The 55,777-nt window shown below is 70.0% G+C and carries 51 protein-coding genes (1 of these 51 cut by a window edge); 21 read left to right on the top strand and 30 right to left on the bottom strand.

Translation table 11 applies throughout. The annotated features are described in order from the left end of the window. Positions 1-237 carry the 5' portion of a type IV pilus twitching motility protein PilT gene (locus H6G16_RS03950; protein WP_190389019.1) on the bottom strand. 978 nt of this gene lie to the left of the window's left edge, so 237 of the gene's 1,215 nt are visible here — the first part of the coding sequence; its start codon is at positions 235-237; its stop codon lies beyond the left edge, outside the window. A gap of 106 nt (positions 238-343) precedes the next feature. Between H6G16_RS03950 and wecB the strand changes: the two genes are divergently transcribed. Then, on the top strand, positions 344-1,453 hold the full coding sequence (gene wecB / locus H6G16_RS03945) for a UDP-N-acetylglucosamine 2-epimerase (non-hydrolyzing) (protein ID WP_190389018.1): 1,110 nt from the start codon (positions 344-346) through the stop codon (positions 1,451-1,453). A 1-nt stretch (position 1,454) separates the two neighbouring features. On the opposite strand, the gene H6G16_RS03940 is transcribed toward wecB, so the two are convergent. Next, positions 1,455-2,657: an efflux RND transporter periplasmic adaptor subunit gene (locus tag H6G16_RS03940; RefSeq protein ID WP_347238783.1), complete on the bottom strand. Its 1,203-nt coding sequence runs from the start codon at positions 2,655-2,657 to the stop codon at positions 1,455-1,457. A gap of 48 nt (positions 2,658-2,705) precedes the next feature. On the opposite strand from H6G16_RS03940, the gene ychF reads away from it, so the two are divergent. From ychF to H6G16_RS03915, 5 genes are read left to right on the top strand one after another with little or no spacing between them, the layout of a single operon-like run. After that, a complete protein-coding gene (ychF, locus tag H6G16_RS03935) occupies positions 2,706-3,797 on the top strand; it encodes a redox-regulated ATPase YchF (protein WP_190389017.1) in 1,092 nt (363 codons plus the stop codon). Continuing rightward, entirely contained in the window at positions 3,794-5,080 is a 1,287-nt protein-coding gene (locus H6G16_RS03930) for an MFS transporter (protein WP_190389016.1), read from the top strand. Before ychF ends, H6G16_RS03930 begins: the two co-directional genes overlap by 4 nt. Before the next feature lie 5 nt (positions 5,081-5,085). Next, positions 5,086-6,186, top strand: a complete 1,101-nt coding sequence (locus H6G16_RS03925; RefSeq protein ID WP_190389015.1) for a hypothetical protein — start codon at positions 5,086-5,088, stop codon at positions 6,184-6,186. Positions 6,187-6,215: 29 nt separating this feature from the next. Further along, positions 6,216-13,577, top strand: coding sequence for a type I polyketide synthase (locus H6G16_RS03920; RefSeq protein WP_190389014.1), 7,362 nt, complete (start codon positions 6,216-6,218; stop codon positions 13,575-13,577). Beyond that, the gene (locus H6G16_RS03915; protein ID WP_190389013.1) at positions 13,574-14,818 is read left to right on the top strand and encodes a glycosyltransferase family 2 protein; all 1,245 of its coding nucleotides are present in this window, start codon (positions 13,574-13,576) and stop codon (positions 14,816-14,818) included. The genes H6G16_RS03920 and H6G16_RS03915 overlap by 4 nt, the downstream gene beginning before the upstream one ends. Here H6G16_RS03915 and H6G16_RS03910 read toward each other — a convergent pair. Next, positions 14,808-15,368, bottom strand: a complete 561-nt coding sequence (locus tag H6G16_RS03910; RefSeq protein WP_190389012.1) for an SRPBCC family protein — start codon at positions 15,366-15,368, stop codon at positions 14,808-14,810. The genes H6G16_RS03915 and H6G16_RS03910 overlap by 11 nt on opposite strands. 33 nt (positions 15,369-15,401) lie before the next feature. Between H6G16_RS03910 and H6G16_RS03905 the strand changes: the two genes are divergently transcribed. Genes H6G16_RS03905 through H6G16_RS03895 form a run of 3 tightly spaced genes read left to right on the top strand, consistent with a single transcriptional unit; the run spans position 15,402 to position 18,207 of the window. After that, on the top strand, positions 15,402-16,526 hold the full coding sequence (locus tag H6G16_RS03905) for a hypothetical protein (protein ID WP_190389011.1): 1,125 nt from the start codon (positions 15,402-15,404) through the stop codon (positions 16,524-16,526). After that, complete coding sequence (locus H6G16_RS03900) at positions 16,523-18,019, top strand: cytochrome P450 (RefSeq protein WP_190389010.1); 1,497 nt, start codon at positions 16,523-16,525, stop codon at positions 18,017-18,019. Before H6G16_RS03905 ends, H6G16_RS03900 begins: the two co-directional genes overlap by 4 nt. Further along, positions 18,016-18,207, top strand: a complete 192-nt coding sequence (locus tag H6G16_RS03895; protein WP_242036157.1) for a hypothetical protein — start codon at positions 18,016-18,018, stop codon at positions 18,205-18,207. The genes H6G16_RS03900 and H6G16_RS03895 overlap by 4 nt, the downstream gene beginning before the upstream one ends. On the opposite strand, the gene H6G16_RS03890 is transcribed toward H6G16_RS03895, so the two are convergent. After that, positions 18,176-19,423 (bottom strand): MFS transporter, encoded by a 1,248-nt coding sequence (locus H6G16_RS03890; RefSeq protein WP_242036156.1) that lies wholly within the window; start codon positions 19,421-19,423, stop codon positions 18,176-18,178. The two genes, H6G16_RS03895 and H6G16_RS03890, sit on opposite strands and share 32 nt — an antisense overlap. 66 nt (positions 19,424-19,489) lie before the next feature. Between H6G16_RS03890 and H6G16_RS03885 the strand changes: the two genes are divergently transcribed. After that, positions 19,490-21,217, top strand: coding sequence for an alpha/beta hydrolase (locus H6G16_RS03885; RefSeq protein ID WP_190389008.1), 1,728 nt, complete (start codon positions 19,490-19,492; stop codon positions 21,215-21,217). A 6-nt stretch (positions 21,218-21,223) separates the two neighbouring features. Here the strand turns inward: H6G16_RS03885 and H6G16_RS03880 are convergent, their stop codons facing one another. The 14 genes from H6G16_RS03880 to H6G16_RS03815 form a co-directional block, all read right to left on the bottom strand. Further along, positions 21,224-22,255, bottom strand: a complete 1,032-nt coding sequence (locus H6G16_RS03880) for an ABC transporter permease (RefSeq protein WP_190389007.1) — start codon at positions 22,253-22,255, stop codon at positions 21,224-21,226. Continuing rightward, positions 22,252-23,874 (bottom strand): ABC transporter substrate-binding protein, encoded by a 1,623-nt coding sequence (locus H6G16_RS03875; protein WP_347238782.1) that lies wholly within the window; start codon positions 23,872-23,874, stop codon positions 22,252-22,254. The genes H6G16_RS03880 and H6G16_RS03875 overlap by 4 nt, the downstream gene beginning before the upstream one ends. Before the next feature lie 25 nt (positions 23,875-23,899). Continuing rightward, positions 23,900-24,112 (bottom strand): hypothetical protein, encoded by a 213-nt coding sequence (locus tag H6G16_RS03870; RefSeq protein ID WP_190389006.1) that lies wholly within the window; start codon positions 24,110-24,112, stop codon positions 23,900-23,902. A gap of 285 nt (positions 24,113-24,397) precedes the next feature. After that, positions 24,398-25,708 carry a homoserine dehydrogenase gene (locus tag H6G16_RS03865; protein WP_190389005.1) on the bottom strand — a complete coding sequence of 437 codons (1,311 nt, stop codon included), beginning with the start codon at positions 25,706-25,708 and terminating at the stop codon, positions 24,398-24,400. Positions 25,709-25,735: 27 nt separating this feature from the next. Further along, positions 25,736-26,185, bottom strand: coding sequence for a SufE family protein (locus H6G16_RS03860; protein ID WP_190389004.1), 450 nt, complete (start codon positions 26,183-26,185; stop codon positions 25,736-25,738). Beyond that, a complete protein-coding gene (locus tag H6G16_RS03855) occupies positions 26,185-26,742 on the bottom strand; it encodes a hypothetical protein (RefSeq protein ID WP_190389003.1) in 558 nt (185 codons plus the stop codon). Before H6G16_RS03855 ends, H6G16_RS03860 begins: the two co-directional genes overlap by 1 nt. 7 nt (positions 26,743-26,749) lie before the next feature. Continuing rightward, positions 26,750-26,926 carry a hypothetical protein gene (locus tag H6G16_RS03850; protein ID WP_190389002.1) on the bottom strand — a complete coding sequence of 59 codons (177 nt, stop codon included), beginning with the start codon at positions 26,924-26,926 and terminating at the stop codon, positions 26,750-26,752. Positions 26,927-26,995: 69 nt separating this feature from the next. After that, on the bottom strand, positions 26,996-27,586 hold the full coding sequence (locus H6G16_RS03845) for a 5-formyltetrahydrofolate cyclo-ligase (protein ID WP_190389001.1): 591 nt from the start codon (positions 27,584-27,586) through the stop codon (positions 26,996-26,998). Continuing rightward, positions 27,583-28,056 carry a crossover junction endodeoxyribonuclease RuvC gene (gene ruvC / locus H6G16_RS03840; protein ID WP_190389000.1) on the bottom strand — a complete coding sequence of 158 codons (474 nt, stop codon included), beginning with the start codon at positions 28,054-28,056 and terminating at the stop codon, positions 27,583-27,585. Before ruvC ends, H6G16_RS03845 begins: the two co-directional genes overlap by 4 nt. 19 nt (positions 28,057-28,075) lie before the next feature. After that, the gene (gene bchI / locus H6G16_RS03835; RefSeq protein ID WP_190388999.1) at positions 28,076-29,164 is read right to left on the bottom strand and encodes a magnesium chelatase ATPase subunit I; all 1,089 of its coding nucleotides are present in this window, start codon (positions 29,162-29,164) and stop codon (positions 28,076-28,078) included. After that, a complete protein-coding gene (locus tag H6G16_RS03830) occupies positions 29,161-30,639 on the bottom strand; it encodes a DUF3370 domain-containing protein (RefSeq protein WP_190388998.1) in 1,479 nt (492 codons plus the stop codon). The genes bchI and H6G16_RS03830 overlap by 4 nt, the downstream gene beginning before the upstream one ends. Continuing rightward, positions 30,636-31,694, bottom strand: a complete 1,059-nt coding sequence (locus H6G16_RS03825; protein ID WP_347238781.1) for a serine hydrolase — start codon at positions 31,692-31,694, stop codon at positions 30,636-30,638. Before H6G16_RS03825 ends, H6G16_RS03830 begins: the two co-directional genes overlap by 4 nt. 28 nt (positions 31,695-31,722) lie before the next feature. Then, positions 31,723-32,475: a TrmJ/YjtD family RNA methyltransferase gene (locus H6G16_RS03820; protein ID WP_190388997.1), complete on the bottom strand. Its 753-nt coding sequence runs from the start codon at positions 32,473-32,475 to the stop codon at positions 31,723-31,725. Beyond that, positions 32,472-32,789, bottom strand: a complete 318-nt coding sequence (locus H6G16_RS03815) for a c-type cytochrome (RefSeq protein WP_190389252.1) — start codon at positions 32,787-32,789, stop codon at positions 32,472-32,474. The genes H6G16_RS03820 and H6G16_RS03815 overlap by 4 nt, the downstream gene beginning before the upstream one ends. Positions 32,790-32,936: 147 nt before the next feature. Here H6G16_RS03815 and petG point away from each other — a divergent pair, with 147 nt between their 5' ends. Beyond that, a complete protein-coding gene (petG, locus tag H6G16_RS03810) occupies positions 32,937-33,047 on the top strand; it encodes a cytochrome b6-f complex subunit V (RefSeq protein ID WP_094559756.1) in 111 nt (36 codons plus the stop codon). Between the two features lie 17 nt (positions 33,048-33,064). Here the strand turns inward: petG and rsmD are convergent, their stop codons facing one another. The 7 genes from rsmD to H6G16_RS03775 all read right to left on the bottom strand — a co-directional run bounded on the left by rsmD (position 33,065) and on the right by H6G16_RS03775 (position 38,901). Then, positions 33,065-33,622: a 16S rRNA (guanine(966)-N(2))-methyltransferase RsmD gene (rsmD, locus tag H6G16_RS03805; RefSeq protein ID WP_190388996.1), complete on the bottom strand. Its 558-nt coding sequence runs from the start codon at positions 33,620-33,622 to the stop codon at positions 33,065-33,067. A gap of 7 nt (positions 33,623-33,629) precedes the next feature. Continuing rightward, entirely contained in the window at positions 33,630-34,253 is a 624-nt protein-coding gene (gene hisH, locus H6G16_RS03800; RefSeq protein ID WP_190388995.1) for an imidazole glycerol phosphate synthase subunit HisH, read from the bottom strand. Then, entirely contained in the window at positions 34,250-35,227 is a 978-nt protein-coding gene (locus H6G16_RS03795) for an LOG family protein (protein WP_347238780.1), read from the bottom strand. The genes hisH and H6G16_RS03795 overlap by 4 nt, the downstream gene beginning before the upstream one ends. A gap of 123 nt (positions 35,228-35,350) precedes the next feature. Continuing rightward, positions 35,351-35,674, bottom strand: a complete 324-nt coding sequence (gene trxA, locus H6G16_RS03790) for a thioredoxin (RefSeq protein ID WP_094559760.1) — start codon at positions 35,672-35,674, stop codon at positions 35,351-35,353. A 184-nt stretch (positions 35,675-35,858) separates the two neighbouring features. Next, entirely contained in the window at positions 35,859-37,022 is a 1,164-nt protein-coding gene (locus tag H6G16_RS03785) for a GuaB3 family IMP dehydrogenase-related protein (RefSeq protein WP_190388994.1), read from the bottom strand. Between the two features lie 67 nt (positions 37,023-37,089). Further along, positions 37,090-37,644 carry a CAAD domain-containing protein gene (locus H6G16_RS03780; protein ID WP_190388993.1) on the bottom strand — a complete coding sequence of 185 codons (555 nt, stop codon included), beginning with the start codon at positions 37,642-37,644 and terminating at the stop codon, positions 37,090-37,092. Positions 37,645-37,734: 90 nt separating this feature from the next. Next, a complete protein-coding gene (locus H6G16_RS03775) occupies positions 37,735-38,901 on the bottom strand; it encodes a homocysteine biosynthesis protein (RefSeq protein WP_190388992.1) in 1,167 nt (388 codons plus the stop codon). Between the two features lie 63 nt (positions 38,902-38,964). Between H6G16_RS03775 and gyrA the strand changes: the two genes are divergently transcribed. The 4 genes from gyrA to crtL are packed head-to-tail and all read left to right on the top strand — an operon-like array spanning position 38,965 to position 43,687. Next, on the top strand, positions 38,965-41,607 hold the full coding sequence (gyrA, locus tag H6G16_RS03770) for a DNA gyrase subunit A (RefSeq protein ID WP_190388991.1): 2,643 nt from the start codon (positions 38,965-38,967) through the stop codon (positions 41,605-41,607). A gap of 37 nt (positions 41,608-41,644) precedes the next feature. Next, on the top strand, positions 41,645-41,935 hold the full coding sequence (locus H6G16_RS03765; RefSeq protein ID WP_190388990.1) for a DUF1778 domain-containing protein: 291 nt from the start codon (positions 41,645-41,647) through the stop codon (positions 41,933-41,935). Further along, positions 41,928-42,413, top strand: a complete 486-nt coding sequence (locus H6G16_RS13265) for a GNAT family N-acetyltransferase (protein ID WP_199289173.1) — start codon at positions 41,928-41,930, stop codon at positions 42,411-42,413. The genes H6G16_RS03765 and H6G16_RS13265 overlap by 8 nt, the downstream gene beginning before the upstream one ends. A 29-nt stretch (positions 42,414-42,442) precedes the next feature. Then, positions 42,443-43,687 (top strand): lycopene beta cyclase, encoded by a 1,245-nt coding sequence (crtL, locus tag H6G16_RS03755; RefSeq protein ID WP_190388989.1) that lies wholly within the window; start codon positions 42,443-42,445, stop codon positions 43,685-43,687. Here the strand turns inward: crtL and H6G16_RS03750 are convergent. Then, a complete protein-coding gene (locus H6G16_RS03750; protein ID WP_190388988.1) occupies positions 43,684-45,276 on the bottom strand; it encodes a 1,4-alpha-glucan branching protein domain-containing protein in 1,593 nt (530 codons plus the stop codon). The two genes, crtL and H6G16_RS03750, sit on opposite strands and share 4 nt — an antisense overlap. A gap of 108 nt (positions 45,277-45,384) precedes the next feature. Here H6G16_RS03750 and H6G16_RS03745 point away from each other — a divergent pair, with 108 nt between their 5' ends. The 3 genes from H6G16_RS03745 (at position 45,385) to H6G16_RS03735 (ending at position 49,040) form a co-directional block, all read left to right on the top strand. Beyond that, complete coding sequence (locus H6G16_RS03745) at positions 45,385-47,028, top strand: 2-isopropylmalate synthase (RefSeq protein WP_190388987.1); 1,644 nt, start codon at positions 45,385-45,387, stop codon at positions 47,026-47,028. Between the two features lie 59 nt (positions 47,029-47,087). After that, entirely contained in the window at positions 47,088-47,852 is a 765-nt protein-coding gene (locus H6G16_RS03740; RefSeq protein ID WP_242036187.1) for a carbohydrate ABC transporter permease, read from the top strand. A 351-nt stretch (positions 47,853-48,203) separates the two neighbouring features. Then, positions 48,204-49,040 carry a hypothetical protein gene (locus H6G16_RS03735; RefSeq protein WP_190388985.1) on the top strand — a complete coding sequence of 279 codons (837 nt, stop codon included), beginning with the start codon at positions 48,204-48,206 and terminating at the stop codon, positions 49,038-49,040. Between the two features lie 6 nt (positions 49,041-49,046). Here the strand turns inward: H6G16_RS03735 and H6G16_RS03730 are convergent, their stop codons facing one another. From H6G16_RS03730 to H6G16_RS03715, 4 genes are all read right to left on the bottom strand, one after another. Further along, positions 49,047-49,499, bottom strand: coding sequence for a hypothetical protein (locus H6G16_RS03730; protein WP_190388984.1), 453 nt, complete (start codon positions 49,497-49,499; stop codon positions 49,047-49,049). An 89-nt stretch (positions 49,500-49,588) separates the two neighbouring features. Beyond that, positions 49,589-51,550 carry a hypothetical protein gene (locus tag H6G16_RS03725; RefSeq protein WP_190388983.1) on the bottom strand — a complete coding sequence of 654 codons (1,962 nt, stop codon included), beginning with the start codon at positions 51,548-51,550 and terminating at the stop codon, positions 49,589-49,591. Then, positions 51,543-53,264: a Wzz/FepE/Etk N-terminal domain-containing protein gene (locus H6G16_RS03720; protein ID WP_190388982.1), complete on the bottom strand. Its 1,722-nt coding sequence runs from the start codon at positions 53,262-53,264 to the stop codon at positions 51,543-51,545. Before H6G16_RS03720 ends, H6G16_RS03725 begins: the two co-directional genes overlap by 8 nt. After that, a complete protein-coding gene (locus H6G16_RS03715) occupies positions 53,264-54,406 on the bottom strand; it encodes a polysaccharide biosynthesis/export family protein (protein ID WP_199289171.1) in 1,143 nt (380 codons plus the stop codon). Before H6G16_RS03715 ends, H6G16_RS03720 begins: the two co-directional genes overlap by 1 nt. A gap of 412 nt (positions 54,407-54,818) precedes the next feature. Between H6G16_RS03715 and H6G16_RS03710 the strand changes: the two genes are divergently transcribed. From H6G16_RS03710 to H6G16_RS03700, 3 genes are all read left to right on the top strand, one after another. Next, on the top strand, positions 54,819-55,049 hold the full coding sequence (locus H6G16_RS03710) for a ribbon-helix-helix protein, CopG family (RefSeq protein ID WP_190388981.1): 231 nt from the start codon (positions 54,819-54,821) through the stop codon (positions 55,047-55,049). After that, entirely contained in the window at positions 55,046-55,288 is a 243-nt protein-coding gene (locus tag H6G16_RS03705; protein WP_190389248.1) for a type II toxin-antitoxin system RelE/ParE family toxin, read from the top strand. Before H6G16_RS03710 ends, H6G16_RS03705 begins: the two co-directional genes overlap by 4 nt. Positions 55,289-55,505: 217 nt before the next feature. After that, positions 55,506-55,777 (top strand): GDP-mannose 4,6-dehydratase (locus H6G16_RS03700; RefSeq protein WP_190388980.1); only part of this gene is annotated, 272 nt, incomplete at its 3' end.

Genomic DNA, 55,777 nt, shown 5'->3' with positions numbered 1-55,777 from the left:
GGGCTCCTCCCCCACCCCCAGGTGGACGTCGGAATAGCCCTTCTCATTGGCGATGCGCACGATGCCCTCGAGGCTGTCGGGCTGGCTGCCGTTGTCGAGCCGCAGGCCACCACCGCTGCTCGGCGCCTCGGGGGCCGGTGCGGGTGCATCCGGTGCGGCGGCCGGGGCTTCAGGAGGGGCTGCCGGCGGGAAAGGGGAAGGGGGGAAGGGGGAGGGGGGAAAGGGCGAGGTCGTCATCGGCGGCCACCGGAATGGCTCCAGCTTCGCCGCTGCGGACGTTCCTGTCAGCCCCGCCATCCCCGCCGGCCAACGTTCGTAGGATCCGGCTGTCTGCAGCGCCCCGGTGTCCAAGCCCCTTGTCACGCTCGTGCTGGGCACCCGTCCGGAGGCCATCAAGCTGGCGCCGGTGATCCGAGCGTTCCAGCAGGCCGAGGATTTCCGCACCCGGGTGGTGCTCACGGGCCAGCACCGGGAGATGGTGACCCAGGTGATGGGCCTGTTCGGCCTAGTGGCCGACCACGACCTGGCCCTGATGGCTCCCAAGCAAACCCTCACCCACATCACCTGCGGGGCCCTGCAGGGCCTCAAGGAAGAGTTCACCACCCACCGGCCCGATCTGGTGCTCGTGCAGGGGGATACCACCACGGCCTTCGCCTCAGCCCTGGCGGCGTTCTACGAGCAGATCCCGGTGGGCCATGTGGAGGCGGGGCTGCGCACCGACAACCTGCTCGATCCCTTCCCGGAGGAGGCCAACCGGCGTTTGATTTCCCAGCTCACCCAGCTCCACTTCGCCCCCACGCCCCTGTCGGCTGCCAACTGCCGGGCTTCCGGGGTGGTGGGAACGGTGCTCACCACGGGCAACACGGTGATCGATGCCCTGCTGCTCATGGCGGAGCAGGCGCCGCCCTACGTGCTGCCGGGCCTGGATTTTGAGACGCAGCGCGTGATTCTGGCCACGGTGCATCGCCGCGAGAACTGGGGTGAGCGGCTACAGGACATCGGCCGTGGTTTCCGCGAGCTGCTCGACCGCTATCCCGACACGGCCCTGCTCCTGCCCCTGCACCGCAATCCCACGGTGCGCGAACCGCTGCAGGCGCTGCTGGGGGATCACCCCCGCGCCTTCCTGGTGGAGCCCCTCGACTACGACCAGCTGGTGGCGGCGATGCGTGGCTCCACCCTGGTGCTGAGTGATTCCGGCGGCCTTCAGGAGGAGGCGCCGTCCCTGGGCAAGCCGGTGCTGGTGCTGCGCCGCACCACCGAGCGGCCCGAGGCGGTGGAGGCGGGCACCGCGCGGCTGATCGGCACCGACAGTGCCGACATCGTGGCGGAGGCCAGTCGCCTGCTGGATGATCCGGAGGCTTACGCGACCATGGCCCGGGCCCACAACCCCTTCGGCGATGGCCAGGCATCCGGGCGGATTGTGGAGGCGGCCCGCACGTTTCTGGCCGCCTGAGTTATTTGCGTTTCTGGGCCCAGGGCGGCAGGTCGATGAACACCCGGGTGCCGCTCTTGAGGCCCGAGAGGATCTGGGTGTCTTTGCCGCTGCTGATGCCGAGTTCCACCGGTTGGAAGGTGGGCTGGTTTTTCTTGCCCACCAGCAGGACCCCCGGCCGCCCGTCTTCGGTGACGATGGCCACGGTGGGCACCAGGGTGTCGGCCTGCACCTGGCCCGTCTGGAAGCCCACATCGGCGGTCATGCCGATGCGCAGCTGGGGGGTGTCGCCCACCAGGCGCAGCACCACGTCGAAGGAGGTGACGTTGTTGATCTTCACCGCCCGGGGGGTAACGCGTTTGACCCGCGCCTCGAAGCGTTGGTCGGGAAAGGCATCGGCGCGCACCGTGGCGCTCTGGCCCAGGCGCACCCGGCCGATGTCGCTTTCGGGCACCTTGGCCACCACCTCGAGGCCCTGGGCTAACTCCACGATCGAGGAGCTGGTGGCACCGGCGGTGGCGGAGGCGGTGGTGGTGGGGGTCACAAAGGCGCCGGGATCGGCGAAGCGCTGGGTCACCACCCCGTCGAACGGTGCACGCACCACCAGGTCGGACTGTTCCACCTGGCGCGCTTCCAGCCTCATCTTGGCGGCCCGTACGGCGGCCTGATCCACCAGGAAGGTGCTGCGCACCGTGTTGTAGTCGCTCAGGCTGATGGCGGCCTGGCGGTAGAGGCGTTGGTTGCGCTCCATCTCGCTGCGGCTGCGGGCCAGTTGGGCCTGGGCAGAGGTGAGCTGGGCCTGAAGCTCGGCGAGACGGTCATCGAGGTCGCCGCGATCCATGCGGGCCAGGGCCTGGCCGCGGCGCACCGGGTCGCCCTCCTCCACGTAGAGCTCGTCGATCACCCCCTGGCGCTTCGGGCTCACATTCACCCGCTTTTCGGCCTCCAGCTCGCCGCTGGCACTCACCACGCCGGGCAGGTCACCGGACACTGCCACAACGGTGTAAGGGGTGAGATCGGCCCGGCCACTGCTGCGCTGGCGCTGCGCCAGGCCCAGGCCGGCCACGAGCACCAGTCCAGCGGCAGCAGCAGCCCAAAGGCGCCGTCGCCGCCAAGGGCGGCGCGGGCCCGGGCGGGTGCTGGTGGAGGGGCCTGGAACCACGGACTGGCTGGGCACCGCCGTTGGGGGGGTGAGGGTGGGAATCGGCCTGAAGGGCAGAGACACCCAGTTTCGCTGGTGGGTGGTTCCACCTGCGGCCCGTAGATTCCAGCCATGCTCAAAGCCGGAATCGTCGGGCTGCCCAACGTGGGCAAGTCGACCCTGTTCAACGCCTTGGTGGCCAATGCCCAGGCCGAAGCCGCCAACTACCCGTTCTGCACGATCGAGCCCAACTCGGGCATCGTGTCCGTGCCGGATCCCCGCCTGCAGCTGCTCTCGGATCTGAGCGGCAGCAAGGAGATCATCCCCACCAAGGTGGAGTTTGTGGATATCGCTGGCCTGGTGAAGGGCGCCAGCCAGGGCGAGGGCCTGGGCAACAAGTTTCTGGCCAACATCCGCGAAGTGGACGCCATCGTGCACGTGGTGCGCTGCTTCGAGAACGATGATGTGATTCACGTGAGCGGCTCGGTGGGCCCGGCCCGCGATGCCGAGGTGATCAACCTGGAGCTGGGGCTGGCCGATCTCTCCCAGGTGGAGAAGCGCCGCGAGCGCCTCAAGAAGCAGGTGCGCACCAGCAAGGAGGCCCAGGTGGAAGACGCCGCCCTCGAGCGCATCCAGGCGGTGCTGGAGCAGGGCGGTGCGGCCCGCTCGGTGGACCTCAGCGAGGAGGAAGCGGCGATGGTGAAGCCCCTGGGGCTGCTCACCGCCAAACCGATCATCTACGCCACCAACGTGAGCGAAGACGATCTGGCCAGCGGCAATGCCTACTGCGACGAGGTGGCGGCCCTGGCGGAGCAGGAGGGTGCCGGCACCGTGCGCATCTCGGCCCAGGTGGAGGCCGAACTGATCGAGCTGCCCGAGGAAGACCGCGCCGAGTTCCTGGCCGGTCTGGGGGTGGAAGAGGGCGGCCTGCAGAGCCTGATCCGCGCCACCTACGCCCTGCTGGGCCTGCGCACCTACTTCACCACCGGCGAGAAGGAAACCCGCGCCTGGACGATCAAGGCCGGCATGACCGCCCCCCAGGCCGCCGGCGTGATCCACACCGATTTCGAGCGCGGCTTCATCCGCGCCCAGACCATCGGCACCCAGCAGCTGCTGGAGGCCGGCTCCCTGGCCGAGGCCCGCACCAAGGGCTGGCTGCGGGCCGAGGGCAAGGAGTACGTGGTGGCTGAGGGGGATGTGATGGAGTTCCTGTTCAACGTGTGAGGCGGCCTTTCTCCCTGCTGTGGCTGGGCCAGCTGGTGTCGAACTTGGGCACCCAGGCCAGCCTGTATGGCATGGGGTTGTGGCTGTTTCAGCAGCAATGGCGGGTGGTGGATTTCGCCGCCGTGGCGGTGGTGGTTCAGCTGGCCCGCCTGGCCATCCTGCCGCTGTTGGGCCAGCGTTTGGCTCGTTGGCCGCGCCGCCGCACCATGCTGGTGGCCAACGCCATCGGGGGGAGCGTCACCGTCGGCCTGGCCCTGTTGCTGTTGCGGGATGGCTCCCGGGTGCCTGTTGCCATCCTGCTGACCCTGCTGGCCATCTCGGCGGCGGCGGAAGCGGCTCTTGTGCTGTGTTTTTCCTCGTTGATCACCACCCTGGTGCCCGAGGGGCCGGCCCAGACCCGCGCGACTGGTCTATTTGCCAGCTCTGATGGGCTGGTGCTCAGCGTGGCTCCGTTCCTGGGGGCTTGGCTGGCAGCAGAGGCTGGCCTGCCCGGGGTGCTGTGGCTCGATGGCTTCAGTTTTCTGTGGGCCTTTCTGTGTGTGGCGTTGGCACCCTGGCCCCCGTCCGCCCTGGCCCCTGCCGGCGCCGGTGGGCTGGCACTCGCAGGTGCCAAACCGGCGAGCTTCCGGCGTCAGGTTGTCCAGCTCCTGCGGGAGCCAACCCTGGCTCCGCTGGGCTGGATTGGGATGGCGCTGGCGTTTGTGTATGCCGGCTGTGAGGTGCTCTTCCCAGCCTGGCTGCTGGCCGGCATGGGGCCGGACCGGTTGGGCATGGCCTTGCTCGTGGGCGGGATCGGCTACGGGCTTGGGATGGGGCTGTGGCTTTGGCGGCGCCCGGTGCGGCCGCTGCCGTGGCTGCGGGCCGCCGTGCTGGTCCAGGGTTGGGTGTTGATTGGCGCCGGCCTGGTGGTTTTTGAGCGGTGGCAGCCCATCTGGTGGCTGGGGATTCTGGTGTTCACCGCCGGCATTCCCATCAGCTTGGCGGCCCTGCAGTGCCTCTGGCAGCAGCAGGTGAGCGCCCTCGACCAGCCGCGGCGTTTTGCCCAGCGCCTGAGCCTGGAGTGGTGTGCGCGGCTGCTGGGTTTTGTTGGGCTCGCAGCCCTCGTGGATGGCTTTCTGCGCCCTGCCCTCAGCTGGCCGCTCTGGCCGCGCTGGCTGCTGGATGGGTTGGGGGTGGGCCCCGGACGACCGATGGCCATGGCCATGGGCCTGGCGGGCTGGTTGCTTCTCCTCACGGGGTTGCGCCAGGCCGCCGCCCTGGCCCGCGCGCCCTCGCCGGTCTGATCCCGATGCGCGTTCTGATTTACACCTCCAGCGGCGGCACGGCCCACGACGCGGCAGCCGAAGCGATCCAGCAGTGGTTAGCCCGGGTGCGCCCGGATGCGGAGGTGCGGGTGGATCAGGTGCTCGAGCACTCGAGCAGCACCTACCGCGGCGGAGTGGAGCTCTACAACTGGATCCAGCGTCGCCGGCCCTGGCTGCACCAGCTCTACTGGCGTGCCATGGAACTGGAAGATCTGATCAAGCCTGGCACCGTGCTCTTTGGGCGCCGCTACCTGATCCGGGAACTCCAGAACTTCCGGCCGGACGTGCTGATCTCCACCCATCCCCACACCAACCGGGGCCATTTCGATCTGGCCAAGCGGGTGTTGGGTCCCCAGCTGCGCTGCATCACCTGCTGCACCGAACTCGACGGTGGCTTCGGCTTCAGCCGCAACTGGCTCAGTCGCCGCACCGATCTGTTCTGGGCCCTCACCGAGGAGGTGGTGCGGGAGGTGCGGCAGCGCCGGCCGGGCGTGCCGGTGGAGGGCCTGGGCCCCCTTCTCTACCCGGCGTATCACGACGCCGGCCCCGCTCCGGAGGCCGTGGCGGGCCTACCCCTTCTCGTGCTTGGGACGGGCTCCAACGGGGCCAACAACCACATCCCGCTGCTGGAGCAGTTGTTGCCCTTTGCCGGTCAGGTGGCGGTGGTGGCCTTGTGTGGTCGTCGCCCTGCGGTGCGGGAGCAGCTGCAGGCGTGGGCCGGGCGGCACCCGGAGCTGGCGGTGCAGGCGTTGGGCTACCAGGATCCGGCGGCGATGGCTGCTCTCTATCAGCGGGCCTGGGCCCTGGTGAGTCGTCCGGGAGCGCGCACCGCCACCGAGGCTCTGTTTATGGCCTGCCCCCTGGTGTTCAACCACTACGGCACCACCATGCCCCAGGAATTGTTGGCACCGCGTTATTTCCGCGCCCGGGGATTGGAGTCCTCGATCCGACGGCCGGAGGAGCTGGCAGCACTGGTGCGCCAATGGCTGGCTGACCCTGAGGGCTATTGCGCCTTACGCCAGCGGTATCAGCAGCATCGTCTGTCGGCGAACCCCACTGGGATTCTCTCCCGCTTGAGCCCTTAGGAGAGGATGGGACTGGTCTGAACGCCCCGATGCCCGAACCGATTGCCATTGTGGGGATCGGCTGTCGGCTCCCTGGAGGGATCGAGGGCCCGGAAAGCTTCTGGGAATTTCTGCGGGACGGGCGCGACGCGATCCGGGAGGTGCCCTCCGATCGCTGGGACCTCGACCTCCATTACAACCCCGATCCTGTCCATCCCCTCACCCAGCACGTTCGCCAGGGGGGCTTCGTGGAGGGCATCGACCTGTTTGATGCGGCCTTTTTCGGCATCACGCCCCGAGAGGCGGTGTGCATGGATCCCCAGCAACGGCTGTTGCTGGAGGTGGCCTGGCGGGCTCTGGAGGATGGGGGTCAGCCCCTGGAGCAGGTGCGCGGCAAGGCCGTCGGGGTGTTCATGGGGATCTCCAGCGCTGACTACAGCTCCCTGCTCTGGGCTTCGCGGGAGCGCTACGCCACTCCCGATAACGAGCCCTTTGTGCTGCCGGGAAACACCGGCTGTATCGCCGCCAACCGGCTCTCCTATTTCTTCGATTTCAAGGGGCCCAGCTTCACGGTGGATACGGCCTGCTCCTCTTCCCTGGTGGCGGTGCATCTGGCTTGCGAGAGCCTCTGGCGGGGGGAATCCGAGGCCGCCCTGGCCGGGGGCGTGCAGGCCCTGATTCATCCGGGCATCCAGATGAGCTTCTGCAAGGCCGGCCTGTTGGCACCGGATGGGCGCTGCAAGAGCTTTGACGCCAGCGCCGATGGTTACGTGCGTTCGGAGGGGGCCGGAGTGGTGATGCTCAAGCCCCTGGCCGCGGCCGTGGCGGCGGGCGATCCGATCTACGCGGTGATCCACGGCTCGGCCGTCAATTCCGATGGCCGCAGCAACGGCATGGTGGCCCCCAATGTGAGGGCCCAGATCGCCTGTGTGCGGGAGGCCTTTGCCCGGGCAGGCATTGACCCGGCCGCGACCCAGTACGTGGAGGCCCATGGCACGGGCACCCGCCAGGGGGACCCGATTGAACTGCGGGCCCTGGGAACGGTGCTGGGGGAGGGCAGGCCCGAGGGGGAGGCCTGTCGGGTGGGTTCGGTGAAGACCAACCTGGGCCACTCGGAAACTGCCGCCGGCATTACCGGCCTGATCAAGGCCGCCCTGTGTGTGGCCAAGCGGCAACTCCCCCCCAGCCTCCACTGCCGGCGTCCCAATCCCTCGATCGACTTCGCCGGCCTCAAGCTGCAGGTGCAGACCACCCTCGAGCCCTTCCCCCATCCGGACCGGGCGCCGGTGGTGGGGGTGAGTTCCTTTGGGTTTGGCGGCACCAATGCCCATGTGGTGCTGGCCGATGCCCCCCAGCAGCCGGCCCCGATGCGGTTCGGCGCGCGCATGCCCCTGCAGCTGCTCACGCTGTCGGCCCGCACACCCGAGGCCCTGGCCTGCATGGCGCGGGATCTGGCCAGGCAGTTGCAGGCCAAACCCTCCCTCAAGCTCGCCGATCTGGCCGCCTCCGCCAACCTGGGTCGCACCGGCTTCCGGCACCGCTCGGTGTGCCTGGCCCACGACCACGCCCAGTTGCTGAGCCAGCTTCAGGCCCTGGCCAGTGGGCGGAGTCCCCTCCCCGATGGTGTGACGCGCGCCACCGCATCGCGGCGGCCCGGCAAGCTGGCCTGGCTCTTCACCGGCCAGGGGTCCCAGGCCCTCGGCATGGGGCGGGAGCTGCTGGAGCACCCCACGTTCCGGGATGCTTTTGAGCGGGTGGCCGTCCTGCTCGATCCCCAGCTGGAGACGCCGCTGCGCGACCTGGTGGTGCCCCAGGCGGGCCATGAGGCCCAGGCCGCAGCCCTCTTGAATCAGACAGGGGCTGCCCAGCCGGCTCTGTTTGCGGTGGGCTACGCCCTCAGCCAGCTCTGGCAGAGCTGGGGTGTGCGCCCCGATCTGTTGATGGGCCACAGCATTGGGGAGGTGCTGGCTGCCCACTTGGCCGGGGTGTTCTCCTTGGAAGACGCCTGTCGCCTGGTGGCGGCCCGTGGGCGTTTGATGCAGGCCTTACCGCCCTCGGGCGGCATGGTGGCGCTGCTGGCTCCCTTGGAGCGGGTGCAAGCGCTGATGGCTCGCCATCCCGCGATGCGTGTGGCGGCGTACAACGGCCCTGCCAACACCGTGGTGGCTGGCCCGAGCGCCGCCCTGCGGCAACTGCTGGCTGAGGCGGAAGCGGCCGGACTCCACGCCCGCCAGCTGGCGGTGTCCCATGCCTTTCACACCGAGGCGATGGCTCCGATGTTGGAAGCCTTCGAGCGCGAATTACGGCAGCTGGCCTTTGCGCCGCCCAGCAAGCCGCTGGTGAGCAACCTCACCGGTTTGCTGGCTGGGGCCGAGGTGGCCCAGCCCGACTACTGGTGCGATCAGGTGCTCAGCCCGGTGCGCTTTGCGGAGGGGGTGGCCACCCTCGTGTCCCAGGGGGCCCAGGTGTTTTTGGAGATTGGGGCCCGCCCCACCCTGATCGGCATGGCCCGTCAGTGCGTCCAGGAGCCCGCCTTCAGTTACTGGCCTTCCCTGGTGCCTGGGCAGTCCGATTGGGAGGTGATCTACGCCAGCCTCGGCGGCCTCTGGCGCAGTGGCTTCGCCGTTGACTGGGCGGGGTTCCACCGCCCCTACCCCTTCCGGCGAGTCAGCTTGCCCGGCTACCCCTTTGAACGGCAGCGTTATTGGTGGAACCGGGAGGGCGAAGCCTCGGCTCCGGCCAGCTCCTGGCTCCACCATCTCGGTCTCACCGGCCCGGCCAGTGCGGCCCTGCGGCCGGTTGCGGCGGCGCCCTCCCGTGGCCTGTCCGCCGCCGCCGGCTCCTTCAGCCGGCTGGATCTTCCTGGGGATGTGGAGGTGTATCAGGCCCTGTTGGGCCAGCAAGGCACGGATCTGGGCGATCACCGCATTCGCGGCCAAGTGGTGTTCCCCGCTGCGGGCTTCCTCACGGCGGCGCTGGCGTTGCTGGAGCAGGCCGGGCAGCCTCTGCGGCTGGGGTCGATGCGCCTCGATCAACCGCTGAAGCTGGCCGGCGACGGCACCACCGTGCGGCTGCAGTGTCACCGGCGGGCCGATGGCCTCACCTTCCACAGCCGCCCGGATGGGCCGGAGACCTCCCCTTGGCAGCGTCATGGGGAGGTGGCCCTGGAGGGGGCCCCATCGGCAGAGCCGCCCTTCCCCCTGACCCAGCCCCCGGCGTCGTCGACGTCGGTGCAACTGGCAGGGTTCTATGGGGCCCTGGCACAAGTTGGTCTGAATTATGGCCCCACCTACCGGGGCCTGCGGCAGCTGCAGCTGGCCGATGGCCAAGCCTGGGCGGAGCTGGAGCGTCCGGAGGGGGGCCAGGACCGGGGCCTGCTGGACAGCTGTTTTCAGGCCGTGGCCGTGTTGTTGGATCCCGCGGCGCGGGAGGGGCAGCTTCTGCTGCCGGTGGGACTGGAGGAGCTGTGGCTGAAGGCCTTGCCCCTGCCCGATCGTCTGCACTGCCAGGTGCAGCTCCAGCCCAGCCAGGAGCCGGCCTTTGTCCTGGCCAACCTGGTGCTCCACGACGGCACCACCCCCTTGGGCTGGATCCGGGGATTCCGGCTGCGGCGTCTGCCGCGCCAGGCCCTCGACTGGCTCTTCCCCCTGCCGGAGGCGGAGCCCGACCCTGGCCCCCAGGACTGGCTGCTGGAAACCGACTGGCAAGAGGCTCCGGCGCTCGAGCCCCTGCCCCAGTCCGGCGGGGAACCGCTCTGTTTCACGGGCGGCGCGCCTATCCCCCCGGGGCCGGAGCCCCTGCTGCTCTGGCCCGATCTCACTGGGCCTGCCCTGGCCCTGGAGGATCTGGCGGCGGAGCTGCTCGGTTGGGCCCAGCAGCTGGCCGGGGCACCGGCCCGACCAGTGTGGCTGGTGCTGCAGGGGGGTGGCCCCCTGGCGGCTGGCATGGCGGCCTTTGCCCGCTCGGCCGCCCTGGAGCAGCCCGCCCTGGGCTGGACCGTGTTGCACCTGGCCGATGGCACCCCTCCGGCCGCGGCGGACTGGCCGGGCCTGCTCGCCCTCGGGGAGCGGGAGCCCTTGCTGGCCTGGCGGGATGGTCGGGCCTGGGTGCAGCGCCTCCAGCCCCTGGCCGACGCCCCCTTCCGCCTGGAGAGCGGTGCCCTCGGCAGCCTGGAAACCCTGCGGGCCCTTCCCCTGCAGCGACGCTCTCCGGGGCCTGGCGAGTTGGAACTGGCGGTGGAGGCCACGGGCCTCAATTTCCGCGATGTCTTGAATGCCCTGGGGCTGCTGGCGGGCTACAGCCGGGAGCTCGGCATGGACGCCGAGGCCCGCCTGCCCTACGGCGGCGAATGCGTGGGCCGGGTGGTGGCGGTCGGCCCCGGAGTGGATCCAGCCCTGGTGGGCCAGCGGCTGCTGGCGGCCCTGGCGGTGGGCAGCCTGGCCAGCCACGTGGTGTGCCGTGCCGCCCTGTGCGTCCCCCTGCCCGCGGCCCTCGATCCGGCCCTGGGGGCCAGCGTCAGCACGGCCTTCCTCACAGCGATCTACGGCCTCCAGACCCTCGCCCAGTTGCGCCCGGGCGAGACCGTGCTGATCCATGCGGCCGCCGGTGGGGTCGGCCAGGCCGCCCTGCAGGTGGCTCGCCGCTGCGGCGCTCGGGTGCTCGCCACGGCCAGTGCGGCCAAACAGGCGGCCCTGCTGGAGCAGGGGGTGGAAGCGGTGTTCGACTCCCGCAGCCTCGCCTTCAGTGAGCAGGTGCGGGCCGCCACCGGCGGCCGCGGCGTGGATGTGGTGCTCAACAGCCTCAAGGGCGACTGGGTGGAGGCAAGTTTTGCCGCCCTGGCCGACGGCGGCCGCTTTGTGGAGCTGGGCAAGATCGAGATCTGGAGTCGGGAGGAGGCGGCCCAGCGTCGGCCCGATGCCGCCTACCTGCCCTTCGACCTGCTGGAGGTGGCCGCGGCTGACCCCTCCCTGGTGCGGGGCCTGCTGGTGGAGCTGCTGACCGACCTCGAGGCCGGTCACTACGCGCCGATCCCGTTGCAGGCGTTTCCGATCGAGCGCAGCGTGGAGGCCTTCCGGCTGATGGCCCAGGCCCGGCATGTGGGCAAGGTGGTGATCACCCAGCCGGAGCGGCCGGCAGCCTGGACGATCCGCCCAGAGGCCACCTATCTGGTGACCGGTGCCTTTGGCGGCATCGGTCAGCAGCTGAGTCTCTGGTTGGCAACTCAGGGGGCCCGCTCGTTGGTGCTGCTGGGCCGGCGGCCCGATCCCCAGCTCGTTCAGCAGCTCCAGAGCCAGGGCGTCGACTGTGAGTCCCTGGCTTTCGATCTGGCGGCCGATCCGCCGGAGCAGCTGGCTGCGGCCCTGCGGGGCAAGCCCCTGGTGGGGGTGTTCCATGGGGGGGGCCTGCTGGATGACGGCCTGTTGGAGGGGCAGACTCCGGCCCGGCAGGCCGCGGTGATCGCCCCCAAATGGGGCGGCTGGCAGCGGTTGGAGCAGGCCTGCCGCCTGGCTGACTGCCGGCCGGAGTTTGGGGTGGCCTTCTCTTCGATGGCCGCTCTGCTCGGCTCGCCGGGGCAGACCAGCTACGCCATGGCCAATGGGGCCCTCGATGGCTTGGCCGCATCCACCACCCACTCGGCCTGGCCGCTGCTCTCGCTGCAGTGGGGTCCCTGGGGCGGTGCCGGGATGGCGGAGGGTCTGGAGCGCCGATTCGCGGCTTTGGGGGTGGGCTTGCTGCCTCCCGCCCAGGCTTTGGAGGCCCTGGCCCTGCTGCTGGAGCGGGGGCGACCGGGATGCGTGGCCGTGCTGCATAACGACTGGCCCAAGCTGGCGGCCCAGCTCGGCAGCCGCCAGTCGGCCGTGCTGCAGCCCTTGCTCAAGGCGGCCGCCACCGCCGACGAGGGGGCCGAGGGGGAGGCCCTGCGCCAGCAGCTCGCCCAGGTCGACGACGACCAGCGCCTGGCCCTGGTGGTGGAGCTGCTGCAGCAACGCCTGGCCACCGTGATGGGCCTGGAGGATGCCCGCAGCCTGGATCCCGGCGACTCCCTCTTCCACATCGGCCTGGATTCGCTGATGGCGGTGGAGCTGGCGGCCGGCATCCAGCGCGACCTGGGGGTGAAGCTGGAGCTGGAATCCCTGGCCGGTGATCCCACGATCGAAGCCCTGGCCGCCGTGTTGCTGGAGGCCCTGGTGGATCCCAAGGCTGGGGCGGAGCGGGTGCTGGACCTGGGCCGGGAAGCGCAGTTGGCGCCCCACTGGAGCCTGCCGGACGCAGCTCCTTCTGCAGAATCCCCCCCTGGGGCGGCGATTCTGCTCACCGGTGCCTCCGGCTTCCTGGGGGCCTACCTGCTGGCCGGCCAGTTGCAGCGCTGGGAGCGGCTGCAGGTGCGCTGCCTGGTGCGGGCCAGCGACCCCGCCCAGGGTGTGGCCCGGATCCAGGCCAACCTCGACCACTACGGCCTCTGGCAGGACAGCTGGAGCAACCGATTGGTGGCGGTGCCCGGGGACCTGGCCCAGCCCCGCTTCGGCCTCTCGGAGTCGGCCTTGGCCGGATTGGCCCAGGGCCTGGGCGGGATCCTGCACAACGGGGCCCAACTCAGCCAGATGGCCCCCTACAGCCAGCTGGAGGCCGCCAACGTGGGCGGCACCCAGACCATGCTTGACCTGGCGGTCCACCCCGCCGCCGGTGGCCCGGTGCCCGTGCAGCTGATCTCCAGCGTGGCGGCCTTCGAGGCCGCGGCCTACCGCAACCGGGAGGTGCTCGAGAGCGACGACGTGGCCGAGTGGCGCGGCATCCATGTGGGCTACTCCCAAACCAAATGGGTGAGTGAGCGGCGGGTGCTGGCCGCCGCCGCCGCCGGCCTGCCGGTGACGGTGTACCGCCCGCCCCTGATCGGCGGTCACTCCCAAACCGGTGCCTGGCACCAGGACGACCTGCTGCACCGGCTGCTGCGGGGCTGCCTGGCCCTGGGCATGGCTCCGGATCTGCCCTGGGAGCTCGATCTGGTGCCGGTGGATTACGTGGCCGATGCGGTCACGGCCCTGGCCTGGATGCCGGAGGCGGTGGGACGCAACGTTCACCTGCAACATCCCGAACCGATGCTGCTGGCCGATCTGCTCGGCAACCTGATCGAGCGCGGGGCGCCGCTGGAGCTGGTGTCGATGGAGCGGTGGCTGGAGGCGATCGCCGGCGATCCCGCCAATCCCCTCTACGGCATCCGCACCTTCTTCGTGCGGCGTTGGGGCGACGAACAGCTCACCTACCCCGAGCTCAACCAGGCCGGGGTGCGGGCGCGACCGAGCTGCCGAGCCACGGTAGAGCTCCTGGCGGCCCGGGGCGTGCGCTGCCCGGGCTTCGAGGCCCTGATTGGCCCCTATGCCCGCAGCCTGATCACCGGTGTGACCTCGCTTTGAGCGGCTTCACCGCTGCCTCCTTGGGGCTGGCTGCTGCCCTGCTGGCCACCCTGGGCTTGCAACTGTTGCTCACCTTGGCGTTTGCCCTGGTGGTGTGCCGTCGCCTGGCCCGCCGTCCCCAGCTGGCCCTGCCGGCACCGCCGGCGGAGGTGGTGCTGTGCCTGCGGGGCGCCGATCCAAGCCTGGCTGAGGCCCTGGCGGCCCTGGCCGCCCAGACCTATCCGGGCCCCTGGCGGTTGCTGGTCGTGGTGGATTCCCGGCAGGATCCGGCCTGGCCCCTGGCGGAACAGCAGATTGCCCGGTTGGAGAAGGGGGGGCTGGCCCGCTGGCAGGGCGCCCGGTTGATCCCCCTGGCTGGCATGCCGGAGGCGGGATCGCTCAAAAGTGCGTCGCTGCGTCAGGCCTTCGGCGCGCTGCACGGGGCCACGGAGCTGGTGGCGTTGGTGGATGCCGATGCGGTGGTGGCTCCCGGTTGGCTCGAGGCCCTGGCGGCGGGTTGCGCCCAGGCTGGCGTAGGGGCCGTGTCCGGCAACCGTTGGTATGCCCCCGCCCAGGGCAGCCCGGCCGGGATGGTGCGCGCCATCTGGAACGGCGGCGCCCTGGTGCTGATGACCCTGCTGGGGATTCCCTGGGGGGGCTCCCTGGCGGTGCGGCGCCAGTTGATCGAGCCCACGGGCTGGCGCGATGTGCTCTCCACCAGCCTGTGCGAAGACACGGCCCTGCCGGCCCCCCTGGCCCGCAGCGGCTGGCGCTACGAATTCCGGCCAGAGTTGATTGCCCTCGACCGGGAGGATGGCATCGCCCTGCGGCCGCTGCGCCGTTGGATCAGCCGTCAGCTGCTCACCGCGCGGCTCCACCATCCGGCCTGGCCCCTGGTGGCCCTGCATGGGCTGGGCACCTGGCTGCTGCTGTTGGTTGCGCTGGCGGCCCTGCTGGCGGCCCTGCTGCAGGGCCAGCTGGCCGCCGCTGGGGTGCTGTTGGCGGCGACGTTGGCTTACGAACTGGGCTGCGTGGCCCTGCTGGTGCTGATCGAGGCGGTGGCCTCCCGGGCCCTGAGGCCCCTGGCAGAGGGCTTACCCCGGCCGGGGCTGGCCGAGGCCAGGCGGCTGCTGCGTTGGCTGCCCCTGGCCCAATGGGTCTATGGCCTGGCCACCCTGCGGGCGGCCCTGGCCCGGCGGGTGGAGTGGCGCGGGGTGCACTATCGGGTGGAGGGCCGCGGCGTGCGGCCGCTCAGCCCTTGACCATCTGCTGGGCCAGGATTTGCATCGATTGGCGCAGGTTGGTTTCGGTGAGGTTGTAATACGTGCCCAGCAGGAAGCCGGGGATCTGGGGCACCACCTGGATCTGGTGCTTCACCAGCACACCGCCCTTCACCGGGGTGATCGTCCAGCTGCCCTGGAGCTGCTTGATGCGGTCGCCACTGATCAGGGCATAGCTCATTTTGCTGGGGGGCGTTTCCTGCACCTGCAGGCGCGCCTTGATGCTCAGGCCAAAGGTGTAGGGGGCTTTGTAGGTCTGGGCCAGTTCGAGGTTGCGGCCGCTGCGGCTCACCACCCTGGCCTGTTGGATGTCGGGCATCACGCCGGCCATGGATTCGTAGTTGGTGAGCACGGCCCAGGCCTTGGGGGCTGAAACCGGCACCATGACCGAGGCGGTGTACTGGCCCTGTTGACCGGAGAGGGTCACCCGGGAAGCGGGGCTGGCGGCCAGCAAGGGCAACGCCTGTAGGGTTGCCAGGAAGCCAACCGTGATCGGGAGACTGCGTCGTTGCAGCAGGCGGGTCGCGACCACGGCGTTCCAGGCGATACGGCCATTGTTGACCAGATGTGCCCGCGACGGCGGGTGTACTTCCTCAGCGGCTTCGATCCCCGCGGGGCCAGTTTTTATTACCGCCTCTTCGCCGAGCAGGTGCGGCAGCTGAAGCGGCGCAGTGGCCGCAGGCTGCAGGTGAGCCATCGCCGCGGCCAGCAGGTGGATCGACTGATCAGCCGCTGGCAGGTGCGTGAGCTGGGGGGCGCTGATCTCGACTTCTGTTTTCTCCATTGGGATGACATCGCGCGGGCCCACTGGCCGAGGAATCCGCTGGTGCTGCTCCGCGACGGGGTTGGGATCTACGCCTGGTACCTGTTTGGAGGTGGTTATCGCACCATGCGGCGCTGGTCTCCCCGGGTGGCGCTCTGTGGGCTGTATCCCACGCTGTACGTCGGCACGGCGTTGCTGCTGCTGGCCTTGCTCTGCGCTGGGCTAGGGCTGCTGGGCGGCCTGTTGGCGGTGCCTGACCCGCTGGTGTGGATCCTGCAGCTGGCTTTGGTGGGTCTCGGCGGTTGGCAGGCCTGGCGCTTGGCGGAGGCCCTCGGCGTGGTGTGGCTGTTCCGCTCGATTCGTTTCACCCATCGGCTGGGCCAGGCCCGCGACGGCGATCTGCGCCAACGGGTGGCGGAGTTGGCGGCGCGGATCCTGGAGCTGGAGGCGGCCGATCCGGCGGGCCAGGTGTGGCTGATGGGCCACAGCAGCGGCTCCTTTGTGATGGCGATGCTGGCCGCGGCGCTGCGCCGCCAGGGCGCCGACCAGACGTTGTCGGGGCGGCTGCAGCTGCTCAGCCTGGGTCAGAACCTGGCCAACCTGGCGGTGCATGGCAAGGCCCAGGCCTTCCATGCCGATCTGGCCCTGCTGGCCCAGGAGCCGCGCCTGCCCTGGCGGGACATCACCTCCCGCGACGACTACCTCTGCTTCGCGGCGGTGGACCCGTACCAAAGCTGCGGCGTGCCCCGCGCTGGCGCCGGGGCCTACCCGGAGCTGCAACTGATGCCCCTGGCCCAGCGCCAGGGGCTCACCAGCTTGGGGGCCTTGCTCAGCCACCAATTTGATCTGCATTTCGAATACCTGCGCACCGCCGATCCGGCGCGCAGCGGTGGTTTCGACCTAATCGAGGCTTTGCTGGCGCCATGAGTGATGAACCGATCTATCCCCATCCGGAGCCCTACACCCCCAATTTTCTGCGCCGCATTCGCCGGGGTCTGTATTCCTGGTTTGGCCTGCTGAATGAATGGGATTTCCGCATCCCGGTGGGGGCCCTGCGGTTCATGGGCCTCAACCTGCTGCTGGTGAATGAGCCCACGGCGGTGCGCCAGGTGATGGTGAGCGCGGTGGAGGATTTTCCCAAGCACCCCTACACCCTCTGGATCCTGGAGCCGCTGATCGGCCGGGCAATCTTCTCGGTGAATGGCGCGGAGTGGGCCCAGCAGCGGCGCCTGGTGGATCAGGCCTTCCAGGTGGCCCAGCTGCAGCGGGTGTACCCCCAGATGGAGGGGGCCGTGGCGGCCAGCCTGGTCCGGCTGGAGGCCCAGGTGGATGAAGGCCCCATCGACGCCGACGCCGAGATGACCTTGGTGACGGCCGATGTGATCGTGCGCACGATCCTGTCGCGGCCGTTGGAGGGTGAGGAGGCTGAGGCGATCTTCGCGGCCTTTGCCCGCTATCAGAAGCGGGCGGGTCGGGCCCTGATGCTGCGCTTCCTGCGGCTGCCGCGACAGCGCCTGCAGGCGTATCTGGCCACCCATGCCACGCCGATCCGCGCCTGGATCGCCGCCGCGATCGACAGGCGCCTCACTGCCCCCGCCGGCCAGAACGCCACTCCCAACGACACCCCCTCTCCCACCGATCTGCTGGATGCTTTGATCGCCGCCCGCGACCCCGACACGGGGGAGGGCTTCAGCCGTGACGGGCTGGTGGATCAGGTGTGCTTTCTGTTTCTGGCGGGCCATGAGACCTCCGCCAGTGCCCTCGGCATGGCGGTGTATCTGCTGGGCCGGTTTCCGGAGGTGCAACAGCGCCTGCGCGCTGAGGTGCTGCAGGTGCTGGGCTCCCGGGCCGGCGCGCCGGATCGGCCCCTGGGCTTCGAGGATCTGCGCCAGCTCAGTTACGGCGCCGCCGTGTTCAACGAGACGCTGCGGCTCTATCCGCCGGTGAGCTTCTTCATTCGGGAGTCCCAGGTCGACACGGAGCTGGCGGGCAGCCGCTGCCCGATGCGGGCCTTGGTGACCCTCTCGCCCTGGGTGATTCAGCGCCATGACCAGCACTGGAGTGAACCCAATGCGTTCCGGCCCGAGCGCTTCTTGACGGACACGCCTGGCGAAGCCAACAGCCCTGACGATCGCCGCTGGGCTCGCGACGCCTTCCTGCCCTATGGGCTGGGGCCACGCAAATGCCCGGGGGCGGCTTTTGCCCAGCAGGAGGCGCTGCTGGTGCTGGCCGAGCTGGTGCGTCGCTTTGAGGTGTTGCCGGATCCGGAGCACGAACCGGAGCTGGTGGCGCGACTCACCCTGCGCTCCCGCAACGGCATCCGGGTGCGGTTGGTGCGCCGCTCTCTCCGCTCGGAGTTGGCGCCGGAAGCCCCCCGCGTGGATGCCCCAGAATGGCAACAAAACCCGGTCCAGCCATGACGGCCCCCCAGCCCGAGTCCCACCCCCACGACTTTGAGGTCCAGAAGGAGCTGCATCAGAAAATCCGCAACGACCCCGACTACGACGACTGGGAATACGGCACCGAGCCCCTGCCCCATGAGGCCTGGGTGGCCAGGCAGGCCGCCCAGGATGGCGCTACTCCCCCGGAGCCACCGGCCTCGGCTTGAGCCGTTTCACCAGGTTGAGCCCCGCCAGGCAGAGCAGGGTCACCAGGATCCAGAAGCCGCCGGCATGCTGCTGGGCATCCAGGGCCAGTCCCGCCAGCAGCGGCGCCCCCAGGGCGCTGAGGGCAAAGCACTGGGAGAACAGGGCCATGGCCAGCCCCTGATGCTCCCGCGGGCTGAGCTCGATCACCGCTTCGGTGGCGATCGGCAGGAAGGCGGCTTCTCCCAGGGCGAGGGGCAGCTGGGCCAGGAGCACCAGCCACAGCCCCTGGCGGGTGAGGGCGGAAAAGGCCAGCAGCACCGTGCCCGCCGCAAAGCAGGCCAGGGCGAGCCCCAGCCCGTGGGCCACGGGCCGGCGGGCGAGGGCCTGACCCACCGGCCACTGGATCAGCACCAGCAGGCCCAGCTGCAGGCCGATCAGCAGCGCCCCCAGGCTTTCCGGCATGGCCGCCCGTTCCAGGCCGCCGCGCACCAGATCCAGGGGCAGGGCGCTCTGCATCAGGGCCGGCAGCGAGGTGGCCAGCAGGCTGATCGCCAGCACCGGCAGCAGCGGCGGCAGCCAGTCGCCCCAGGCGGCCTTGGCCGCCATCCCGTCGTCGTGGCGTTGGGGCCGCAGCAGGGGCCGGCGCAGCAGCAGGCACGCCACCGCGACGACGCAGCTGATATCGATCAGGTAGATCCCCCGCAGCTGTCCGGCCGCCGCCAGCAGCGCCCCCAGCAGGGCCCCGGTGGCGATGCCCGCCGCGTCGGCACTGCGTGCCAGGGCGTAGCCCCGGGCCGAAGGGATTGGCGACGGGCCGGCGTGACTGCCGAGCGGCACCGCCAGCTCCACCGCCGGCCAGTAGAGCCCGGCCGCGATGCCCAGCAGCAGCTGGCCCTGCACATACCCCCCGAAGCTGGCCGTGCCCACCAGCCGCAGGTCGCCCAGCACGGCCGCCACGGAGGCCAGCAGCACCGGGATCGAGCAGGCCAGGCCCCGATCCAGCAGGGCCCCACTGGCAAAGCGTCCCAGCGTGCCCGCCAGGGCCGCCAGGGCCAGCCCCTGGGTGACGGCCTGGGCGCTGAAGGCCTCCTGGTGGAACACGATCGGGGTGAGATACAGCACCCCTCCGGCCCCGATCGAGGCCACCAGCCGCACCAGGGCCACCTGGCGCAGGGCCGCCGGAAACTGGGCCAACCAGCCCGGCGCCGCAGGCCCGTCGCGTCGGGAGGGGATCAAGCAGGGTGGAGATCGGTTGGCCTGCAGTCTGCAGCTCGGGTCGCCAGAGGGGAGACTGGGGGCGTCATGGCTTCGGTTCAGCCCCTGCCCCTGCTCAAGCCCCCTCTGCGGCACAGGTGTCCGTTCCGGCTGGGGTGGCGCCGCCCAGCTGCCCGTGGGTTGGTGCTGGCGGCTGGTCTGCTGGCCCCCCTGCTGGCCCCCCTGCTGGCCCCAACTCCTGGCCAGGCCGCTGAGGAATTGCGGCTGCAGCTCGACGGGCTGGAGTTGCCGATCGATCTGGTGGAGCTGGAGGCCTGGGCGCGCCAGAGCGACCAGAACGGTCTGAATCGGGCCGCGTCCCAGGACCTGGCGGTGTGGCTGAACCTGCTGGAGCCCGGCAGGCGCCGCGATCTAGCCCGGCTGCTCCAGGCGCCCCTGCTGCGCGATCGCAGCTTCGGGGTGCAGCTGCTCAACAGCTGGACCGGTGAGCAGATGCTCCGGGAGGCCGGCACCCTGCTCACCATCACCGCCTCCCCAGGCCAGGGGCCCGGCCGCAGCACGGCGCCGCTGTTGCTCAGCAGCCTGCGCCAGCTCCTCCAGCGCCAGAACTCGATTTCCACCCTGGAGCTGCTCCGGGCCCTGCCAACGCCGAGCGTCACCCTGCGCATCGATGGGGCGCTGGAGTTGGCCAGCCAGTGGCGCCGTCAGTTGCAGCGCCAGAACGGTGCCCTGGCCCAGTTGCGCCAGTTGCCCCTGCCGCAGCGCAGCTCCAGGCCCCTCTCCTTCAGTGGATCCCAGCACCTGGCGAAGGGCCACCCGCCCCAGCGGCTCCAGTTGGCCGTGCCCCACCGGGTCACGCCCCTGCCGCTGGAGCTCTGGCCCAGCCAGCAGGCGCGCCGCGGGCCCTGGGTGCTGCTGATGCCAGGCCTGGGCGGGAGCCCCGACCAGCTCAGCTGGCTGGCGGCGGCCCTGGCGGATCGCGGCTGGCCCGTGCTGGTGGTGGAACATCCCGGCAGTGACCAGCAGGCGATCCAGGCTTCCCTGCTCGGCGATGCCCCCCCGCCCGGGGCCGAAACCCTGCCCCAACGCCTCGCTGATCTCCAGGCCGTGCTCGAGGCCCAACGGGAGGGGCAGTTGCCCCCCCTCGGGCCGGCGCCGTCGGGGGAGGCGGGGGTGGTGCTGATGGGCCATTCCCTGGGCGGCCTGGCGGCCCTGATGGGGGCGGGCCTGGTGCCGGAGCGGGGCCTGGGCCGCCGCTGTGAGCTCGCCCTTGCCTCCTTGCCCCTCACCAATCTGTCGCGGCTGCTGCAGTGCCAATTGCCCCGGGTCACCGGGGATGGGGCACCCAGCCAGGGCCCCCTGCCCCATGGGGGCGGGCTGCTGGGGGTCGTGGCCTTCAATGGTTTCGGCAGCCTGTTGTGGCCCTACCGGGGCCTGGAAGACCTCAACCTGCCGGTGTTGCTGGTGGGGGGTGGTCTCGATCTGGTCACCCCGCCGGAGCAGGAGCAGCTGGCGGTGTTTGCCCGCGCCCGCCATCCCCGCAGCCGGCTGGTGCTGGTGGAGGGGGCCAGCCATTTCTCGCCGGTGCGGGTCGACAACCGCGGCGAGGCCCTCTTCCGCCTCGGTCAAGACCTGGTGGGCATCGAGCCGCTCAAGGTGCAGGCCCTGCTGCTCAGCCTCACCAGTGAATTCCTCCAGGGCCTGGACCACCCCCTGCTGCTCTCGCCCCAGCGCCGCGACCAGGACGGCGTGCGCGCCTACGTGCTCGATCCCTCCCTGGCTCGCCGCTGGCGGGGGTTGCTGCCGGCACCTTGATGGCGTCTAGAACTGGATCCGCGGGTCGAGCACGGCCACCAACAGATCCACCACCACCGTGACCAGCACCACCAGGCCGGCCACCACCACCACGATCCCCTGCACCAGCGGGTAGTCGCGTTGGCCGATCGCCTCCTGCAACCGGAAGGCGATGCCGGGCCAGGAGTAGGTGACCTCGATCAGCAGGGCGCCGCCGATCAGGGACGCCACAGTGATGCCCGTGATCGTGAGCACCGGCAGCAGGGCGTTGGGGAGGGCATGGCGCAGCACCACCCGGGCCTCGCCGAGGCCGCGGCTGCGGGCCGCTTCCACGTAGTCGGAGCCGAGGGCGCGGCGCAGGTTGAGCCGCAGGGCATTGGCGAAGATGCCGCTCAGCAGCAGCCCCAGGGTGGCCGCCGGCAGCACCAGGTGACGCACGCTGCCTGCCAGCTGCTGCCACTGGCCGGTGGCCAGGCCGCTGCGGAAGCTGTCGAGCAGGTAGAAGCCCGTGCCTTCCGGCGGGAGCAGGGTGGGTGGGAAGCGGCCCCCCACCGGCAGCCAGCCCAGCCACACCGCAAACACCAGCTGCACCACCATCGCGGCCCAAAACGGCGGCAGGGCATAGGTGCCAATGCCATAGAGACGGCCAGCGAGGTCGAGCTTGCCCTCGGGGCGGGCGATGCCGGAGAAACCCACCGCCAACCCCACCACCGCGGCCAGCAGCAGGGCCACAACGCCCAGCTCGAGGGACGCCGGCAGGCTCTGGCGGATCAGGGCCGTGACCGGCTCCTGGTTGGTGAGGGAGGCCCCCAGATCCCCGTGCAGCAGCTTGCCCAGGAAGCTGCCGTATTGCTGCAGCAGGGGCTGATCCAGCCCCAGTTGGGCCCGCAGGGCCGCCCGGGCGCTTTCGGGGGCGCGGGTGCCGAGCAGGGCATCGATCGGATCGCCGGGGGCCAGCCGCAGCAGCAGGAACACCAGGCTGGAGATCAGCCACAACATCAGGGGCGCTAGGGCCAGGCGGGCGGCCAGGTAGCGCAGCAGGGTGCGGCGACGGCTCATGGCTTCCCCCGTTTGGTGTGCCGCAGCTCCTGGAGCAGCAACCGGCCGGAGCCATCGAAGCGGGGCTGGCTGACGCTGCGCTGGGCCCAGGCCCGCGGCGCCACCAGCCACACCGGCAGGTAGGGATTGGCCGCGGCGGTCTGGCGTTGGATGCGGCGCAGCAGGGCCGTGCGGGCCGGACCCGCCAGGGCGGCACTGCGCTGCAGCTCCTCCTGCAGCCCGGGCCGCGCCCAGAAGCTGCCGCTGGCGGCGGCGGCCCCCTTGCGGCAGCGATTCCCTTCGGCCTGGTCGCAGCCCAGCAGGGGCACCAGGTAGTTGTCGGCGTCGGGAAAGTCGCCCATCCACTCCAGCAGGATCAGGGGGAAGGCGCCCTCGCCCAGCTGGCGGTAGGCGGTGGTGGCCTCCATGCCGGTCACCTCCAGCTCCACGCAGTCGCCCAGATCCTGGCGCAGTTGGGCCTGCCAGGTCAGGGCAAACAGTTTGTCGGCCGGAATGTTGGAGCGGAAGGTGAGCGGCAGGGTCAGCCGTTTCCCCTGGCAATAGCCCGCCTGGCGGTAGAGCTGGCGGGCCTTGGCCGGGTTGTAGCCGGGCCAGGCCTGGGGGTCGGAGCCCTTGAGGCTGGGGGGCACCAGATCGCGCAGGGGCGGCCGTAGCCCCAGGGTGACCCGGCGGCTGATGGTGCCGCGATCCAGGCTGTAGGCCACCGCCTGGCGCAGGCGGGGATCGTTGAGCGGGGGCTGGTCGGTGAGCAGGGTGAGGTAGCCGATCTCCAGCGCCGGACCACTGCCCTCCCGCAGCTGGCCCTGGCTGGCCCGCCGCCGCAGGGAGGCCTGTTGGTCGATCTCCAGGCTGGTGGAGAGCAGCACATCCACCTCCCCGCTCTGCAGCGCCCCGTAGAGGGCGGTGGAGTTGCTCAGGGCCACCAGGTCGATGCCCCCGTTGGCGGGCTTGGCTCCCCAGTAGCCCTCAAACGGCTCCAGCCGCTGCTGCTGGTCGGTGAAGAAGCTGAGCCGGTAGGGGCCCGTGCCCACGAAGCGGTCGTTGAGGAAGGTTTTTTGGTGGCGTTGGTAGGCGGTGGGGGAGAGCGGCGTGAGGTTCACGGCGCTGAGCAGCTCGGCCAGGGCGCTGTAGGGGCGCTTGAGCGTGAGTTCGAGCGTGTAGGGCCCCACGGCCCGCGCGCTGCTCACTCGGTCGCCCAGCAGGTAGCTGAGCTTGCCGATCGCCAGGAAGCGCTCCAGGGTGAACACCATCGCCGCCGCGTTGAACGGCGTGCCGTCGTGGAAGCGCACGCCGCGGCGCAGCTCCACCCGGGCCGTGAGACCGTCGGCACTCAGAACCGGCAGGGCCACCGCCAGCCGGGGCTCCAGCGTGCCGCGGGCATTGATGGCGTAGAGGGGATCGCCGATGGCGCTCAGCAGCTGCATGGCGCCGAAGGTGTAAGCGCCGCCGGGATCGACCGTGTCGATGCGGTTCTTGCTGGCCACCACCAGCCGGTTGGGGCTGCCACTGCTGCCAGGGTTGGGGCGCGGCTGGCAGCCGGTGAGGGAGAGGGCGCCACCCAGGCCGGCCATCAGCAGGGCTGCGGCCAGTGTGGGATTCAGCCGCGGAGCGCGGGGCAAGGGGCGGCCATCAGATGGCGGCCATTCAAGACCGATGGGGGCGGGCAGGACGCACCTGCTGCAGGGAAATTTCAAACACTTCCGAACCCTGGCGGGCCAGGGGCCAGCGGCGCAGCCAGCAGCGGTCGTGGTGGTCGTCGATGCCGATCACCTGGTAGAGCTGCTCATCACTCTCGAGTTGCACGCAGGCGCCCTGGTGAAGGGCGGGGTTGGCACTGGAGCAGGTGGGGCCGGTCATAGGGGGATGACGAAGAACTGGGGGATCGGGGACGGGAAAGAACGGAAGCGCGACTCGAAATCTCTGAAATTGATGCTGCGAGGGATCAGACCTGGAGATTGTTTGTCTCGCTACAAACGGAGGCCCGGGTGTGGGGATCGCGACAGCGGCACGGAAGGGAGCGGGGCCAGACCTGGTTGATCCTTAAGGTTCTTTTCGGATTGTTCCGCCACTGTGGCCTGCCATGGGCCCCGCTGGCCAGTGGGTGGCGATTTGCAGACCTGATGGGGCTGATCAGATCCCGCCTTACAGGGTGCGCAGGCAGGCGGCCACGGCCTGCACGTCCGCCAGGGCTTCGATCGCGGCGAGGGCTTGGCGGAAGTTGGCCTCGCACACCTCGTGGGTGATCACCACGATCTCGGCATCGCCGGCGCTCTGGGTTTCGAACTGCACGATCGACTGGATTGACACCCCCGCTTCACCGAAGCAGGTGCCAATCGCCCCGATCACACCGGCCCGGTCGCTGGTGCGCAGGCGCACGTAGTTGCGGTGGCTGGTGACGGCGCTGTCCACCAGGCGGCAGGGGCGCCAGCTGCCCGCGGCCAGCAGGGGATCGAGGCGGGCGTTGCTGCCGTTGCCGGTGGCCTGGCGGATGCCAGCGATGTTCAGGATGTCGGCCACCACCGCCGAGGCGGTGGGCCCGGCGCCCGCCCCGGGGCCGTAGAACATCACCTGGCCCACCGGATCCCCCTCCACCAGGATCGCGTTGTTCACCCCGTTCACCCCAGCCAGGGGGTGGACTTTGGGCAGCAGGGTGGGATGGACCCGCACATCCAGCAGCTGCTCGGCCTGGCTGCCGGGCATGGCCTGGGCCACCGCCAGCAGCTTCACCACGTAGCCCAGCTGGGCGGCGTAGGCCACGTCGCGGGCGTCCAGGCGATCGATGCCTTCGGTGGGGATGGTGGCCCGGGGCACGCTGCCGCCGTAGGCCAGGCCCGCCAGGATGGCGATCTTGTCGGCGGCGTCCCCGCCCTGCACATCGGCGGCGGGATCGGCTTCGGCGTAGCCGAGGCGCTGGGCATCGGCCAGCACGTCGGCGTAGGCGGCACCCTCGGCCGCCATGCGGCTGAGGATGTAGTTGGTGGTGCCGTTGATGATGCCGCTCACCCGCTGGATGCGGTTGGCGCCCAGGGATTGCTTGAGCGGCTCGATGATCGGGATGCCACCGCCCACGGCCGCTTCGATCAGCACGTACACGCCCTGGGCGGCGGCGGCGGCGGCGATCTCTTCGCCGTAGCGGGCGATCACGGCCTTGTTGGCGGTCACCACCGGCTTGCCGGCGGCGATCGCCCGCAGGATCAGGCTGCGGGCCGGCTCCAGGCCACCCATCACCTCCACCACGATGTCCACCGCCGGGTCATCCACCACCGCCTCGGGATCGGTGCTGAGCAGCTCCGCCGCCAGCTCCACCGGCCGCGGCCGGGCCGGGTCGCGCACCGCCACCCGGCGCAGGGCCAACTCTCCCACCAGCGGATGGCGCCCGGAGGGGGTCGCCAGGATGCCGGCCACGCCCGCGCCCACCGTGCCGAGGCCGAGCAAGCCGATGCCGATGGTCATGCGCTGGGGGGTTGCAGTGCGGCGATCCTAGAAATCAGCTGGACCGGCCTCGGAGGTGGCGGCCAGCGCCTGGGCCTGGCTCTGCATCAACCGCAGGATGTTGAGGAAGCCGTTGGCCCGCGACGGGGTGAGGCTGGCCTGCAGCCCCGTGGCGGCGATGAAGGCCGGATCGATGCCCAGGGCCTGCTCCGGGGTCAGTCCCTCCAGGCCGGCGATCAGCAGGGCCAGCAGCCCCTTGGTGATGGCGGCGTCCGAGTCGCCGCGCCAGTGCAGCTTGCCGTCCACCAATTCCGCCACCACGAACACCTGAGAGACGCAGCCCTTCACCTGGAAGGCCTCGTGGCGGAATTCCGGGGGCAAGGGCTCGAGCTTCTTGGCCAGCCAGAGCACGTATTCGTAGCGCCGTTTGGGGTCGGCCGTGCCGGCCAGGCGCTCCACCATCTGGTCGAGGGCGGGGCTGCCGGTGGGGGCCACCATCAGCGGCGCCATCCCTTGGCCCGTTTCCAGCCCAGCAGACCGGTACAGCTCAACAGACCGGTCCAGCCCAGCAGCCCGCCGACCGCACAGAGGCCCAGCAGCAGGGGCGCCAGGCCGGATGGGGCCGTGCCGGAGGCAGCGGAACTGAGCCGGCCCCGAGAGGGAAGGCTGGAGGGGCTGGCCTCGGCGGTAGGCAGCTCCAGGTAGTCCCGGTGGCCCGGCCCCTGATCCACCTGCACTTCCCAGCTGGCCGTCGCGTTCTGGGGCAACCGGAAGCGCAGCTGGCCGCTGGCATCGGTGCGTCCCACCTCGATCGGCGTTCCCCCGGGGGGAATCAGGCGCACCACGGCATCGGCGGCGGGTTCGCCATTGCCGAAGCGGCTATCCAGCACCAACTGATCGGTGAGGCTGCTGAGCCGCTCCAGGCTGCTTTCGATGGCATGGCTGTGCACCGGAGCGGCAGACGCCAGCAGCAGGGCCGCTGCGCTGAGCCCGCTCGCCCGGCACGCCAGGGTGAGCGCCCTGCGCGGCAGAGCTGGGAAGGGTCGCAGGCTCATGGAGCGATCAGGAGGCTTTCCAGCGACTATCGCTGCTTTTGCCGGCCTGCACCATCCGCACCATCGAACTCACCATCATCGAGAGGGCGTCGCTGGTCTGGCCGCGATCCTGGAGTTCGGCCGCCAGCACCAGGTCGGGGGCCGAGGCACGGCTGCTGGGAACGCGGGAGGCGGACAGGTCCAAATCAGGGCCGGTGCAGTGCTTGGATCCTGGCAAACGGTGGGGCTGACTGCGCCTTCCATGAAGGCTTTGTCAACATCCGAGCCCGGCTCCGATCCAGACGGGCCCGTCCTCATCCAGCCAACCCTGCAGTGGGGCATCCCAGGGATCGCGGGGCAAGCGTTCCACCCGGCAGCCGCGGGGCAGCACCGCCAGGGCCGGCACCTGGGCCCAGCCGGGCGTCGCCCGCAGCCGGTCGTACCAGCCGCCGCCATAGCCCAGGCGGATTCCCGCGGCATCGCAGGCCAGGGCTGGAACCAACAACAGGCCGAGCTGCTCCGGTGCCAGCTCGCCGGCCCCGGGCACTCCGGCGGGGGCGGGGATGCCGCAGCCATCGGGCACCAGGGCTTGGCCGCTGCGCCAGGGGCGGTACACCAGCCGGGCCGCCGGATCGCCGGGGGCGGCGGTGATGGCTGGCAGGGCCAACTGGTGGGGCAGCAGGGCCTGCAGCGCGCCCAGGTCGACTTCGCCGGCCAGGGGCCAGTAGAGGCCCAGGTGGCGCCCGGGTGGCACCAGGGCAGGACAGTGCTTCCGGGCCTGGGCCTCGATGGCGGGCTGGGCCTGGGGCAGCAGGGCCAGGCGCCGGGCCCGGAACTGCTGGCGCAGGCTGGCTTTGGCGCTCATCGCTGGAACCAGCCGGTGAGGGCGGCGGCGAGGGCGTCGGCGGCGTCGTCGGGGCGGGGCGGGGTGTCGAGGTTGAGCTCCCGCATCACCGCCTCGAGCACGTCGTCCTTCTGGGCGTGGCCATGGCCGGTGAGGGCCAGCTTGATCTGCATCGGCGGAAACTCCACCACCGGTACCTTGAGCCGCGCCAGGGTCATCATCAGCACGCCGCGGGCCTGCACCACCGAGATCGTGGTGCTGGAGCGGTAGAAGAAGAACTTCTCCACCACCGCCAGCTGGGGCTGCCAGGTGCGGACCAGCACCCGCAGGTCGCGGGCGATCTCCACCATCCGCTCCCCATCGCTGCGGCCCGGATCGGTGCGGATGATGCCGCAGTCGAGCAGGTGCTGGGCGCCGCCCTGGTGCTCCTCCACCTCGATCATCCCGTAGCCGACGCGGGCCAGACCGGGATCGATGCCGAGGATCCTCATGCGGGCCGGCGGCTGGGCATCAGGCCGCCAGGGCGAGCTCGAAGGCGCTGCGGTCGCTGCTGTCGGGCCGGTTGAACACCTTGCAGAACACCTTCACCACCCGGTCGCCCGAGTCGATCTGCTCGAGCGGATCCTTGCGCAGGCGGTGGCGCAGGCAGCAGGCCACCACCCGGGCCACGTCGTCTTCGGTGACTTCGGTGCGGCCCTCAAAGGCGGCCAGGGCGCGGGCGGCGCGGTTGGTGACGATGTCGCCGCGCAGGCCATCCACATCCAGTTCACCGCAGATGCCGGAGATGCGGATGCGCAGATCGTCGTCGATCTGCACCTGGGGCAGAAGCTTCTGGGCCGCGATCACCCGATCCTGCAGGGCGTCCTGGGTGGCCTGCACGGCGTTGTTGAAGCCGTCGGGGTCGTTGTCGAAGGCGGTGCGCTGATCCACCACCTGCACCCGCAGCTCGGGGTTGCGCACGGTGCGCACCTCCACGCTCATGCCGAAGCGATCCAGCAGCTGGGGCCGCAGCTCCCCCTCCTCCGGGTTGCCGGAGCCGATCAACACGAAGCGGGCCGGGTGGCGCACGCTCACCCCCTCCCGTTCCACCGTGTTCCAGCCGGAGGCGGCCGAATCCAACAGCACGTCCACCAGGTGGTCGTCGAGCAGGTTCACCTCATCGACGTAGAGCAGGCCCCGGTTGGCCTTGGCCAGCAGACCCGGCTCAAAGGCCCGCACGCCCTCGCTGAGGGCCTTTTCGATGTCGATGGTGCCGCAGAGGCGGTCTTCGGTGGCACCCAGGGGCAGGTCGACCATCGGCACCTGACGGGGCTCCACGGGCAGCTGCTCGCCCTGCTCGGCGCGGGCGCGCACCTCCGTGCTCTGCAGGTCGGGGTCGCTGGGGGAGCTGTTGTAGGGGTCGCCGGCCACCACGTCGATCTCGGGCAGCAGGTCGGCCAGGGCCCGGATCGTGGTGGATTTGCCGGTGCCCCGGTCGCCCATGATCATCACGCCGCCGATGCGCGGATCGATCACGTTGAGCAGCAGGGCCAGCTTCATCTCCTCCTGCCCGACGATCGCGGTGAAGGGGAAGACCCTGCGCTTGCGGACTGGCGTCACGGACGGCTGGTGGATGAAAGATCGGATTGTTTCACAGCTTGTTGTCGCGCCGGCTCCGGCACGGGCAACAGGCTGAGCACCTGGGGCGGGGTGGCGTCGGCCGGATAGATCAGCCGCACTTGCAGTTGGCGGCTGGCTCCGGGGGCCAGGCTCACCGTGCCGAGGGCGGGCCCGGGCTCGCCGGCCCGCTGCACCAGGTGGAAGCCGCGCCGCCCCGCTGGCCGGCCCGGGGCCCCCGTGGGGGAGGGATCGCCATCGAGGCCCGTCACCTCCACCGTGCCGCGGAACATCACCGGCCGCGTGCCGGGGCTGCCGTGGAAGCGCAGGCCGCCCACCGCGGCATCGCCCTTGAGCGGCGATTCCAGGGCCAGCTGCAGGGCCACCGGCTTGGCGGTGTCGTTGCGCAGGGGGATGCTCAGGTCGTATTCCACGCCGTAGTTGCCGTGGGCGGCCCAGGCCGTGCCGGGGTAGAAGGCCTGCAGCTCGGCGGTCTGCACCTGGCCGCTGCCGAGGCTGCCCCGCTCCAGGGAGGCGATCGGCCAGGAGATCGGTGCCCGGCGCACGCTCAGCCAGGCCTGGCCTGGATCGGTGAGCCGGGTGCGCCAGGTGCTGCCCACCTGCACCCCACTCACCCGCGAATACACCAGCGACCCCTTGGCGCCCCGGGGGGTGGGCGCATGCTCCCGGGGGCTGAGGCCCCCCTCCAGCAGCGCGGCCCAGGCACCGGCCGGCGGCGGCGCGTTGCCGCTGCCGAAGGCGGCCAGGGTGGCGAGGCTCACGGGGCCCGAGCTCTCCAGCCGCAGCTGCAGGTTGCGGCCGTTGAGCAGGGGGTCGAGGCCCCGCACCGGCAGGGGCAACACCACCAGGGTGGTGGGGGCGCCGGGGGCCAGGGTCCAGCTGGCGGGCAGTTCGGCGCTGCGCTGGCGGGCCAGCAGTTCGGTGGCCACCCGGCTGCCGGGGCCCGCATAGATGGGCGTGCTGCCCTGGGCCATCAGGGCGGGCAGGGGCAGGAAGGGGGCGCCGGCCTGGCCCGGATCCACGGCCTGGGAGAGGGCGGTGGATCCGCTGAGCAGCTTCAGGCTCACGGGCTGGGAGCCGCGGGGGGCGGCCAGCACCGCCAGCCAGAGGGTGGAGTCGAGGCTTTCGGGCTTGCCCGCGTACACGTGGTGGCTGAACAGGTCGAAGCGGCCGTTGAGGGCCACATCCAGGTGGGCCTCCGGCACCGCTCGCCCGGCCTTGGGAAAGGTGGAGAGCAGGATGCCGGGCTCGCGGATCAGCTCCGGGTTGTTGTCGTTCACCAGCAGCACCCGGTCGAGGCCGCCGCTCAGGGGGGCCACCGTTTGGGGGCGCAGCACGGGGGCCGGCTTGGGACTGGGGGCCTGGGCCAGGGCCGGCTGGGCCAGTATGCCCGTGAGCAGCAAGGCTCCGGCCCAGGGGGTGGGACGGCTGGGACGGCTGGGGCGGGTGCGGCTCATTTGCGGCCCACCAGGGTTTTGGCCACTTCTGCCGCCATGGCGCGGATCAGGTCGGTGGAGCGGGGATCGTTGAAGGGACCCTTCACCATGAAAGCCGCCACGGCCCGCTGGCCATTGGGCAGCTGGATCAACGCCGCATCGGCGTAGGCGATGCCGATGTCGCCGGTCTTGTTGTAGGCGGTGATCCCGAAGCTGAGCAGCTCGCTGTCCGGGTCGGCGGCGTCCTTGCCAAGCCCCTGCAGCAGACCCAGCGGGATCAGGGTGTTGGTGCGGGAGGTGCCCATGATTTCCCGGAACAGGTCCCGGGCCCTGGGGCTGAGCTTGTCGCCGGTGTCCACCAGGGCGATCGCCTTGGCCAGGTCGCGACTGCTGGTGGTGTTGGTGCCGTCGAGGTCGGGCAGCCAGTTGTTCACCGCCGTGTTGGGCAGCCCCATGGCGGTGAAGCGCTCGTTGAGCACCGTTTTGCCCCCCAGCCGCTTGATCAGCAGGTTGGTGGCGCTGTTGTCGCTCACCCGGATCATCTCGGTGGCCGCCTCAAAGAAGGGGAAGCGGGTGCCCACGGGCCGGCTGGCCATCCAGCCGGCGCCGCCGCCCACCACCTCCTTGGTGAGGGGCAGGGGCTCGTTCCAGCGCAGCTTGCCGCTGTCGAGGTCCTCCAGGCCCGCCAGCAGGATCGGCGTCTTGATCGAGCTGGCGGCCGGCAGGGGCAGGTCGGGCTGGAGTTGGGCGAAGCGGCCGTCATCGAGCACCAGCAGGAAGCCGCTGGCGGTGAGGTCCTTCTGGGCGGCGGCCAGCTCGGACCAGCGCTGGCTCAGGGCCGGCAGCTCGGTGCGGGGCTCAAAGCGACCCTGGTCGAGGCCCTGGCCCGTGCGCACCGTGGCGCCATCGAGGCTGGGGGCCTTGATGGCGCCCTGGGCCAGGCGGGGGGCCAGCAGCTTGAGGCTGGTGCCGGTGATCACCCCCAGGCCGATGCCCATCACGGCCAGGCGTAACACCAGGCGCAGGGGCTGGCCCCAGCGGCTCTTGGGGCTGCGGGACGGACGGCCGGCGGTCACGGAGCCATGCAGGCGAAGTGGACCGACGCTAAGGGGTCTGGCCAGCCTTGCCCTGGGGGGCCGCCTGCCCCCGCTCGCTGGCCCAGCGCAACTGGCGCACCATGCCCCGCACCAGGGCCACCTCCTCGCTGGAGATCTGGGCCCGCTGCAACAGTCCCCGCAGCTTGGCCATGCGGGCATGGGCGGTGTGGGGATGGAGGAAGCCCACGTCAAGCAGCAGGGCTTCCGCGTCGCCGAGCATGGCCTCCAAACTCTCGCGGTCGCTGGGTTCGGGCAGGGGTGGCTGGGCGGCTGGTGCCTGGGCGCCCAGGCCATGCCAGCTGTGCAGCACCAGGGCGGCGGCGTGGGAGAGGTTGAGGGAGGCGTAGGCGTCGCCGCTGCCCAGGGTGAGCAGCCGGCCGGCCTGGAGCAGTTCGTCGTTGCTGAGGCCCCGGTCTTCGCGGCCGAACACCAGGGCCACCGGTGCCGTGCCCTGCTGCAGCCAGCGCAGGGCCGGTTCGGGCTCCAGCAGGGGGAGGGGTTCGCCGGCGCGCCGGCCGCTGGTGGCCACCACCCGGCGGCAATCGGCCAGGGCGGCGCTGAGGCTGGGAAACAGGCGGGCCTGCTCCAGCACCCAGGCGCCGTGAACGGCCATGCGGCGGGCCTCTTCGCCCAGGTGGTCGCAGCGGGGGGCCACCAGCCGTAGCTCCGCCACGCCGAAATTGGCGCAGAGCCGGGCAACGCTGCCCACGTTGAGCGGCCCGGCAGGCTCCACCAGCACCACGGTGAGGTCTGGGGTCACACCAGTCCGTTGAGGTAGGCCAGCAGGTCGGCCATGGCCTGGGGCTCGGGTTGGAAGCGCGGCATGGGCGGGGTGCGGCCGCTCACCACCTGCTGGATCAGTTGGCGGGGGCTTTTGCGCGCGGCGACGCCGTGCAGGTTGGGGCCCACCAACCCCTGGGCGGCAATGCCGTGGCAGCCGGCGCAGTTGAGCCGAAAGAGGCGGCCGCCGTGTTCACTGGAGCCGCTCAGCTCCAGGGTCTGGCGGGTGTAGGGATCGGCGCGGGCCGCGGGCAGCACCAGCAGCACCGCCACGATGCAGGCGGCCGCCGCCATGCCCAACAGGGCGGCGATCAGACCGCGGCGATTGCCGGGGGCCTCGGGGCTGGTCAGGGGTTGGCCGGTCACAGTTGGTGCAGAAGACTCGCGGTGGGGGCCTGGGCCGTGGAAGAATTGTGCCCTGATCGCCGCCCCAGCTCTCCCATGATCGAACCCCTGCTCTGCGGCATCGTGCTCGGTCTGATTCCCGTGACGCTGGCAGGCCTGTTTGTAGCGGCCTGGAACCAGTATCGCCGCGGCACCCTGCTCGACTGAGGTCGGGCCTTCGCGCCTCAGGCCTGCTGCAGCAGCACCAGGCTGGTGCCTCCGTAGCGCCGTTGATCCCTGAGCCGCCAGCCCGCAGGAGTCCCCGGCACGGCATCGCTGGCGCATTCCCAGATCAGGGTGCCGCCGGGCTTGAGCCAGCCCCCTGCGGCCACGCCAGCGGCAATGGGTTCGTAGAGCCCTGCGGCGTAGGGCGGATCGGCATAGATCAGGTCAAAATCCTGGTTGGCCGGGCGGTTTGCCGCGGTTGAGCTGGCCAGCCAGCGCCCCACCTCGCGGCAGTGCAGCTCCCAGCTGCCCAGTCCTGGGGCCACCGCCTCGAGGTTGGCCCGGGCCACGGCGGCGATGCGGCGGTCTTGCTCGATGGCCACCACGCGGCGGGCTCCCCGCTGCAGGGCCTCGCAGGCCATCACGCCACTGCCGCTGCAGAGATCGAGCCAGGCGCAGCCGGGCACCTCGGCCGCCAGCAGGTTCATCACCGCCAGGCGCACCCGGGAGCTGGTGGGGCGGGCCATGCTGCCGGGCGGGCTTTGCAGGCGGCGGCCACCGCTCAGCCGCAGGCTCATGGCGGGCTCATCGGGTGGCCAGCCAGGCCAGCCAGCGGCGCAGGATCGCCTCGCCGTGGGGGCCTGATTTTTCCGGGTGAAACTGACAGGCACCGATGGCGCCCTGCCACACCGCGGCCGTGACGGCGGTGTCGCCGAAGCGCACCAAGGCGGTGTTGCAGGCCGGGTCGCTGGGCTCGGCGGCGTAGGAATGCACGAAGTACACCCAGGTGTCGGGGCTGCCGGCGGGCAGCAGGGGGCTGGGGCTGGCGGGCAGCAGCGGCTCCCAGCCCATGTGGGGGATCGGCTGGCCGGGCTGGCGCGGCAGGGCCCGCACCCGGCCCTTCAGAAGGCCCAGGCCGGTTGCCGTGCCCTCGTCGCTGGCTTCAAACAGCAGCTGCAACCCCAGGCAGATGCCCAGCAGCGGTTTGCCGGCGGCGCACCAGGCGGTGATCGCCTCCGCCAGGTCGCCCTGGCGCAAGCGCTCCATGGCCGGATCAAAGGCCCCCACCCCCGGCAGCACCAGGGCCGTGCAGCCCTCCATCGCGGTGGCCTCGTGCACCGGCATCACCGTGGCCCCCAGCCGCTCAAAGGCCCGCTGCACCGAGTGCAGGTTGCCCATGCCGTAGTCGATCAGGCCAAGGCGCGTCATGGTGCCGGGGGACTGCTGGGTTGGCGGCGGGCCGGTGGCTGCTCCAGCTCCTGGCCGGGCGGCAGGGGCAGACCGTTGAGCGTGTCGAGCAGTTGGTAGAGGCGGCCGATGCGGCGCCGGTCGAAGTGGAAGTGGAGGCAGGGGCGCAGCAGGCCGTGGTCGTCCACGGTTTCGCTGGCCTGGATCACCCCCTCATCCACCAGGTCGTCGAACTGGCGGTTGAGGCTGTCGAGCTGCTCCGCCAGCAGGGGGGCGTTGAGCAGCAGCTCGATGCGGTTGTCGCCCAGGCGGGCAGAGTGGAAGCGGTGGTAAAAGCGGCTGATGCGTGCCACCGCCTCCTCGGCGCTGTGGGCCTCGATCAGCAGATCGCCATCTTCCGGGGAAATCAGCCCGCGGGCGGCCAGGCCCTGGCTGAGATCCCGCTGCCAGCCGCTCCAGAAGGCGTCGCCTGGGGGGGCCAGTAGCACCAGGGGAATGGGCGGCGTGCGGCCGGTTTGGATCAGGGTGAGCGATTCGAACAGCTCGTCGAGGGTGCCGAATCCCCCCGGCATCACCACCAGGGCATCACTCTCCCGCAGGAAGAAGAGCTTGCGGGTGAAGAAGTAGCGGAAGTGGAGGAGCCGGCCGTCGCAACTGCTCACGAACCGGTTGGCGTGCTGCTCGAAGGGCAGATCCACATTGAGCCCAATGCTGGCCTCACAACCGGCACCGCTGTTGGCGGCCTCCATGATGCCGCCGCCGGCACCGGTCATCACCTCAAAGCCCTCGGTGACGGCGAAGTGGGCCAGCTGCTCGGCCAGGCCGTAGCAGGGGTCGCTCTGCACGGTGCGGGCCGAGCCGAACACGGTGATCTTGCGGGTGTCCCGATGGGGCCGGAACACCTCCAGGGCCTCGCTGATATCGGCCAGGGCGCCACTGATCAAGCGCCACTCACCGTGGCCCCGTTCCCGGCGACCCACCTGCAGCAGGGACACCAGGGACCGCTCAATCAGGTGCCGCTGGGGATGGTCTTCAAGCTCCTGGGCCAGGGCCTGCAGGGGGCTCTGGCCGAAGGGGGATGGGGCGCTCAGGGTTCTGCCCTCAGACCGAGGATGGGCTCAGAGGTACTTGGAAATGGTGCCCGAGAGGGTGGTTTTGGGCACGGCACCCACCACGGTGTCCACCTTCTGGCCGCCCTTGAAGATCATCAGGGTGGGGATGCTGCGGATGCCGTACTGGCTGGCAACGTTGGGGTTTTCGTCGGTGTTGAGCTTGAACACCTTGATTTTGCCCTCGAATTCGGCGGCAATTTCGTCGACGATCGGCGCCACCATCCGGCAGGGGCCGCACCAGGGGGCCCAGAAGTCGATCAGCACGGGCAGATCACTCTTGAGCACGTCTTGCTCAAAGGAGGCATCAGTGACAGCGGCAGCGCTGGACATCCTTGCTGGATCAGGGTTCCTGGGAATCTAGCAAGGTTATTTGGGGGCCACACAGGAGCGTTGCAGGCCGTTATCAGCGACCCGCAACGCTCCTGGGGAGGGGGAAGACAAAAAGCCCGGACGCGCCGGGCCGGAGGGTGTGAGGAGTGTGGGAGCCGAAGCTCACACAGGTCAACGATAGGAGCTACTTGCCCATGCCCAGTTGTTGGGCTTTCTGGTACACCTTGCCCTCCGTGAGCAGGGACGGGGCCACCACCACTTCCACCTGCTGCATCTCCCGGATGGTGCGGGCGCCCAGGGTGCCCATGGAGGTGCGGATGCAGCCCAGCAGGTTTTGGGTGCCGTCATCGAGACTGGCCGGACCCCGCAGAATTTTTTCCAGGCTGCCCGTGGTGCCCACCTTGATGCGCGTGCCGCGGGGCAGCACGGGGCTGGGGGTAGCCATGCCCCAGTGGAAGCCGCGGCCGGGGGCCTCGGCGGCGCGGGCAATCGGCGAGCCGATCATCACGGCGTCGGCGCCGCAGGCTAGGCACTTGCAGATGTCGCCACCGGTGACGATGCCGCCGTCGGCCACGATCGGCACGTAGCGGCCGCTCTCGGCGAAGTAGTCGGAGCGGGCGGCGGCGCAGTCGGCCACGGAGGTGGCCTGGGGGATGCCGATGCCCAGCACGCCGCGGCTGGTGCAGGCGGCCCCGGGGCCGATGCCCACCATCACGCCGGCGGCTCCGGCCCGCATCAATTTGAGGGCCACGTCGTAGGTGACGCAGTTGCCGATCACCACGGGCACGCCGAAGTCGCGGCAGAGGGCTTCGAGATCGAGGCTCTCCTGGCCCTCGGGGCCGATGTGCTCGGTGCTCACCACGGTGGCCTGCACGAAGAACAGGTCGGCGCCCGCTTCAGCGATGGCTTTGCCGAACTTGAGCGCCGCCACCGGCGTGGCACTCACCGCCGCAATGCCGCCTTTCTGCTTGATCTCGGCGATCCGCTGGCGGATCAGGTCTTCCCGCACCGGCTGGCTGTAGAGCTCCTGCATCAGGGGCACGAAGCTGTCGCGGTCGACGGCGGCGATGCGATCGAGGACGGGGTTGGGGTCGTCGTAGCGGCACTGCACGCCCTCCAGGTTCAGCACGCCCAGGGCGCCCTGCTTGCTGAGTTCCACGCACATGCCCACATCCACCACGCCATCCATGGCGCTGGCGATGATCGGGATCTCGCGGGTGATGCCGCCCAGGCTCCAGCTGCTGTCGGTGACGGCGGGATCCACGGTGCGTCCACCGGGCACCAGGGCGATCTCGTCGATGCCGTAGGCGCGGCGAACGGTACGGGAGCGGCCGAGCTGAATGTCCACCTGGAATCCACGGATTCGGGACAAGCTATCAACTGACCTGCCCCGTTCTGGCTGAAGCGATCCGAACTCAGCTCTTGCCGCGGAAGGCTTTCCAGCGCTGGCTGAGGCCGCCCAGCAGCCGTTCGCGCTCGCTGCTGCGCAGGAGCTTGGGCACGCCGTAGCGCACCACCCACACCACGCCGGCCAGCTCGAGCAGGCCGGGCACCAGGGGCATGCTGTCGAGGGCGCCGAGCAGGGCGCTGTAGATGCGCAGCACCAGCAGCAGGCCCACCAGGGCCGCCAGGGCGGTGACGGGCTTGCTGGCCTGGGCCCAGAGGGACTGGAGCTCGTTTTGGTTGAGCCACTGGCCCAGCTTCTGCAGCAGCAGATCCCACTCGCCGCCTTCCCCCTCGCCCGCGCTGGTGGGGGTGGGGGCCACCAGGGGAGCGCTGGCGGGCTCCAGGGGCTCCACCGTCAAGGTGGCGGCCACGCTGGGTTCGGGGGGAGCTGCGGGTTCGGCCGTCTCCGGCTCCTGCAGGTTCAACTCCGGTTCGGCAGGGCTCAGCTCGGAAACGCTGGACTCGGCCGCACTGGGCTCGGCAGGGCTGGATTCGGCAGGGCTGGTGGTGGGGTCGTCGGCCATGGCGGTCGGCGCGGCGGATGCACGGGGCTCGCGGGAGCTTAGGTGGGTTTGGCGGTGGGCCCCAGGCTTGGCTTGGGCCGCAGGCTTGGCTCAGGCCTCCAGGGGCACCAGGCAGGGGCGGGGGCTCAGGGGCACCAGGGGCAGCCGCAGCGGGAAGCTGCCGTTGGCCAGGGCCTCCACCAGGGCTTCGGCGGCGGCGGCGGCCAGGCGCGGGCTGTGGGAGGGGGCGCAGGCCACCGGCCGGCCTTGCACCGTGATCGTGCCGCTGAGCAGCTCGCCGTAGCTGGCCGATCCCAGGCTGGGTTTGACCCGCCGCGGCACCGACAGATCGAGCACGGGTGCGTCCAGCTCGTCCGGCCCGGCCGCGGCCTGGCGGGCCACTGCGGCGTTGATGAGGGGCACCGGCGCGGCCACCGTGATCAGCAGGGCACTGCCGTGGCCCTCGAAGACGCAGGGCCGCACCCACTCGGGCCGCAGCTCGTGCAGATCCACGCTCACGGCGGCGGCGGCTCCGGGGCTGCGGGCATGGCCGCTGGCCTGGCGGCGGCAGCCGGGCTGGTGGCCGCTGCCGGCCCCCACCACCCAGCCGAGGGCCCCGCCCACCAGCACCGGCGAGCCCGGGCCCAGCAGCGCCAGCCCCGGCATGGTGAGGCCGATGCTGCCGGCGCCGCCGCAGCTGTAGAGGGCGTTGGCGGCCGGCCCCAGCAGGGTGCCGTAGGGGCTGGGGCAGGGGCCGTCGGCTTGGCTGAGGGCCACCACGCCGTTTTCGGCGATGGCCCGGTGCAGCAGCAGGCGCCCGCCGCCGATCTGCTCGAGGCTGAGCTCGGTGTGCAGCTCCCGGCGGGGGTGCAGGGCTGTGGCCTCGCCGCTGGCGCTGAAGGGCAGCGCCCGGCCCGCGAGCAGGGCGCCGAGCAGCTGGGCCCCGCCCATGGCGTCGGCCAGCCCGCCGCCGATCGGCAGCACCAGCTCGCCGCTGCCGCAGCCCGCCAGGCCCGGTATGCCGGCCAGCTGTCCGTCGCGCAGGCGGATCGGTGGATCCGTGGGCCCGAGGCTCAGGTGCAGGCTGGCCTGGTCGGTGAAGCCCGCATCGGCGGCCACCACCACATCGGTGGCGGCGTAGGCCTCGGCCAGCCCGGCGTGCTGCACCAGGCTGCGGAAGTCGGCGGCGGCGCGCACCTGCAGCTGGCCCCGCTCTTGCTTGCGGCGCAGCTCCGCTTCCGAGCGCGGCGGGAACTCACGGGCGTTCAAGGCGGGCATGGGCCTGATTTGGGCATTCCCCGGGGGTTTCGATAAACTGACCCTTGCTCAAGGCGGTCATTCATGGCGGATCCCAGCGGACCCGGTGCTGGCTCACCGGGAGACTCCGGCGGCAACGGCGATTCGCGGATCATCCAGACCGACCTGCGCAACGAGATGTCGCGCTCCTATCTGGAGTATGCGATGAGCGTGATCGTGGGTCGGGCCCTGCCCGATGCCCGCGATGGCCTCAAGCCCGTGCACCGGCGCATCCTCTACGCCATGTACGAGCTGGGCCTCACCAGCGACCGGCCCTACCGCAAATGCGCCCGGGTGGTGGGTGAGGTGCTCGGTAAGTACCACCCCCACGGCGACACGGCGGTGTACGACGCCCTGGTGCGGATGGCCCAGGACTTCAACATGCGCATGCCCCTGGTGAATGGGCATGGCAACTTCGGCTCGGTGGACGGCGATCCCCCGGCCGCCATGCGTTACACCGAATCGCGGCTGCAGGCCCTCACCACCGACAGCCTGCTCGAAGACATCGAAGCCGAGACCGTCGACTTCGTTGACAACTTTGACGGCTCCCAGCAGGAGCCCACCGTGATGCCGGCGCGGATTCCCCAGCTGCTGCTGAACGGCTCCACCGGCATCGCCGTGGGGATGGCCACCAACATCCCGCCCCACAACCTCACCGAGCTGATCGACGGGATGCTGGCGCTGATCGCCAACCCGGAGATCGACGATCAGCAGTTGATGGCGATCATCCCGGGGCCCGACTTCCCCACGGGAGGCCAGATCCTGGGCCGCCGCGGCATCCGCGAGACCTACACCACCGGCCGCGGCTCGGTGACGATGCGGGGTGTGGCCTCGATCGAGACGGTGGAGGTGAAGGGCCGCCCCGACCGGGATGCGGTGATCATCACCGAGCTGCCCTTCCAGACCAACAAGGCCTCGCTGATCGAGCGGATCGCCGAACTGGTGAACGACAAGAAGCTCGAGGGCATCGCCGACATCCGCGACGAGTCCGACCGCGACGGCATGCGGATCGTGATCGAGCTGCGCCGCGACGCCTACCCCCAGGTGGTGCTGAACAACCTGTTCAAGCTCACCCCGCTGCAGAACAACTTCAGTGCCTACATGCTGGCGCTGGTGAAGGGGGAGCCGGTGCTGCTCACCCTGCGCAAGATGCTGCAGGTGTTCCTCGACTTCCGCGTCGAGACGATCGAGCGCCGCACCCGCTACTTCCTGCGCAAGGCGGAAGAACGCGACCACATCCTGCTGGGCCTGCTGCTGGCCCTCGACCAGCTCGATCCGATCATCGCCCTGATCCGGGCCGCCTCCGATGCGGCCACGGCCAAACAGCAGTTGCAGGAGCGCCACGGCCTCAGCGAGATCCAGGCCGACGCCATCCTGCAGATGCAGCTGCGGCGGCTCACGGCCCTGGAGGCCGACAAGATCCGGCTCGAGCACGAGGATCTCGTGGCCAAGATCGCCGACTACAAGGACATCCTGGCCAACCGCGAGCGGGTGCTCACGATCATCACCGAGGAGCTCGGGGTGATCCGCAGCCGCTACCTCTCGCCCCGCCGCACCGAAATCCTCGATCTGGAGGGCGGCCTCGAAGACATCGATCTGATCGCCAACGAGCGCTCGGTGGTGCTGCTCACCGAGAACGGCTACCTCAAGCGGATGCCGGTGAGCGAATTTGAAGCCACCAGCCGCGGCACCCGCGGCAAGGCCGGCACCCGCAGCCAGGGCGAAGAAGCCGTGAAGCTGTTCATCAGCTGCAACGACCACGACAACCTGCTGCTGTTCTCGGATCGGGGCGTGGTGTACACCGTGCCGGCCTACCGGGTGCCGATCTGCAGCCGGGCCGCCAAAGGCACGCCGATCGTGCAGATGCTGCCGATTCCCCGCGAGGAGCAGATCACCTCGCTGCTGGCGGTGAGCGAATTCGCCGAAGACGCCGTGCTGGTGATGCTCACCAGCGGCGGCTACGTGAAGCGCACCCGCCTTTCGGCCTTCGCCAACATCCGCTCCAACGGCCTGATCGCCATCTCCCTGGAGGACGGCGACGCCCTCACCTGGGTGCGGCTGGCCCAGCCGGGCGATTCGGTGCTGATCGGCTCGCGCAACGGCATGACCATCCACTTCCGCCTCAGCGATGAGGAGCTGCGGCCGTTGGGGCGCACCGCCCGCGGCGTGCGGGCCATGAACCTGCGCGCCGGCGACCAGCTGGTGAGCATGGATGTGATTCCGGCCGAGCTCGCCGATCAGGTGGCCAGCAGTGCCGGGGACGACGCCAGCGATGACGCCGAAGAGGGCGACGAGGTGGCCCCGAGCGAGGGGCCCTGGGTGCTGGTGGCCAGCGCCAGTGGCCTGGGCAAGCGGGTGCCGGTGAACCAGTTCCGCCTGCAGAAGCGGGCCGGCATGGGCCTGCGCTGCATGAAGTTCCGCCGCGATGGCGACGTGCTGGTGGGCCTCAAGGTGCTCGGCGCCGGCGAGGAGCTGCTGCTGGTGAGCGAGAAGGGGGTGATCGTGCGCACCCAGGCCGACGCCATCCCCCAGCAGTCCCGCGCCGCCACCGGCGTGCGGCTGCAGAAGCTCGATTCCGGCGACCGCCTCACCGAAGTGGTGCTGGTGCCACCGGCTCCCGAGGAGGAGGACGCTCCTGTTGAAGACGCTCCTTCCCTGGAGGAGGCCGCGGCCAGCAGCGAGGAGTGAGCGGTAAGTACGGCTTTTTGCCGTATCATGAGCTCACATGCCTGGACGCGAGCTCGTGGCCGTCGATGAGCGCCTGGATCTCAAGCTCAGTGCTGCAGACAAGCAGCTCCTGGCCCAGGCCGCTGCCATTGAAGGGGTGACCATGGCGGCGTTTGTGCGCCTGGCGGCCAAGCAGCGGGCCGCTGAAGCCATCCGGCGCGATCAACAGATCAGCTTGTCCCAACGGGATTTCAAGGCCTTTCAGGCGGCCATCGCCCGGCCGTTTGAGCCCAACGCGGCCCTGAGGGAGGCCTTGGAGCAGGTCTGCACCCGGGTGAGCGGTGTTTGAAGAGCACCAGCTCGACCCCACCCGGCACCACCGCAAGGGTTTCTGTTGTGGGGAGCCGGCCCTTGATCGCTTTCTGAACCAGCACGCCCACCAGAACATGCGCCGTGGGGTGAGCCAAACCTTCGTTCTCAGCCCGGCTGACACCCCTGCCGAAATCGCCGGGTTCTATACCCTTGCGCCTGCGCAGATCTGCCTGGCCGACCTCCAGCCTGGTGATGCCAAGCCGCTTCCTGCCTACCCGGTGCCCTGTTTTCGGATGGGGCGGTTGGCCCGTGATCTGCGCTGGCGAGGGCAGGGCCTGGGCCCCCTGTTGCTGGGCCTGGCTGTGCAACGTTGCCTCGCTGCCCAACGCTCGGTTGGGGGCTATGCCCTGGTTGTGGATGCCAAGAACGCCGCGGCGGTTGCGTTCTACGGGCACCATGGTTTCCGTCCCTTTCAGGACACCCCCCACAGCCTCTATTTGCCCCTTGGAGGCTGATGGATGCTGCTTAAAGCCCCTGATCCAGCATGAGCTCTCCCCATGACGTGATCGTGCTGGGCGGCGGCCCGGCCGCGTTGTGCCTGGCGGCGGCGCTGGCCGAGCAGGCGCTGCAGGTGGCCCTGCTGGCCCCCCACGATCTGCGGGCCCCCTGGCCCAACACCTACGGCATCTGGGTGGACGAGGTGGAGGCCCTGGGGCTGGCCCACCTACTGGAGCACCGCTGGAGCCACACGGTGAGCTATTTCGGGGCGGGCGCGGCCGATCCGGCCGATCCGGCCAATGCCGCCACGGCCCATGGCCGCGACTATGGCCTGTTTAACCGGGAGGGGCTCCAGCAGCACTGGCTCACGGCCTGTGAGCGCGGTGGTGTGGCGTTGCTGCAGGGCCAGGCCGAGCGCTTGGAGCTTGATCCGGCCGGCGGCGGCAGTGTGCTCCACACCGCCGCTGGCTCCGTGCTGCACGCCCGGCTGGTGGTGGATGCCACCGGCCACGGCTCGGCCCTGCTGCGGCGTCCCGACCGGGGGCCGGTGGCGGGGCAGGCGGCCTATGGGGTGGTGGGGCGGTTTTCGGCGCCGCCGGTGGCGCCGGGGCAGTTCGTGTTGATGGACTACCGGGCCGACCACCTCAGCGACGAGGAGCGCCGCGAGCCACCCACCTTTCTGTACGCGATGGACCTGGGCGGCGGCCGGTTCTTCGTGGAGGAAACCTCCCTGGCCCTGGCGCCGCCGGTGCCCTATGCGGTGCTCCAGCAGCGGCTGGAGCGGCGCCTGGCCCACCGCGGCGTGGCGATCACGGCGGTGGAGCACGAGGAGTTTTGCCTGTTTCCGATGACCCTGCCCCTGCCGGATCTCGATCAGCCCCTGCTGGGCTTTGGCGGGGCCGCGGCGATGGTGCATCCGGCCTCGGGCTACATGGTGGGTTCGCTGCTGCGCCGGGCCCCGGCGGTGGCCGCGGCGGTGGCGGCGGCGATGGCCGACCCCGCGGCGCCTTCGGCGGCCCTGGCCCGGGCCGGCTGGCAGGCCCTCTGGCCCGAGCCGGAGCGGTTCCGCCGGGCCTTTTATCTGTTTGGCCTGGGCAAGTTGATGGGCTTTGAGGAGGCCCGGCTGCGCCACCATTTCGCCGCCTTCTTCCGGTTGCCGGCCGTGGAGTGGTTTGGCTTTCTCACCAACACCCTCACCACCCCCCAGCTGCTGGGGGCGATGCTGCGCCTGTTTGCTCTGGCCCCCAACGACGTGCGGGCTGGCCTGCTCTTGCCCGCCCGCCGGCCCTAGCCCTGCGTCGGGTCGGGGGTGCGCACCGGCAGGGGCAGCCAATCGGCGGCGTTGAGCAGGGGGAAGAGGCCGTCTTCGATCGCCACGGCCTTGAGCCATTCGGCCGGCAATGTAGTGCCGTTGTCGATGGCATCCAGCAGGCGCCAGAAGCGATCCAGGTGGCGCTCGATGCGCTCCTTGGCCAGCTCGGTGGTGGTGCCGGCCCGCAGGATGAAGCTCCAGTCGGAGCTCTGGGCCAGCAGCAACTCCCGGCCGGCCTGGGTGAGCAGGCTGCGCTGGGCCTCGCTGCCCACGCCCCGCTGCACCCGCGTCACCATGGCCCGGGAGGCCCGCTGCCACTCGGCCACCACCCAGGCATTGGTGTCGTTGAGCCAGTAGTCGTGGTAGCCCCCCTGCCCCCAGCTGCTGGGGGAGGGTCGGCACACCTGCAGGGGATCGCCGCCGCTGAGGGCTTCCCGCAGGGTCACCAGGCGCACGCCAGCCTCGCCGGCCTGGCGGAACAGGGCCGCCAGGAACTGGGGCCCCTCAAACCACCAGTGGCCGAAAAGCTCGGCATCGAAGGGCGCCACCAGCAGGGGCCGGCGCTCCATCGAGCGGGCCAGGCCCGCCAGTTCGCTGGCGCGGCCCTCCAGGTAGGCGGTGGCATGCTGCTCGATCCGCTCGGCGGCCACGGCGGGTTGGTAGGGCTGCTTCTGGTCGAGCGGACAGCCCTGGGCCGTGACCCGGTGCAGCTTCAGGCCCAGGGGCCGGCGGCTGGGGATGGCGTGGCTGGCCAGCTCTGCCTCGGGCAGGTCCCAGCCCAGGTCGCGGTGGAACTCCCGGTAGGCGCCATCGCCGGGGTAGCCCTCGCGGGCGCTCCACACCGGCAGGGTGGCGCTGCTGTCGCGGCCGAAGAAAGCCGCCCCGGCGGGGGAGCAGATCGGCGCAAACACCCCGTAGCGGGGCCGGGGCAGGGCGTGCAGCAGGCCGTGGGCATCGAGCACCGAGTAGCGCAGGCCGCAGGCCACCAGCTGCTGGTCGAGCCCCTCGTAGAAGGCGCATTCCGGCAGCCAGATGCCCAGGGGCCGTTCGCCCAGCAGCCGCTCGTGCTCCCGCACGGCGGTGATCAGCTGGGCCCGCACCGCCTCCGGCACCTGGCGCAGCAGGGGCAGGTAGCCGTGGGTGGCCCCGCAGGTGATCAGGTCGAGCACGCCCTGCTGCTGCAGCCGCCTGAAGCGGGGGATGAGGGCACCGCCGGCCTCGATCCACTGCTCCACCACCGCCTCGAGCTGGCGGGCCAGGTGGGTGGCGGCCTCAGCGAGGGGCTCGGGGGCCTGCTGCAGCAGCTCCTGGCGCTGGGCGATCCAGGGCAGGAAGCGGGCGTTGAGCTGGCGGTCGGCCAGCAGGGACAGCAGCGTGGGCGAGAGGCCGAGGGTGAGGCGGGGCTGCTGGCGCCGATCGGTCGCAGCGGCCTCCAGCACCGCCAGCAGGGGCAGATAGCACTCCTGGAGCGCTTGGAAATACCAGTCTTCCTCCAGCGATCCGGGCTCGCTCGAGCGCACGTAGGGCAGATGCGCGTGGAGGACGAGGGCCAGATCGCCTGCGGCCATGACCTTCCCGCGGTGCGACCACTCTAGGCGCATCGTTCTGGCGCCCCGTACAATGGGCCTAACTCATAGCCAGTCCGCCTAAGGGCTGGTTCGTCCCAGGAGCCCCCGATGGCCCGCGATCCCGGCCGTGTGCTGATCTTCGACACCACCTTGCGCGATGGCGAGCAGTCGCCCGGCGCCAGCCTGAACCTCGAGGAGAAGCTGGCGATCGCCCAGCAGCTGGCCCGCCTGGGGGTGGACATCATTGAAGCCGGCTTCCCCTTTGCCAGCCCCGGCGACTTCAACGCCGTGCAGCGCATCGCCGAGACGGTGGGTACCGCCGATGGCCCCACCATCTGTGGCCTGGCCCGGGCGGCCGCGGGGGACATCAAGGCCTGCGCCGACGCGGTGGCCCCCGCCGTTCACCGCCGCATCCACACCTTCATCGCCACCAGCGACATCCACCTCGAGCACAAGTTGCGCAAGAGCCGCGCCGAGGTGCTGGCGATCACCGCCGAGATGGTGGCCTATGCCCGTTCCCTGGTGGACGACGTGGAATTCTCCTGTGAGGACGCAGGCCGCAGCGATCCGGAGTTCATGCACCAGGTGATCGAGGCGGCGATCGCCGCAGGCGCCACCACGATCAACATCCCTGACACGGTGGGCTACGCCACCCCGGCGGAATTCGGCGACCTGATCGCCGGCATCAACCGCTCCGTGCCCAACATCGACCAGGCGGTGATCTCGGTGCACGGCCACAACGACCTGGGCCTGGCGGTGGCCAATTTCCTCGAAGCGGTGAAAAACGGCGCCCGCCAGCTCGAATGCACGATCAACGGCATCGGCGAGCGGGCCGGTAACGCCTCGCTGGAGGAGCTGGTGATGGCGCTGCACGTGCGGCGCAGCTACTTCAACCCCTTCCTGGGCCGGCCGGCCGAGAGCACCGAACCCCTCACGGGCGTGCGCACCGAGGAGATCACCAAGACCTCGCGGCTGGTGAGCAACCTCACCGGCATGGCGGTGCAGCCCAACAAGGCGATCGTGGGCGCCAACGCCTTTGCCCATGAAAGTGGCATCCACCAGGACGGCGTGCTCAAGAACCGCCTCACCTACGAAATCATCGACGCCCGCACCGTGGGCTTGGCTGACAACCGCATCTCCCTGGGCAAGCTGAGTGGTCGCAGTGCCTTCCGGGCCCGGCTGGAGGAATTGGGCTACACCCTCGAGCGCGACGACCTCGACGACGCCTTCGCCCGCTTCAAGGAGCTGGCCGACCGCAAGCGGGAAATCAGCGACCGCGACCTCGAAGCGATCGTGAGCGAGCAGGTGCAGCAGCAGGACGACGGCAGCTACACCCTCAAGAGCGTGCAGGTGAGCTGTGGCACGGGCCTGCAGCCCACCGCCACCGTCACCCTGGTGACGGCCGATGGCGCCGAGCTCACCGAGGCGGCGATCGGCACGGGACCGGTGGATGCGGTGTGTCAGGCGCTCAACCGCCTGGCCAATGTGCCCAACGAGCTGGTGGAGTTTTCGGTGAAATCGGTCACCGAGGGCATCGATGCCATGGGGGATGTGACCATCCGCCTGCGCCACCAGGGGGTGCTCTACTCGGGCCACTCGGCCGACACCGACATCGTGGTGGCCGCCGCCCAGGCCTTCGTGAACGCCCTCAACCGGCTGCTGGCCGGCGGGCGCCACCAGCCCCTGCACCCCCAGAAGGCGCCCCTGCCGGTGGTGGGCGACCTGCCCCTGGCCGAGCGGCCGCGGGTGTGAAGCGCTCCACCCTGGCGGCTGCCGCCCAACTGATCCTGTTGTTGCTGGTGGCGCTGGCGATGCTGGTGCCGCTCCTCTGGCTGGTGAGCACCTCGCTCAAGGGCCCGGCGGAGGACATCTTCACCAGTCCGCCGGCGCTGCTGCCCAGCCAGCCCAGCCTGGAGGCCTACAGGCGCCTGTTCACCGACAACCCGATCGGCACCTACCTGCTCAACAGCACGATCGTGAGCGGCCTGGCGGTGCTGGCCAACCTGCTGTTCTGCTCCCTGGCGGCCTACCCCCTGGCGCGGATGCGCTTCAAGGGGCGGGGGCTGGTGCTGGCCCTGGTGGTGGCCACGATCCTGATCCCCTTCCAGGTGGTGATGATCCCGCTCTATCTGCTGATGGTGCAGATCGGCCTGCGCAACACCCTCTGGGCCCTGATCATCCCCCAGGCGGCCACGGCCTTTGGCATCTTCCTGCTGCGCCAGAGCTTTCTGGGGGTGCCGGTGGAGCTGGAGGAGGCGGCCCGCTGCGATGGCTGCACACCGCTGGGGGAGTGGTGGAACGTGATGATCCCGGCGGCCCGGGCCGACCTGATCACCCTGGCGATGTTTGTGTTCATCGGCACCTGGAGCGACTTCCTTTGGCCCCTGGTGATCCTCGATGATCCCGAGCTCTACACCCTGCCGTTGGGGCTCCAGCAGCTGGCCAGCAGCTTCTCCCTGGATTGGCGCCTGGTGGCGGCGGGCTCGGTGATCTCGATCCTGCCGGTGCTGGTGCTGTTTGTGGGCTTGCAGAGATACATCCTGCCCAGTGCCAGTGGCGACGCCGTGAAGGGCTGATTAGGAACTTTTGCGCATTTTTTTGCGCATTTCCTAAGGCCGTTGGTGTGCAAGCATGGCGTGCCTTGGGATTGTTGCGAGATCGCGGCGCCAAGCCCCGAATGCCTGCCTGGATAGATCTATGCTTTTTCTGCATAGACACTGGATTGTCGACCTTTCTTTTGTTAATACTCTTTCGACTGATTTATATTGGTGCTTCATCCCTGCTCGACGGTTGAGTTTCCGGGATTGCTGCTCCCTTGCCTGGGGGAGCTTTAGGTGCCGTTCAATGATTCGTTTGTCGATGATCTTGACATTCTCGATTATCTCGAGCTGCTCCATAGCACCACGGCTGTAGCTCGGGAGCTGGGAATGTCCCAAAGCAGTTGTTCCAGGCGTTATCGGGCCTTCAGTCAACAATTTGATCTGGGTTTTGACCGGGTGGATGGCCGCTATGGCTCCAGCCGCAATGGCGATGTGCTCGCCTCCCTGCGCCAGGCCGCCCAGATGCGCCGGGTGCGGGTGGGCCAATTCCGTTTTGGGGTGGGGTGGCAGCTGGTCAGCCTGTTTCAGCCCGATGGCCAGAGTGGGGCCCGCTGTTTGCCGCTGCGGCAGATGGACAGCTGGGGGGTGGCCTCGCTGCTCGAGCAGCGGCTGGTGGATTTCTGGCTGGGGGGCCTGCTCGAATTTGCCCAGCTGTTGCCCACGCCCTTCAACCGCCTGCGCAGCACGCGGCTCGGGCTCACCCAGACCCTGATGGCCGTGCCGATCTGCCGCTGGACCCTGCAGCTGTTTGCCCACCGCAACCATCCCCTGCGGCAAACGGCGGCGTTGACCCCGGAGCAGCTGCGCCGCTTCCCGTCCCCGTCCTTGCCGGTGGGCGTGGCGCCCCTGCTGATTCGCCATCTCCAGGACAACGGCCTGGCCACCAGCCCCACCCCGCTGCGCACCTATGGCTGGAGCGATTGGCAAGGCGCCGCGGCCGACGGCCACTCGCTCAGCTATGGCGGCCCCCACGACGGCCTGGTGGCGGCTGCCGATGGGGTGGAGCCGCTGGCCTACCCCCTGCAGATCGTGGAGGTGGGGGCGGTGTTGGGCCACCGCGATGTGATCGAAGACGGCCAGTTCGAGACCAACTTCAAGCAGCTGTCGCGGCAGCTGCGCCAGTCGCCTGCCGCCAACCAGAACGGCCTGCACTGGCTGATCTGAGCCCGCTCAGTTGGCGGCGGCAGGAGGCTTGGGCGATGGCTGGGGAGGCGGCGCCAGGGGCTCATCGAGCTTGGGCAGGGGCGGCAGGGTGTCAACGCCGGCGTCGCGGGTGGCCTGCTGCCGGCGCAGCTCCAGGCGCAGGTTGGCGTTTTCGCCGCTGAGGGCCTGGATGCGGGCGCTGTTGCGCTCCACGGCCTGCAGCCGTTCCACGGTGGTGCGCAGCTGCTCCTCCAGGCCGGTGGTGCGGTCGAGGGCGCGGCTGTTCTCCAGGCCCTGCACCCGCTCCTGCAGCTGGCGGATGGTGGCGTTCTGCTGGCGGGTTTTGCCCACGATCACCACAAACAGCACCACGAGCATGGCGGTGACGCCCGCCTGCAGCCAGGGCACCCAGGCCAGAGCTGCTCCATTGGCGCCGGCGCCTTGGGCGCTGGATGCCGGTTGGTCGGGGGCGGGGGTCATCGAGGCCGGCTGGCGGGTCTGCTTCGATCCTGCCTGCCGCCCGGGCGTTTGTCAGGGGGCGGCGGGGGCTTTGTGAGGCGCGGGGCGGCTCAGAAGCTGAAGCCGAGCCGGGCACCCACACGCACCTGGTCGTTGCCGAGCAGCTGGCCGAGGTCGTAGAGGCCGGCCGCATTGGACACATAGACGTCCACGGTGGTGCTGCGGGAGGCGAGCCAGCGCAGGGCCAGGCTGCCGTTGGAGCCATTGGTGCCGCCCAGATCGGTGGCCACCAGATTCACTTCCGGGATCAGCTGAAAGCTGGGCCCCAGCTGCAGGTTGGCCCCCAGGCCCACGCCCCAACTGGTGCCGGATCCGCTCCAGGCCAGTTTGGGGTTGAGGTTGAAGGCCAGGGTGGGGCTGGCCTCCCAGGTGTTGATGGTTTCGAAGAAGAGGTAGCCCTGCTTGCTGCTGGCGTCTTCGTTGCGGCCCACGGAGATGCGGCCAGCGGCCCAGAGGGGCAGGCTTTTGCTGGGGCGGAACACCATCGCCTTGCCGCCGAAGCGCAGGTTGGGGCCGCCATCGCCGGCGTAGGTGTTCACGAAGTCGTTGCGGGGCTCGATGCCGTTGAACACACCGGCCGCCAGCTGGAATTGGAAGTCGTTGGACACCGAGTAGCCGGCGCCGCCGAAGAGGTTGCCGCGGCTGTCGCCATTGAGCCAGAGCTGGGTGGTGCCGTCGGCGGGGGTGAGGGCGGTGTTGACGCTGAGGCCCCCGAGGGCCAGGGAGGCCTGGCGGCGGCTGTAGCGGGGGCTGGGGGAATCCATGGCACCGGGATTCCAGGTGAAGCGCCCATTGAGCATGGGCTCGGTGGGCGCGCTGGGCAGGGCCAGGATGGCGGTGGCCGGGCTGAGGCCAAAGCCGTTGGTGATGCTGGCTTCCAGGCCGATGCGGGGGTTCACCGCGATGTTGGCGCCGGCGGTGAGGATCGGCACGCGGGAGTACACCAGATCGCCATCAAAGGCATTGGTGCCGGGCCCGAAGGGCAGCAACGCCGAGCCGAACAGCTGCACCTGGTTGCCGAGCCGGTAGCTGGCCCCCAGGCCCAGGCTGATGGTGGTGCCGTAGAACTCCCCAGCGCCGCCCTGGTCGGCGCCCTGGAAGTCGGGCAAGAAGCTCACCGCTGGCACCAGCGAGAGCTGCAGCTGGCGGCTGGCCTGCCAGGTGAGGGGCAGCGAGAGGGCCCCCACCCAGTTGCGGGTGAACACCAGCTGGCCGGAGTCGTTGAAGATGTTGGGGGTGCCGGGCCCGTCGCAGCTCACGGTGCCGCCGCAGCCGCTGCCCACGGTGAAGAGCTCGAGGGCTCCTTCGGCGGCGAGCTGCCAGTTGGGGCCTCCGGCGAGGCGGCCGCGCAGGCTGGCACCGGCCGCATTCCAGTAGTTGGCGGGCTGGCTGGGCCGGCTGGGGATGGGCGCAAACAGGGGGTCGTCGGCGTAGGTGTAGGTGAGCGACACCAGCAGCGCCCTGGAGAGGCCCACATCGGCGCGGAAGCCATAGTTCTGGTTGCCGCTGCCGCCGGCCTCACCGCCATCGCCGGGGCTCACCTGCTGGAAGCTGAGCTGGGCCAGGCTTTCATCCAGCAGCCAGGCGGTGGGTAGGGGGCCCAGGCGCAGCAGGGGCAGGTAGTCGGCCCGGCTGGGCAGCAGGCCGGCCAACACGGCCTCGGCCTCGGCAGCGCTGGTGGGGGGGCTCGCTCCGGAGCCTGGAGCGGAGCTGGCCTCGGCCGGCGGCGCCAGCGAAGGATCACCGGCGGGCACCGGAGCCCATTGGGGAGGAGTGCTGCTGCCGGGGTCGCCGGGGGGCACGGGCTGCCAGCTGGCACCGGGCAGGGCCGGATCGGTGGCCGGTGGCACGGGGCTCCAGCCGGTGGGGCTGGCAGGCACCCCAGATCCGGCGCCTGAGGGGGCGAGGGGCTGCCATTGGGGCTGGGCCCAGCCGGGCTGCGCCAGGCCGCTGGAACCCAGGCTGAGCAGGGCCGCGGCGAGGGGCAGCAGCTGGGCCCGAGGCCTAGGCATCCGGGCTCTGGAGCAGCAGCCAACCCAGGGCGGGTTTGCCCTGGAGCTGGAGCTGCTGGCGCAGGGCGTCGAGCTGGGGGCGGGTGATGACGCCTGGACGGGCCACCAGCAGCTGGGCCTGGCAGGCGCCGGCGGCCACCAGATCGCTGGTGCCGAGCACCTGGGCGCCGGGGGTGCGCTGCTGGAGGGCCCGCTGCAGGGCCTCGGCCAGCTCCGGCTCGCCTGGGCCGGCCGCTGGGATCAGGGCCACGCTGGACGCCCCGGCCAGGGGGCCCGAGGCCAGCAGGGCCAGGGTGGGGGCCCAGCCTTCGGGCGCGGCGGGATCGAGGCGGGCCAGCAGGGGGCCGGGCAGGGCGGCCTGGAGCTCGTCGGTGGCGAACACCCGGCCGCTGCGGCGCTCGGCCACCAGGGCCGCGCCGGAGCCGAGCACCAGGCCGGCCAGGAGCCCCAAGCCCAGGTTGCGGCCCTTGCTGGGGGACACGGGCTTGTCGAGCAGGGTGGGGGTGGAGATCAACTCCCAGGGTTCGGTTTGCTTGGCCTGCTCCAGGGAGGCCAACTGCAGCTGGTTTTCCAGTTCAGTGAGAGTCTTCTCTTCGCGCAGGGCTTGGCGCACCAGCTGGCGATGCTGCAGCACCACGTCTTTGGGCCGGGAGGCGGATTGCAGGCGGGCCTCGGCGGTGGCCAGCTGGCCTTGCAGCAGGGCAATCGTTTCGCGATTCAAGGTGCTGGCCAGGGCCGCCTGTTCGCGCAGCAGGGCACGGATGATGGGGTCGCCCTCCTTGAGCCGGCTGCGTTTTTCAGCCAGATCAGCCTCCACATCCTGGTAGCGCGTGTAGAGCTCCTTGTTGGCCTCCAGCTGGGGAGCCTGGAAGAGCACGGCGCTGCCGGCCGCTTTGGCGTTGGTGAGTTGCTGGCGCAGGGCGATGACCTGGGCCTGGGCGGCCATGCGACTGGCCTCCACGGAGCCACCGGTGCCTGCTGATGATCCGCCGCCGCCACCGGCCATCTCAGCGCTGGCGGCGGGCAGGCCGTCCTGAAGGCCCAGTCCGTTGGCCAGAGCGAAGGCTTGGGCCTGGCGCATGGAGGCCTCCGCCTTGGGGGCGAGAACGGTGATCCGTCCTTGGAGGTAGGTCACCGCGTTGGCAATGTCGCGGCGGCGATCCCGGCCGGAGTAGTCCTGGTAGGCCTTGGAGATGCGCTCAATCACCGGCAGGATTAAGGCCTGGTCGGAGTCGCGGTAGGCGATGTTGAGCACGGACGTGCCCTTTTCCAGCTTGATCTCGAGGTTGTCCTTGAGCCAGTCGGCATAGCGCAGGCGGTCCACGTTTTCACCGGCGCGCAGCTTGCTGGTTTTGACGAAGTCGAACACCGGCTTGAGTACCGAAGGGCTCTCCAGCACCTTCACTTCGGTTTCGAGGCTGTCTTTGCCACCGCTGCTGCCGAGGCCCGCCAGCCCGGCCAGCATGGGATTCGCGGCCGCGAGCTGGGCCAGCTTGCCGCCGGAGCCTTCGCTACTGGCCAGCACGATCTGGAACTCCCCTTCCCACACCGGCTTTTGCAGCAGGGTGACAGCGGCGGAGAGCAGCAGGGTGCCGCCGGCCACCTGGGCAATCAGGCGCCAGCGGCGGCGCAGGGAGGCAGCCAGCTGGCCAAGGTCGATCTCGTCGTCGGCCGGCGCAGGGTGGGGCTGAGCCTGGGGCAGGGAGGGGCTCATCAGCGGAACAGGCTGTACACCGAGTACACCCCCACGAAGGGGCCGGTGAGCTCGTTCATCACGCTGATGCTGGCGGAGAGGGCCGAATCCTGCACGCGGATGATGTCGCCGGCCATCAGGATGGGATTGGCCGTCGAATCGCTAGCGGCGTTGGGGTTGTAGGTGAACAGGCGGCGATCCAGTTCGCCTTCGCGGGTGAAGCGGATGAATTCCACCTTGCCGCGCAGCAGGGAAGGACCGCCGGCGAGGTTGAGGGCCTGGTTGAGGGCGGAGCCCTGGGGCAGGGTGACGCCGCCGGGGGTCTTCACCCGGCCACTCACGTACACCTGGATGAACTGGGGGCTGAGGTTGGTTTGCCCGGCTTTGAGCACCTGCTCGCGCAGCACCACGGGGCTCTTGGCCACGCTCACCACGTCGCCGTCAAAGAGGCGGATGTTCTGGGATTCATCCCCCTCGGTGATCAAGGTGAGGAAGTTGAGCTGGGTGCGGATCTTGCCGCCGCCGGCACTCACGGGCTGGCGCCGGGTGACTTGCACCTCGGCCAGGTTGGAGTAGGGGGTGATCCCTTGGGCGGTGCGGATCGCGTCGAACACGGTGGGGAACAGGGTGGCGGAGCTGCTGCCGCCGGCGCTGCTGCTCTTGCGGGTGGTGAGTCCCTGTCCCAGGGCTGCCGAGCCGCTGGCCACCTCAGGGGTGGTGTTGGGATCTGTGAGGTCTTCCGTAGTGGCTTGCACGCCACTCAGGGTGTAATAGCCCGGCCGCTTCACCTCTCCGCCCACGTAGATGCGAATCGGGCGGTAGCCCACCGGGCGGATGTAGATCTCGGGCTGGCGCACGTAGCGCTTGAACTGCTCGGTGAGGAAGTAGCGCAGCTCCTCCACCGTGAGCCCTTCCACGTAGAGAGCACGCAGGCGGGGCAGATAGAGGGTGCCGTCGGGGCCGATCGACACCGTGCCGCTGAGCTCGGGGATGTCGAGCAGCTCGATCTGCAGGGTGTCGCCCGGGCCGAGGATGTAGCTGTCGTAGACGACCCGGCTGCGACTGGCGGCTGCCGGGTTTGATGGGGTGTTGGCTAGGCTGGGTTGTAGGCCCAGAACGGCCAATGCCACGGCCGTGCCCACCCACCAAACTCGTCGTCGCAACGGTTGCACCGGGATGGAAAATTTCCTGGAGCGACCCTACCGCCCCGGAGCGTGCTGATCTGCAGCGGAGTGGCCGCTGGACGCACTGGAAGCGGCCAAGGCAAAGCTTCAAATCTGCAAATTATGCGTTTTCTGCATCCTGGAGTTGAGGGCTTCGCTGTGCGATCTTTGTTGTGCTGAGGCGAGAGGGTTGAGGATTCCTCCCCTTCACACAGCGTTTTAGTCGAAAAGTGCGACTAATTATCCGTAAAGCCACGTCCGCCGGATCCGGTTCGACGTAGTTGGCGCACACCCTGCCAGCCTGGAGGGGCCTCGGTGCACCAAGAGCCGTTCCAGCTGATCAAGGCCTGATGCCTGGGGCCGCAGCCTAGAAAAATGTCATTGACATCTCCGCGATCTCGCAGTGACTCCCATGGTTCAAGTCACGGCCCGCCTCCCCGACACCCGCGGCGCCGAGCTTGATGCAGCGGCCCAGCAGCTCAACCGCTGCCGGGCCGACATCATTCGCCAGGCCATCGAGTACTACCTCGACGACATCGAGGATTTGCGCTCCGGGGTGGCAGCCTTGAAGGACCCTGCCGACCCTGTGCTCGACTGGCTTGAGGTTCGAAATGCGCTGTTCGCTGCGGATGCTGGTCGCTGAGCAAGAGCCGTTCTGCGGCGAAGGCGTTGGCCGCGCTGCCGAAAGCTGACCGGCTGCGGGTGGTTGAGGCCATCGACCTGCTCTGCGACACCCCAGCCGCCGGCTCTTCACTCAAGGGTGAATTTGAGGGACTGCGGCGGTTGCGTGTAGGGCGCTACCGCGTCGTCTACGAATGGCAGCGCAGCGAACTGATGATCTTGGTGGTGCGCGTCGGCCATCGTCGCGAGGTCTATCGCTGACCGGTCATCCACCACATCGGAGGATATGGGGTTGCTCCACTGAGCCGCCAAGCGTTTCTCGTCTTCTACCGATGGCGCTGCGATGAGCACCACCATCACTTCTCCAAGCACTGTCCAGACTTCCGTACAGCCTGTACAGAACCTCAAAGGCTGTTTTTGAGCGACTTGGCATCGCCAACGACACCACTGTTTCCACTCAAGCCTCTTCCCCCAGCCGATGACCCTCAGCCCCACGTTCGTTGACTGCAAAGGGCGTGTCGCCCTGATCACCGGCATCACCGGGCAAGACGGCAGCTACCTGGCGGAACTGCTGCTGGAGAAGGGCTACACGGTGCACGGCATCAAGCGCCGCGCCAGCAGCTTCAACACCGCTCGCATCGATCACCTCTACCAGGATCCCCACGAGAGCGACCCGCGCCTCCTGCTGCACTACGGCGACCTGACGGACAGCACCAACCTGATTCGGATCATCCAGCAGGTGCAGCCCGA

This window comes from Cyanobium sp. FACHB-13342 (assembly GCF_014697415.1).
Lineage (GTDB): Bacteria > Cyanobacteriota > Cyanobacteriia > PCC-6307 > Cyanobiaceae > Cyanobium_A.
The sequence above is the reverse complement of the archived record's forward strand: the minus strand, read 5'-3'. Positions and strand labels throughout refer to the sequence as shown.

Bases quoted from the DNA above. Each gene is read 5' to 3' on its own strand.
- H6G16_RS03740 (WP_242036187.1), top strand. From the start codon at position 47,088: ATGCTGGTGCCGCTCCTCTGGCTGGTGAGCACCTCGCTCAAGGGCCCG.
- H6G16_RS03710 (WP_190388981.1), top strand. From the start codon at position 54,819: ATGGTTCAAGTCACGGCCCGCCTCCCCGACACCCGCGGCGCCGAGCTT.
- H6G16_RS03880 (WP_190389007.1), bottom strand. From the start codon at position 22,255: ATGAGCCGTCGCCGCACCCTGCTGCGCTACCTGGCCGCCCGCCTGGCC.
- H6G16_RS03735 (WP_190388985.1), top strand. From the start codon at position 48,204: ATGTCCCAAAGCAGTTGTTCCAGGCGTTATCGGGCCTTCAGTCAACAA.
- H6G16_RS03830 (WP_190388998.1), bottom strand. From the start codon at position 30,639: ATGAGCCGCACCCGCCCCAGCCGTCCCAGCCGTCCCACCCCCTGGGCC.
- H6G16_RS03905 (WP_190389011.1), top strand. From the start codon at position 15,402: ATGTGCCCGCGACGGCGGGTGTACTTCCTCAGCGGCTTCGATCCCCGC.
- ychF (WP_190389017.1), top strand. From the start codon at position 2,706: ATGCTCAAAGCCGGAATCGTCGGGCTGCCCAACGTGGGCAAGTCGACC.
- hisH (WP_190388995.1), bottom strand. From the start codon at position 34,253: ATGACGCGCCTTGGCCTGATCGACTACGGCATGGGCAACCTGCACTCG.
- H6G16_RS03725 (WP_190388983.1), bottom strand. From the start codon at position 51,550: ATGCCTAGGCCTCGGGCCCAGCTGCTGCCCCTCGCCGCGGCCCTGCTC.
- H6G16_RS03920 (WP_190389014.1), top strand. From the start codon at position 6,216: ATGCCCGAACCGATTGCCATTGTGGGGATCGGCTGTCGGCTCCCTGGA.
- rsmD (WP_190388996.1), bottom strand. From the start codon at position 33,622: ATGAGCCTGCGGCTGAGCGGTGGCCGCCGCCTGCAAAGCCCGCCCGGC.
- petG (WP_094559756.1), top strand. From the start codon at position 32,937: ATGATCGAACCCCTGCTCTGCGGCATCGTGCTCGGTCTGATTCCCGTG.
- H6G16_RS03780 (WP_190388993.1), bottom strand. From the start codon at position 37,644: ATGGCCGACGACCCCACCACCAGCCCTGCCGAATCCAGCCCTGCCGAG.
- trxA (WP_094559760.1), bottom strand. From the start codon at position 35,674: ATGTCCAGCGCTGCCGCTGTCACTGATGCCTCCTTTGAGCAAGACGTG.
- H6G16_RS03925 (WP_190389015.1), top strand. From the start codon at position 5,086: ATGCGCGTTCTGATTTACACCTCCAGCGGCGGCACGGCCCACGACGCG.
- crtL (WP_190388989.1), top strand. From the start codon at position 42,443: ATGAGCTCTCCCCATGACGTGATCGTGCTGGGCGGCGGCCCGGCCGCG.
- H6G16_RS03845 (WP_190389001.1), bottom strand. From the start codon at position 27,586: ATGAGCGCCAAAGCCAGCCTGCGCCAGCAGTTCCGGGCCCGGCGCCTG.
- H6G16_RS03885 (WP_190389008.1), top strand. From the start codon at position 19,490: ATGGCTTCGGTTCAGCCCCTGCCCCTGCTCAAGCCCCCTCTGCGGCAC.
- H6G16_RS03855 (WP_190389003.1), bottom strand. From the start codon at position 26,742: ATGAGCCTGCGACCCTTCCCAGCTCTGCCGCGCAGGGCGCTCACCCTG.
- ruvC (WP_190389000.1), bottom strand. From the start codon at position 28,056: ATGAGGATCCTCGGCATCGATCCCGGTCTGGCCCGCGTCGGCTACGGG.
- gyrA (WP_190388991.1), top strand. From the start codon at position 38,965: ATGGCGGATCCCAGCGGACCCGGTGCTGGCTCACCGGGAGACTCCGGC.
- H6G16_RS03765 (WP_190388990.1), top strand. From the start codon at position 41,645: ATGCCTGGACGCGAGCTCGTGGCCGTCGATGAGCGCCTGGATCTCAAG.
- H6G16_RS03745 (WP_190388987.1), top strand. From the start codon at position 45,385: ATGGCCCGCGATCCCGGCCGTGTGCTGATCTTCGACACCACCTTGCGC.
- H6G16_RS03750 (WP_190388988.1), bottom strand. From the start codon at position 45,276: ATGGCCGCAGGCGATCTGGCCCTCGTCCTCCACGCGCATCTGCCCTAC.
- H6G16_RS03815 (WP_190389252.1), bottom strand. From the start codon at position 32,789: ATGGCGGCGGCCGCCTGCATCGTGGCGGTGCTGCTGGTGCTGCCCGCG.
- H6G16_RS03870 (WP_190389006.1), bottom strand. From the start codon at position 24,112: ATGACCGGCCCCACCTGCTCCAGTGCCAACCCCGCCCTTCACCAGGGC.
- H6G16_RS03865 (WP_190389005.1), bottom strand. From the start codon at position 25,708: ATGACCATCGGCATCGGCTTGCTCGGCCTCGGCACGGTGGGCGCGGGC.
- H6G16_RS03900 (WP_190389010.1), top strand. From the start codon at position 16,523: ATGAGTGATGAACCGATCTATCCCCATCCGGAGCCCTACACCCCCAAT.
- H6G16_RS03860 (WP_190389004.1), bottom strand. From the start codon at position 26,185: ATGGTGGCCCCCACCGGCAGCCCCGCCCTCGACCAGATGGTGGAGCGC.
- H6G16_RS03775 (WP_190388992.1), bottom strand. From the start codon at position 38,901: ATGCCCGCCTTGAACGCCCGTGAGTTCCCGCCGCGCTCGGAAGCGGAG.
- H6G16_RS03730 (WP_190388984.1), bottom strand. From the start codon at position 49,499: ATGACCCCCGCCCCCGACCAACCGGCATCCAGCGCCCAAGGCGCCGGC.
- H6G16_RS03720 (WP_190388982.1), bottom strand. From the start codon at position 53,264: ATGAGCCCCTCCCTGCCCCAGGCTCAGCCCCACCCTGCGCCGGCCGAC.
- H6G16_RS03895 (WP_242036157.1), top strand. From the start codon at position 18,016: ATGACGGCCCCCCAGCCCGAGTCCCACCCCCACGACTTTGAGGTCCAG.